Consider the following 57,671-nt stretch of genomic DNA (forward strand, 5'->3'; position numbering starts at 1 on the left):
ATAAATTGTTAAAGAGCAGTGCAACGCGGCTTTCGCTCACCGTTGCGAGGTGGCGTATATTACGCTTTCCTCTTTCAGAGTCAACCCGTTATTTTCACTTTTCTCTGTTGGCGTTCATCTCTGAACCCCGCTAACCCGGCGGCCTGTAAGCCGTTGTTCCGTGTCAGTGGAGGCGCATTATAGGGAGTTCTCAGGCGTTGACAACCCCTCTTTTAAAAAAAACTTTCAACCGTCTCTTTTTTGCTCAAAACCGTGCTATAGCGCCAGTTTTTCGAGCGTTTCAAAGCCATAACGGCGTAAAACGGGTAAAAGTTGCTCAGTCTCTTTCGTGATAGCCATGCAAAATGCGATATTTGCATCGGTAGATTTCGCATCCGGCGCTTCATGCTCCAGCAGCCAGGCCGTACGACGGGCGATCGCCGCACCAGAATCCACCAGCCGCGTCCCCTCCGGAAGCACTTCTAATAGCTCTTCCTGCAAGAGAGGAAAGTGGGTGCAGCCCAGCACAACCGTATCCGGTGGTTCGGGCATCCGCAGCCACGGACGAAGAATACGACGCAGCTCTTCGAGCGATACCGTCTCGCCGTGCAGTTTCGCTTCCGCCATCTCCACCAGCTCTGCGGAGCCAAGCATTGCAATCTGGCATTCGTTAGCAAAACGGTCGATCAGCTCGCGGGTATAAGGACGCTTCACCGTGCCACGCGTGGCCAGCAAGCCCACGATACCGTTCGCCGTCAGGCGCGCGGCAGGCTTTATGGCAGGAACAACGCCCACAACCGGGAACTGGAATTTCTCACGCAGGGCGGGAAGAGAAACGGTGCTCGCCGTATTACAGGCAATGACCGCCAGCGCAAGGGGATAGCGCTTTTGTACCGCGGTGACGATTTCAACCACGCGCTCAACGATAAAGTCCTCACTCTTCTCCCCATAAGGAAAAGCGACGTTATCGAAGGCGTAGATGTAATGGAGATCCGGCAGGAGATGCCGAATCTCATCGTAGACCGAAAGCCCACCGACGCCGGAATCAAACACCAGCACGGTAGGGCGCGGATTAGAAGGTGTAGCTGCCAGACAAGGTGTATTCCCGTCCTGCAGTTTGGTAGCCATAAACTGTCTCGTAATCTTTATCGAACAGGTTGGCTATTTTACCACGAACTGTGAGGTGTGAGGTGACCGGATATGAAACTGCGACATCCCACAGGCTCACACCGCCCATTTTCACTTTTTCTGACGGATAAGAACCAAAATCAGTGTCGTAACGCGTGCCGAGATAGTGATACGTCAGGCTCCAGTCGAAATCATAGATCTGCGTATCGAGCTGATATTTCACCTGCTGCTTAGCACGACGGTCCAGAAGTTCGTTGGTCGCCGCATTGCGGGCATCCACATAGTCGTAGCCAACGGTATGCGTCAACGGACCTGTATCAAACGACGCCGTCGCTTCCACACCCTTAATGCGTGCTTTACCGACGTTGTAATATTCCTGAAGGTTATTATTAAAGTCGATGAGATTATCAACGTCATTACGATAGCCAGACACGCGCCAGCTCACGCCTGCCGTCAGGCCTTCAAACGCCCCTTCCCACTGCTTGCTCTCTTCTGGATCAAGATGGTCATTGCCATAGAAGCCATAGAGTTGACCCAGATTCGGGGCTTTATAGGCCGTACCATAAGAAGCAATGAAGCGGTAACCGTCCACGAACTCCCACGCTGCACTGCTTTGCCAGGTGCCATGGCGACCAAACTGAGAGTTGTCATCGCTGCGAACCGCCCCTTCCAGAGTGAAATCGCCCAGCTGCTGCAGCCCGGTCAGGTAGACGCCGGTGTTACGCAGGTTGTAGCCGTTGGTCACGTAGTTTGTACCCGGCTCGGTGCTCTGCTTCTGCCAGTCAACGCCCGCACCAATGTTCCCGTGCCCCACATCAACGGAGTTGAGCCACTGGACGTTGTACTGTTTGATTTCATCCAGCGTGGCCGTCGAATCGTAACGGCCCAAATTAGGGTCGTAGTTATAGTCTTTGCTGTGGCTATAGCTGGTGAGGAGCTGTGAATGGAAGATGTCCTCGTTGAAGCGTAATCCTGCGTCCCAGGTCTGGCTATAGAGCTGGCGGGTATCGACCAATACGTCAGGGGTAAATGAGCTGTAGTAACCGTCATAGGCCGTACGGTTGCTGTAGCCAAAGCCGCGAACAAATCCGCTCCACTGGTCTGAGAATGCGTGATCCACCGCACCGTAGAGCGTTTTATTCATAAAGCCGTCGCGATCGGTCTGGGCAAGGCCACCATTGTTGCCGTCCGCAACCACATCGAAACCTTTGGTATAGGTGTAATCCCCCGCCAGCGTGACGCGCGTGCTGTGGCCCAGCGTTTGCTGGGTACTGCCGCCATAATTCTGGTAACCGTGCGACCCTACGCCGGCATTCAGCGTCGTACCGTCCTTCGCGCGAGTGGTAATAATGTTGACTACACCGCCAATCGCATCCGAGCCGTATACCGCCGAACGCGGTCCACGCACATATTCGATACGCTGCACCAGGGAGATCGGGAACTGGCTGAGATCGGACGACCCCGTGACGCCCGCCTGGTTAAGGCGGATGCCGTCAACGAGAATCAGGACGTGGCTGGAATTGGTGCCACGGATAAAGAGAGAAGAGAGTTGCCCCATCCCGCCATTTTGCGCCGTGTCCACGCCGGGCAGGCGACGCATAACGTCCAGCACCGAGGTTGACTGCCAGCGGTCAATATCAGCACGCGTAACCACCGACGTTGCTGCCAGAATAGTTTTTTCAGGTTGTTCAAAACGATTTGCCGTCACCACCAACGAGTCAGCGCTATCCTGCGCCCAGCCCGAAAATGCCGTGACGGACAGCGCCGTCAACAGCGATACTTTTTTAATCATTGTTAAAGCATCCACAATATAAGAAGGATGCCGCAGGCCTCATCTATAGCACGCGATGATGAAACCAAATGCGACGTGATCCCGGCAGGTCTTCGGGCTAGGTGGCGTTATACGGATGAAGACTTCCCATTTTCACAGTGTCTACAGCTCTCATCCCGCCAGTCTTTACCGCTGCGCGTCAGCTCCAGATTTTCACTGGATTCCCTTTTCACTCTCAGGAGACCGGAAACAGAATGCTACAATTAGACACGTATAGATGTCCAGACAGCTATTGGCCATTAAATCTGGACATCCCCTGAACAATCCCTACAATCCCCGCGTAATTCTTTATCACTCAGGACGCATCATGACCCCAGAACACCTCCCGACAGAACAGTACGACGCGCAGCTGGCCGAGAAAGTTGTCCGCCTGCAAAGTATGATGACGCCTTTCAACGCGCCCGTTCCCGAGGTGTTCCGCTCCCCTGTCAGCCACTACCGCATGCGCGCCGAGTTCCGCATCTGGCATGACGGCGACGACCTGTACCACATCATTTTCGATCAGCAGACCAAATCACGCATTCGCGTGGACAGCTTCCCGGCAGCGAGCGAGCTTATCAACCAGCTGATGACGCTGATCATTGAAGGCGTGCGCAACAATCCGGTGCTGCGCAACAAGCTGTTCCAGATTGACTATCTGACCACGCAAAGCAATCAGGCGATTGTCTCTCTGCTGTACCACAAAGCGCTGACCGACGAATGGCGCGAGCAGGCCGAAGCCCTGCGCGATGCGCTGCGTGCGCAGAACATCAACGTGCACCTGATTGGCCGCGCGACCAAAACCAAAATCATGCTGGATCAGGATTACGTCGACGAGCGTCTGCCGGTGGCGGGTAAAGAGATGGTTTACCGTCAGGTGGAGAACAGCTTCACCCAGCCGAATGCCGCGATGAACGTGCAGATGCTGGAGTGGGCGCTGAAGGCGACGGAAGGGTCTAAGGGCGATCTGCTTGAGCTGTACTGCGGTAACGGCAACTTCTCGCTGGCGCTGGCGCGTAACTTCGAACGCGTGCTGGCAACGGAAATCGCCAAGCCGTCGGTAGCGGCCGCGCAGTACAACATCGCCGCTAACCATATCGATAACGTGCAGATCATTCGCATGGCGGCAGAAGAGTTCACCAAGGCCATGAACGGTGTACGCCAGTTTAACCGCCTGGAAGGGATCGATTTGAAGAGCTATCAGTGTGAGACGATTTTTGTCGACCCGCCGCGTAGCGGCCTGGACAGCGAAACCGAGAAGATGGTGCAGGCGTACCCGCGTATTTTGTACATCTCCTGTAACCCGGAGACGCTGTGCAAGAATCTGGAAACATTAAGCCAGACGCACAAGGTTGAACGTCTGGCGCTGTTCGATCAGTTCCCGTATACGCACCATATGGAGTGCGGTGTACTGCTCACGGCGAAGTAACTAGCCGGCGTTTTTGGCAGGTGGCGCTTCGCTTACCTGCCCTACTCAGACCTCATTACTCTGGCAGTTGACTCTTGCGGCTACGCATGCGCGAGCCAATCCAGAACACCAGCGCCACGGACAGTACCGCAGGGAAGAAGTTAGAGCCGATATCCGGATACTCCGCGCGCACCACGGTGCTATACAGCAATACGCCCAGAATAAAACAGGCAGCGGCCAGCCCCGGTAACCCAACCGGCATCGTACGGTTCAGGTAACGCTGATGCAGGCAGTAGACCGTCAGCACCAGCGCAATAAGCGGGAAAATCGAAAATGGCACGATGGAGCTAAAAATAGCGGCAAACGTGCCATTAATGGATAAGCCAGCGATCAATGCCAGCAACAGCGTCCCTTTATCCTGACCTGACTGTTTCATTACTCACCTTCACTCTTCGGTTTGATGTGCCAGTTTCTCTTGTTCACGGCGATACCAGTAGTACGCGCCTTTGGAGATCATCCTGAGCTGCAATACCAGTCGCTCTTCAAGCTGCTTGCGTTGTTCAATGCTGACGTCCAGCGCTTCGGCACCCGCGCTGAACACAATCGTCACCATCGCCTCGGCCTGTGCTTCAGTAAAGGCACGCGGCATATGGTTTTCGAGTTCAAGATAGTCGGCAAGTTCCGCGATGAAGTGCTGAATTTCCCGCGCGACGGCGGCACGAAACGCTGCCGATGTGCCCGAACGCTCGCGCAGAAGCAGACGAAACGCGTTGGGGTTATTGCCGATAAATTCCATAAACGTCGACACGGAGGTGCGGATCACGCTGCCCCCTTTTGCGATACGCTGACGCGCCTGGCGCATCAGCTGGCGCAGCATCAAACCGCTCTCGTCGACCATGGTCAGGCCCAGTTCATCCACATCACGGAAGTGACGATAGAAGGACGTTGGCGCAATCCCGGCCTCGCGTGCGACTTCGCGCAGGCTCAAACTGGCAAAACTCCGCTCAGCACTCAGTTGACTGAATGCGGCTTCCACCAGCGAACGCCGGGTTTTCTCTTTTTGTTGTGCTCTTACGCCCATCACGATAGTTGAATCCTTCCAAAGGCCTGATGGCACTATACCAGAGAATAAAATTAATCTGTTTGCTCAGCTTTGTGAATGATTGTTTACGTGCGGTTTGTGCTCCACTGCCGGAAAAAAGCACAACGATAATTGGGTTACCCTGGCAATGATGTTATGATTCTGTTGCTTTTATGTATAAGAACAGGTAAGCCTTGCCATGCCACATTCCTACGATTACGACGCAATAGTTATTGGTTCCGGCCCCGGCGGCGAAGGTGCTGCTATGGGTCTGGTGAAACAGGGAGCCAGAGTAGCGGTCATCGAGCGCTACCATAATGTCGGCGGCGGTTGCACCCACTGGGGCACCATCCCATCGAAAGCCCTCCGCCACGCCGTTAGCCGCATTATCGAATTTAACCAGAACCCTCTTTACAGCGACCACTCCCGACTTCTTCGTTCCTCCTTTGCCGACATCCTGAATCACGCGGATACCGTCATTAACCAGCAGACGCGCATGCGTCAGGGCTTTTATGAGCGTAACCATTGTGAAATCCTGCAGGGCAACGCGCATTTTGTGGATGAACACACCCTGGCACTCGAATGCCACGACGGTTCGATTGAGACGATCACCGCTGAAAAATTTGTGATTGCCTGCGGTTCACGCCCTTACCATCCGGCCGACGTCGACTTCTCACACCCACGCGTCTACGACAGCGACTCCATTCTGAGCCTGCACCATGAACCCCGCCACGTCATTATCTATGGCGCAGGGGTCATCGGCTGCGAATACGCGTCGATCTTCCGCGGAATGGACGTCAAAGTTGACCTGATTAACACCCGCGATCGCCTGCTGGCGTTCCTCGATCAGGAAATGTCAGACTCCCTCTCCTACCACTTCTGGAACAGCGGCGTAGTGATTCGTCACAACGAAGAGTACGAGAAGATCGAAGGCTGCGATGACGGTGTGATCATGCACCTGAAGTCCGGTAAGAAGCTGAAAGCCGACTGCCTGCTGTACGCCAACGGCCGTACCGGCAATACCGATTCACTGCGGCTGGAAAATATCGGGCTTGAAACAGACAGCCGCGGTCAGCTGAAGGTCAACAGCATGTATCAGACCGCGCTGCCGCACGTATACGCGGTGGGCGACGTAATTGGCTACCCGAGCCTGGCCTCCGCCGCTTACGATCAGGGCCGCATTGCCGCTCAGGCGCTGGTGAAAGGCGAAGCGACGGCGCATCTGATCGAAGATATCCCGACGGGGATCTACACCATTCCGGAAATCAGTTCTGTCGGGAAAACCGAGCAGCAGCTGACGTCAATGAAGGTGCCTTACGAGGTAGGTCGCGCGCAGTTTAAACATCTGGCGCGGGCGCAGATCGTGGGGATGAGCGTAGGTACGCTGAAAATTCTGTTCCATCGCGAGACGAAAGAGATCCTCGGGATTCACTGCTTTGGTGAACGCGCGGCGGAAATCATTCATATCGGCCAGGCAATCATGGAGCAGAAAGGCGGTGGTAACACCATTGAGTACTTCGTTAACACCACCTTTAACTACCCGACCATGGCGGAAGCCTATCGGGTAGCCGCGCTGAACGGCTTAAACCGCCTGTTTTAACGCGCTGTCGAAATGGCCATCCATCGCACCGCGGATGGCCTCTGCCAGTTGCTCATAGCGGCTGCGCAGCGGTGACCCTGGGCGATACACCAGGCCGATCGTGCGACGCGGCTCCGGCTTAATGCACGGCAGGTACACCACGCCATCACGCTTACGCTCGCGCGGTACGGCCAGCGCAGGCAGCAACGTAATACCGCTTCCCGCCGCCACCATATTACGCAGCGTTTCCAGACTGGTTGCGCGGAAGTGGGTATCTTCGTCAGCGCCCGCTTCGAAGCAGAAGCCCATCGCCTGATCGCGCAGGCAGTGACCGTCTTCCAGCATCAGCAGCTTTTCACCGGCCAGATCGGCCATCGGCACGCGATCGCGGTTCGCCCACGGGTGATCTTCATAGATCGCCAGCATCATCGGCTCATCGAACAGCGGTACTTCAATAAACGCTTCGCTCTCTTTTACCAGCGCCAGAATGGCGCAGTCGAGCTTGCCGCTGTCCAGCTGCGCCAGCAGCTGATGGGTTTGCGCTTCGTGCAGATACATTTCGAGTTTCGGGAAAGTCTGGTGCAGCATCGGAATGATGTGCGGTAACAGGTACGGGCCAACGGTTGGGATCAGGCCAATATGCAGCGGGCCGGACATGGCCTCTCCCTGCTGGCTTGCCATTTCCTTGAGCACTTTGACCTCGCGCAGCACGGTGCGCGCCTGATCCACCAGCAGAAGACCGGCCTGGGTGAACAGCACCTTACGGCTGGTGCGCTCCAGCAGCATCACGCCCAACTCGTCTTCCAGCTTGCGGATCTGCCCGCTCAGCGTGGGCTGGCTGACGTGGCAGGAATCTGCCGCGCGGCGAAAGTGACGATGCTCGGCTAACGCTACCAGGTATTCAAGATCACGAATATTCATTATTCATCCTCCGTCGCCACGATAGTTCATGGCGATAGATAGCATAGCAATGAACGATTATCCCTATCAAGCATTCTGTTGAATAATACGCCACATAGACGAGGCGGCCGTGTTTGACCCTTGACGTCCCCGCACCGTCAGCGAGTTTCTCTCAAAACTCGAACAACTAAAGCCAACGTGAACTTTTGCGGACCCCGTGGTCCGCTTTTTTTTTGCGTAAAAAAGCCTGGCGCTAAGCCAGGCTCCGTTTTTCTCCCTCTCCCGGTGGGAGAGGGCCGGGGTGAGGGCACCAGCCCGCACGGTTCAAATCAGGCGGTTTTTCGCATCCGCAATTGCCTGCGCCACCTGCTTCGGCGACACGCCGCCTTTCGCCGCACGTTTATCCAGGCAGGACTGCAGCGCCAGAATCGGGTACACATCCTCCCCGATCGCCGCGCTGAACTTTTGCAGGTCGGCAAGCGCCAGATCTTCCAGCGGTTTACCCTGACGAATGGCTTCCACCACCGCTTCGCCCACAATATGGTGCGCTTCACGGAACGGTACGCCCTTCGCGACAAGGTAGTCCGCCAGTTCGGTAGAGTTGGCATAGCCCTGCTGCGCCGCTTCCTGGCAGCGCGGACGTTTCACCTGAATGCCGTCCAGCACCAGCGCGCCCATGTGCAGACAGTCCAGCCAGGTGTCGAGCGCGTCGAACAGCCCTTCCTTGTCTTCCTGCATATCTTTGTTATACGCCAGCGGCAGCCCTTTCAGGGTCATCATCATGCCGGTCAGCGCGCCCTGCACGCGACCGCACTTGCCGCGGATCAGTTCCAGCGCGTCCGGGTTTTTCTTCTGCGGCATCAGCGATGAGCCTGAGGTCACGCGGTCAGACAGCTCAACGAAGCCCGCTTCACCGGAGTTAAAGAAGATCAGGTCTTCGGCAAAGCGCGAAAGATGCACCATCCCGATAGAGGCATTGGAGAGCAGCTCCAGCACGTGGTCACGGTCAGAGACGCTGTCCAGGCTGTTGCGGGTGGCGGAGGCAAAGCCCAGCCATCCTGCCAGCTGCTCGCGGTCGATTTCATACGCCGTACCGGCCAGCGCGCCGCTGCCCAGCGGGCTGACGTCCAGACGCTTCAGGGTATCCTGCAGACGGCTTTCGTCACGCGCCAGCATCTCAACGTAGGCCAGACACCAGTGCGCAAAGGTCACCGGCTGCGCGCGCTGCAGGTGGGTATAACCCGGCATCACCGCGTCCTGATTGTTCTGCGCGGTCTCTACCAGCGCACTTTGAAGCTGACGGTTGGCCGCCAACAGTTCGCCAACGGTCTCTTTACACCACAGCTTCAGGTCGGTGGCGACCTGGTCGTTACGGCTACGGCCGGTGTGCAGCTTTTTACCCAGCTGGCCGACTTTGTCGATCAGCTTGCCTTCCACCCAGCTGTGAATATCTTCGGCATCGCTCTGCAGGATTTGCTGCGGATCCAGACGTACCTCTTCCAGCAGGTTGTTCAGCGCCTCTTCCAGCTGCTGCTGTTCGTCTGCGGTCAGTACGCCAACGGTCACCAGCGCTTTGGACCAGGCCACAGAGCCGACAATATCCTGTTCGGCCAGGCGGTAGTCGAAGCGCAAAGAGTCGTTGAACTGTTTGAACCGCTGATCCGCTGCCTGTGTAAAACGCCCACCCCAAAGTGCCATAACATCGTTCCTTTATTCGTTAGTTCCGCCGGGTGCGCTTCGCTTACCCCGGCCTACGGTCATTCAATAAAAAACTTACGCTAAAATACGCGTGCCAATCGGCGTGCCGTTAAACAGCGCCGGGAGCTGCTCCGCGTGACGCCAGGAGGCGATATCCACCGGGCGGCCCAGCGTGCGCGCTGCATCCAGCGCGGCGTTCACTTTGACGATCATGCCGTCGGTAATAATGCCCTGAGCGATCAGCTGCTCGGCTTTGGCGGCGGTCATTTCCGCTATGCGCTGGCCTTTACCGTCGAGAATGCCGCTCACGTCGGAGAGCAGGATCAGGTCTGCGCCCAGCGTGGCCGCCAGCGCGGTTGCCGCCTGGTCCGCGTTAACGTTCATCAGCTCGCCCTCTTCGGTCACGCCGATAGAGCTCACCACCGGCAGGAAACCGCCTTCCAGCAGGGTGTTAATCAGCTTAGGCGAACCTGGCTGCGCCAGTCCAACATGGCCGAGCTCTTCATCGAGCTGGGTCACTTTTACGCTATCACCGTCGCCCAGGTAGAGGCCAACGGACGCAATATGGTGTTTCTTCGCCCATGCCAGCAGCGTTTTGTTCGCCGTGCCCGCCAGCGCGCCGGTAATGATGTCAATCTGGTCAGCAGGCGTGACGCGCAGGCCATTTTTCTTTTTCACCGGCAGATTCAGCCCTTTCATCAGCTCATCCACCACGCAGCCGCCGCCGTGCACAATCACCAGCGGACGCTGGTGCGATTCGCGATAGTTCACCAGCGCGGTAAACAGGCGCTCCAGCGCTTCTTCGCTGTCCAGCAGTACACCACCGAGTTTGATAATTAATGGGTTCATCATCACACCTTAAATAAGAGCCTGCGTTTCAGGGAAGCCGAAACGAATATTTGCACACTGCATTGCCTGTGCGGCAGCGCCTTTGAGTAAGTTATCTTCTGCGGCGACCACAATCAGATGCTCGCCCTGTACGGCAAAGCCGATATCGCAGAACGGCAGGCCAACCACGTTTTTGAGCGCCGGCACGCCTTTGTCGTACAGACGCACCAGCGGTTTATCCGCATACGCCTGCGTGAAGGCCTCGCTCACCTGCTCTTTCGTCACGCCCGGCTTCAGGCGACAGGTGATGGTTTCGAGGATCCCGCGCGGGAAGCTGCCCAGGTGCGGGGTAAAAATCACCTCCGCGCCCAGATGGGTGGTGATTTCAGGATGATGGCGGTGATTAAACACGCCATACGGCTGAAGGCTCACTTCGCAGAAGCTGTTGGAGATAGCGGCCTTGCGCCCCGCACCGCTCACGCCGCTGGTGGCGTTGATCACCGGCCACTGGCTTAGATCCAGCAGACCGGCGTCGATCAGCGGCTTCAGGGAGAGCTGTGCCGCCGTCGGGTAGCAGCCCGGAACGGCAATCAGGTCCGCTTCTTTCAGTTTATCCGCACTCCACTCCGCCAGGCCGTACACCGCTTTTTCAAGCAGATCCGGATGCTGATGAGTAAAGCCGTAATATTTTTCGTAGAACGCGCCGTCGTTAACGCGGAACGCGCCGGAGAGGTCAAACACCACGCAGCCGGCCGCCAGGAACTGCGGCGCAAGGTCGTGGCTGACCTCGTGCGCGGTGGCTAAAAACACCACGTCGACGCCGTCGGTAAACTCGCTGATGTCAGACATCGGCTGCAGCGGCAGATCGACCATGCCCTTAAGCTGCGGATGCAAATCGGAAATTAACTTTCCTGCATCATTGCTTTGCGCTGACACGGTCAAAGCGGTTATGGTCATATGAGGGTGGCGATTTACGTAGCTTACAAGCTCTGCGCCCGCATAACCGCTAGCGCCTACAATCAGCGTATTCAACATCGGGTTCCTTTATGCTCAACGTTAATGTATTTTTATTCACATTTATTGCATGAATATTGATACTATCACGACCTAAGGTGTGTCAACAATGAAAATGAACTTACCGCCATTTATCGAGATCTACCGCGCCCTGATTGCCACACCGTCCATCAGTGCGACCGAAGAAGCGCTGGATCAGAGCAATGAGTCTTTAATCAATCTGCTGGCGGGTTGGTTTAGCGATCTTGGGTTTAACGTTGAGGTTCAGCCCGTCCCCGGAACACGCCACAAATTTAACCTGCTCGCCAGCACCGGAACCGGCGCGGGCGGCCTGCTGCTGGCCGGCCATACCGACACCGTACCGTTTGACGATGGCCGCTGGACGCGCGATCCGTTCACCCTGACCGAGCATGACAACAAGCTCTACGGTCTGGGCACCGCCGACATGAAAGGCTTCTTCGCCTTTATCCTCGACGCGCTGCGTGACGTGGACGTGACGAAGCTGAAAAAACCGCTCTACATTCTGGCAACCGCCGATGAAGAGACCAGCATGGCGGGCGCACGTTATTTCTCTGAAAACACGTCGATTCGTCCGGACTGCGCGATCATCGGTGAACCGACCTCTCTGCAGCCGATTCGTGCGCACAAAGGCCATATTTCTACCGCGGTGCGCGTGCTGGGCCAGTCCGGTCACTCCAGCGATCCGGCGCGCGGCGTGAACGCCATTGAGCTGATGCACGACGCCATTGGCCGCATTATGACCCTGCGCGACGATCTGAAAGAGCGGTATCACTACGAGGCATTCACCGTGCCGTATCCGACGCTGAACCTCGGTAGCCTGCACGGCGGCGATGCGTCCAACCGCATCTGCGCCTGCTGCGAACTGCATATGGATATCCGTCCGCTGCCGGGCATGACGCTGAGCGATCTGGATGGCCTGCTGAATGAAGCGCTGGCCCCGGTGAGCGAGCGCTGGCCGGGACGCCTGACGGTCTCCGAACTGCATCCGCCAATCCCGGGCTACGAATGCCCGCCAGACCATCAGCTGGTTCAGGTGGTGGAAAAACTGCTCGGCGAGAAAACCGACGTGGTGAACTACTGCACCGAAGCGCCTTTTATTCAAACGCTTTGCCCGACGCTGGTCCTCGGCCCTGGCTCCATTAATCAGGCCCACCAGCCGGATGAATATCTGGAAACCCGCTTCATCAAGCCCACCCGCGAGCTGATTACCCAGGTTGTGCATCACTTCTGCTGGCATTAAAACCGCACCGAAAAGTCCCCTCTCCCACAGGGAGAGGGTTCGGGTGAGGGCAACAAATCGCATGATCACCGTCACATTTCCATAAGCATCTCTTATCTGACGCAATGCGAATTAAATTTCGTAAATTGTCCGCATTTATTCGTTTGCTGAACCGTTTTCGCAGCAATTGACGACGGGGGTTTTACGTGGCTTTATAAAGGGAGATGACAAAATAATGTCCAGAAGATTTTCGCCTGGGCATAAACAAAAATGATGGGGTGACTGGGTTTTTATGAACGAACAATATTCCGCGTTGCGTAGTAATGTCAGCATGCTCGGCAAAGTGCTTGGAGATACCATCAAAGACGCATTAGGGGAGAACATCCTCGACCGCGTTGAAACCATCCGCAAGCTGTCTAAATCTTCCCGTGCCGGTAACGAGGCCAGTCGTCAGGAGCTGCTCACCACCTTGCAGAACCTCTCTAACGATGAGCTGCTGCCCGTTGCCCGCGCCTTCAGCCAGTTCCTGAACCTGGCAAACACCGCTGAGCAATACCACAGCATTTCGCCAAACGGCGAAGCGGCCAGCAACCCGGAAGTCATTGCCCGCACCCTTCGTAAACTGAAAGACCAGCCAGACCTCAACGAAGCCACCATCAAAAAAGCGGTGGAGTCCCTTTCGCTGGAGCTGGTGCTGACCGCACACCCAACCGAAATCACCCGTCGTACGCTGATCCACAAGATGGTGGAAGTAAACAGCTGCCTGAAGCAGCTGGATAACAAAGACATTGCCGACTACGAGCGCAACCAGTTGATGCGCCGTCTGCGCCAGCTGATTGCCCAGTCCTGGCATACCGATGAAATTCGTAAGCATCGCCCAAGCCCGGTCGACGAAGCCAAATGGGGCTTTGCGGTGGTGGAAAACAGTCTGTGGGAAGGGGTACCAAACTACCTGCGCGAGCTGAACGAACAGCTGGAAGAAAACCTCGGCTACCGCCTGCCGGTCGATTTCGTTCCGGTTCGTTTCACCTCCTGGATGGGAGGTGACCGCGACGGCAACCCGAACGTGACCGCGGAAATCACCCGTCACGTTCTGCTGCTGAGCCGCTGGAAAGCGACCGACCTGTTCCTGAAGGATATTCAGGTGCTGATCTCCGAGCTGTCGATGGTTGAAGCGACGCCGGAACTGCGCGCGCTGGCCGGTGAAGAAGGTGCCAGCGAGCCGTACCGCTTCCTGATGAAAAAGCTGCGCGGTCAGCTGATGGCCACCCAGGCGTGGCTGGAAGCGCGCCTTAAAGGCCAGCGCCTGCCGAAGCCGGAAGGTCTGCTGAGCCAGAACGAACAGCTCTGGGAGCCGCTGTACGCCTGCTATAAATCACTCCAGGCCTGTGGCATGGGCATCATTGCCAACGGCGAACTGCTTGATACCCTGCGCCGCGTGAAGTGTTTCGGCGTACCGCTGGTGCGTATCGACGTCCGTCAGGAAAGTACCCGCCATACTGAAGCGCTGGGCGAGCTGACCCGCTATCTCGGCATCGGTGACTATGAAAGCTGGTCAGAAGCCGACAAGCAGGCGTTCCTGATCCGCGAGCTGAACTCCAAGCGCCCTCTGCTGCCGCGCAACTGGGAGCCAAGCAACGACACCCGCGAGGTGCTCAACACCTGTAAAGCGATCGTCGATGCGCCGAAAGGATCGGTGGCCGCCTACGTGATCTCCATGGCGAAAACCCCGTCCGACGTGCTGGGCGTTCATCTTCTGCTGAAAGAAGCGGGCATCGACTACGCCCTGCCAGTCGCCCCGCTGTTTGAGACCCTCGACGACCTGAACAACGCCAACGACGTCATGACCCAGCTGCTTAACATCGACTGGTATCGCGGCTTTATTCAGGGCAAGCAGATGGTGATGATTGGCTATTCCGACTCCGCGAAAGATGCGGGCGTGATGGCGGCGTCCTGGGCGCAGTATCAGGCTCAGGATGCGCTGATCAAAACCTGCGAGAAAGCCGGTATTGAGCTGACCCTGTTCCACGGTCGCGGTGGCTCCATTGGCCGCGGTGGCGCGCCTGCTCACGCGGCGCTGCTCTCTCAACCGCCGGGAAGTCTGAAAGGCGGCCTGCGCGTGACCGAGCAGGGCGAGATGATCCGCTTCAAGTATGGCCTGCCGGAAGTGACCATCAGCAGCCTATCGCTCTATACCAGCGCGATCCTGGAAGCGAACCTGCTGCCACCGCCGGAGCCAAAAGAATCCTGGTGCCGCATCATGGACGAGCTGTCAGATATTTCCTGCGATCTGTACCGCGGCTACGTGCGTGAAAACAAAGACTTCGTGCCTTACTTCCGTTCAGCAACGCCTGAGCAGGAGCTGGGTAAACTGCCGCTGGGCTCGCGTCCTGCAAAGCGTCGCCCGACCGGTGGCGTTGAATCCTTGCGCGCCATTCCATGGATCTTCGCCTGGACGCAGAACCGCCTGATGCTGCCCGCCTGGCTGGGTGCCGGTGCCGCGCTGCAAAAAGTGGTGGAAGACGGCAAACAGAACGAACTGGAAACCATGTGCCGCGACTGGCCCTTCTTCTCTACCCGTCTGGGCATGCTGGAGATGGTCTTCTCGAAGGCCGACCTGTGGCTGGCGGAATACTACGACCAGCGACTGGTGAAACCAGAGCTGTGGGCGTTGGGTAAAGAACTGCGCGAACTGCTGGAAGGCGACATCAAAGTGGTGCTGGACATCGCCAACGACTCGCACCTGATGGCGGACCTGCCGTGGATCGCCGAGTCAATCCAGCTGCGTAACATCTACACCGACCCGCTGAACGTTTTACAGGCTGAACTGCTGCACCGTTCCCGCCTGGCGGAAGAGGAAGGTAAAGAGCCGGATCCTCGCGTTGAACAGGCGCTGATGGTGACGATTGCGGGCGTTGCGGCGGGTATGCGTAACACTGGGTAATGCTTTATGCCGGGCAGGCGTTTTTAGCGCCGCCCGGCACGTTTCGGTAGTCTTCTCATGTATTCCGATATCACCCGAATTTTGGCTGACCTGGTGAACCGTACGTTACCGCTGGGTCAGATTCATTTCTCAGCGCTAGCTGAACAGCATCCCCGAACATCTCCCTGCCTCGTCATTACCCTTGCTACCCCCTGTGAGGCGATATTTTCATCCTTTGGACACATCACGCTTCCAGCGCCTAACGCCCTGAGCATACATTTCGGTAAGCAGCAGCTGACTCTCGATTTACAGCGTGACAACGCGCTTTTGCAGCAGCTGCAGGTTCCCCGGCGTGGCCCGCGAACGGGTGCTTTTCTTCTGCAAGCGCTCACCGAATTACAGATGCAGCCAGACGAGCAAGACACAGCCATGCTGGTGGTATTAAGCTTGCTCAGCCACTGCCGGGATCTGCTTGGCAGTGACATCCACACCGCTAACCGCAGCCGGGCGCTATTCGAAGCCGTTCGTAGCTATATCGAAGAAAATTATGCCTCTTCGTTAACGCGCGAATCCGTGGCACAGGCGTTCTACATCTCGCCGAATTACCTTTCCCATCTCTTTCAGAAGATCGGCCACGTGGGGTTCAACGAGTATCTGACACAAACGCGGCTGGAACATGCACGCCAGCTGCTGAAAGGCTACGATCTCAAAATTAAAGATATTGCCGCACGCTGCGGATTTCCTGACAGCAACTACTTTTGTCGCCTCTTTCGCAAGCACACCGAGCGTTCCCCTTCCGAATATCGTCGCCAGTATCACAGCCAGCTTATCGCCAAAAAATAGCATTGTGATCGCTATCGCACTTCGCTAAGGACATTACATTTGTCCAGTATTTGGCAAAATTGACCTGTATCCGCCGCACTCAGCCGGGCCTTATCCTTTATTCAACCTTTCTGACTTAAGGAAAAATAATGGAACTGTATCTGGATACCGCGAACGTGGCGGAAGTGGAACGCCTTGCACGCATCTTCCCCATCGCGGGCGTCACCACCAACCCAAGCATCATTGCCGCCAGCCGTGAATCCATCTGGGACGTGCTGCCGCGGCTGCAACAAGCCATCGGGCCGGAGGGCACGCTGTTTGCTCAAACCATGAGCCGCGACGCCGAAGGCATGGTGGCGGAGGCCAAACGCCTGAGTAACGCCATCCCGGGTATTGTGGTGAAAATTCCGGTCACCGCGCAGGGGCTTATCGCCATTAAAGGGCTGAAAAGAGAGGGTATTACCACGCTGGGCACCGCCGTTTACAGCGCCGCTCAGGGTTTACTGGCCGCGCTGGCAGGCGCGAAATACGTTGCGCCGTACGTCAACCGCGTCGACGCACAGGGCGGCGACGGTATTGGCATGGTACAGGAGCTGCAGTCCCTGCTTGAACTTCATGCGCCGGAAAGCATGGTGCTGGCTGCCAGCTTTAAAACACCGCGTCAGGCGCTGGACTGCCTGCTGGCCGGATGCGAGGCAATCACGATCCCCTTAGACGTAGCGCAACAAATGCTCGGTACACCAGCGGTAGAGTCGGCCATAGAAAAGTTCGAGCAGGACTGGAAAAACGCGTTTGGTAACCTCAATCTCTAAGGGAGAACTGTTATGGACCGTATCATTCAATCGCCGGGGAAATATATCCAGGGCGCGGATGTGCTGACCCGTCTCGGCGACTATCTGAAACCCCTGGCAAACCGCTGGCTGATCGTCGGCGATAAGTTTGTGCTGGGTTTTGCCGAAGACACCCTGCGCCAGAGTTTTAAAAAAGCCGAACTGCATGCCGAAATCGCGCCGTTTGGCGGCGAATGTTCGCAAAATGAAATCGATCGCCTGAAAAAGTTGGCCGATAGCGCCGACTGCCTGGCAGTACTGGGGATTGGTGGCGGTAAAACGCTTGATACCGCGAAAGCGCTGGCTCACTTTATGGACGTACCGGTCGCCATTGCGCCGACTATCGCTTCCACCGACGCGCCGTGCAGCGCCCTTTCCGTTATTTACACCGACAGCGGCGAGTTCGATCGCTACCTGATGCTGCCGCACAACCCGAACATGGTCATTGTGGATACGAAAGTGGTAGCAGGTGCGCCTGCACGTCTGCTGGCCGCCGGGATTGGCGACGCGCTGGCGACCTGGTTTGAAGCTCGGGCCTGCTCGCGCAGCGGCGCGACCACCATGGCCGGGGGTAAATGCACACAGGCGGCATTAGCGCTCGCCGAGCTGTGCTACAACACGCTGGTTGAAGAGGGTGAAAAAGCGATGCTGGCGGCGGAACAGCATGTGGTAACGCCTGCGCTGGAACGCATTATCGAAGCCCCAACACCTATCTCAGCGGCGTCGGCTTTGAAAGTGGCGGGCTGGCGGCTGCACACGCTATTCATAACGGCATGACGGCGGTGCCTGACGCGCATCACTTCTATCATGGGGAAAAAGTGGCGTTTGGTACGCTGACGCAGCTGGTGCTGGAAAACGCGCCGGTAGAAGAAATTGAGACCGTCGCGGCGCTTTGCCACAGCGTAGGGCTGCCGATCACCCTGGCACAGCTGAACATCAAAGAGGATATTCCGGCCAAAATGCGTCTGATTGCCGAAGCCTCTTGTGCGGAAGGAGAAACGATCCACAACATGCCGGGGGGCGTCACGCCGGATCAGGTGTATGCGGCGCTGCTGGTGGCAGACCAGTATGGACAGCGATTCCTGCAGGAGTGGGAGTAATAAAAAAGCCGGGTGGCGCTGCGCTTACCCGGCCTACATGGCACTTTAATTTGTAGGCCGGGTAAGGCGTAGCCGCCACCCGGCACAATGGCTACTTCACGTCAAACCGATCCAAATCCATCACCTTCGCCCATGCGGCAACGAAGTCACGGACAAACTTCTCGTGTGCGTCGCTGCTGGCATAAACTTCGGCCAGCGCACGCAGGACGGCGTTCGAACCGAAGACCAGGTCGGCGCGGGTCGCGGTGTATTTCACTTCACCGCTGGCGCGATCGCTACCGGCAAACAGTTCGTTTGAATCGTCGGTCGCTTTCCACTGCGTGTTCATGTCCAGCAGATTCACGAAGAAATCATTGCTCAGCACGCCTTCGCGGTTGGTGAACACGCCGTTCTTACTGCCATCAAAGTTCGTGCCCAGTACGCGCAGGCCACCGATCAGCACCGTCAGCTCAGGTGCGGTCAGGGTCAGTTGCTGGGCCTTATCAATCAGCAATGATTCCGTCGTGGACACATCCACCTGCGCACGGTAGTTGCGGAAGCCGTCGGCAATCGGTTCGAGCAGGTTAAACATCTCGATATCCGTCTGATCCTGACGAGCATCCACACGGCCCGGCGTGAACGGCACGTTGACGTAAACGCCCGCGGCTTTCGCCGCCTGCTCAACGCCCACAACGCCCGCCAGCACGATGATATCCGCCAGCGAGGCTTTATTGGTGGTGCGCTGAATAGCTTCCAGAGCCGGTAACGCACGTACCGCCGCGGCATTCACATCCCAGTCGCGCTGAGGCGCCAGCGCCAGACGCGCGCCGTTGGCACCGCCGCGCTTGTCGCCGCCGCGGAAGGTCGATGCAGACGCCCATGCCACGGAAACCAGCTCGCTCACGGAGAGGCCAGAGGCCGCGATTTCCGCTTTCAGGCTTTCAATGTCTTCCTGCGTCGGATGGAACACCGGCTGAGGCAGCGGATCCTGCCAAATCAGATCTTCTTTCGGCACTTCCGGGCCGATGTACCGCGCTTTTGGCCCCATATCACGGTGGGTCAGTTTGAACCACGCGCGCGCGAAGGCTTCGTTAAAGGCCTGCGGATCGTTCAGGAAGCGACGGGAAATTTTCTCGAATTCCGGGTCGAAACGCAGCGTCAGGTCGGTGACCAGCATGGTTGGCTTACGTTTTTTCGACGGGTCAAACGGGTCTGGCATGATTTCCGGCGCATCCACGGCTTCAAACTGAATCGCGCCTGCCGGGCTGCGGGTCTGCACCCATTCGTATTTGAACAGGTTCTCGAAGAAGTAGTTGCTCCACTGGGTCGGAGTTTGCGACCAGATGACCTCCAGCCCGGAGGTGATGGCATCAGCGCCAATACCGGTGCCGTGCGTGCTGGCCCAGCCTAAGCCCTGCGCTTCAATCGGCGAGGCTTCCGGATCGGTACCTACGTGCGTGGCTTCACCCGCGCCGTGGGTTTTACCGAGCGTATGGCCGCCGGCAATCAGCGCGACGGTCTCTTCGTCGTTCATACCCATGTTGCCAAAGGTGGCGCGGATCGCCGCCGCCGCAGACAGCGGTTCACCGCTGGCGTTTGGCCCTTCCGGGTTCACGTAAATCAGCCCCATTTCGGTGGCCGCCAGCGGGCGCTTCGCCAGTGCTTCCGGGTCACGGTGGGTCAGCCAGGCTTTTTCATCACCCCAGTTCACGTCCAGATCCGGTTCCCAGACGTCTTCACGACCGGCGCCAAAACCAAAGGTGCGGAAGCCGGAGTTCTCCAGCGCCACGTTACCCGCGAGGATAAACAGGTCGGCCCAGGAGATTTTTTGTCCGTATTTTTGCTTGATTGGCCACAGCAGGCGGCGCGCTTTATCCAGGCTGACGTTATCAGGCCAGGAGTTCAGCGGCGCAAAGCGCTGTTGGCCGCGTCCGGCACCGCCGCGTCCGTCAACGGAGCGGTAAGTACCGGCACCGTGCCAGGCCATGCGAATAAACAGACCCGCGTAGCTGCCCCAGTCGGCAGGCCACCACGGTTGAGAATCGGTTAACAGAGCTTTGAGATCGCCCTTGAGGGCGGAATAGTCGAGCTTGCTGAATTCTTTGCGGTAGTCGAAGTCTTCACCCAGAGGGTTCGAACGGTTGGAATGTTGGTTGAGAAGATCGATGCGGAGTTGTTTAGGCCACCACTCTTTGCTGCCGGTACCTGCGCCCGCGCTGTGATCGACGCCGCCCTGATGGAACGGACATTTGCCGGCGGATGCCGCGTTATTGGTCTCGTCTGACGTGCTCATCGCTATGCTCCCTTTACAGTTATACCGTTACGATATACACCACTAGCAATAAGATATAGTTGAATTAATCCACAGATTCGATAGTTAATACCTTTTAACTTTTTATATGATTAAAAAGCCCTCACTTTATGAGGGCTTTTTGCTGATTACGCCGGACGAACGCCCAGCGTATGACAAATGGCGTAGCTCATCTCCGCGCGGTTAAGCGTGTAGAAGTGGAAGTCTTTCACCCCTTCGCGGCTTAAGATCTTCACCATGTCCATCGCGATATTGGCCCCCACCAGCTTGCGGGTTTCCGCGTCATCGTCCAGCCCTTCGTACATTTTGGACATCCACAGCGGAATGCGAACGTTGGTCATATCGGCGAATTTCTTCGCCTGTTTGAAGTTAGAGACTGGCAGAATGCCCGGGATAATTTCGACGTCGATACCTGCCGAGACGCAGCGGTCACGGAAGCGCAGATAGCTTTCCACGTCAAAGAAGAACTGGGTGATGGCGCGGTTGGCACCGGCCTCCACCTTACGCTTCAGGTTAAGCAAATCCGCCTGGGCGCTTTTCGCTTCCGGGTGGACTTCAGGGTAGGCGGCCACGGAGATATCAAAATCAGCAACGTTTTTCAGCAGCGCGACCAGATCGGTAGCGTACATGTCCGGCTTGCCGCTTCCCGGCGGCAGATCGCCACGCAGGGCAACGATATGGCGAATCCCGTTGTTCCAGTAGTCCTGGGCAATGGCGCGCAGCTCATCGCGGGTGGCGTCAATACAGGTCAGATGCGGCGCTGCTTCCAGACCGGTACGATCTTTGATGCCTTTAATAATGCTGTGCGTACGGTCGCGCTCGCCGGAGTTAGCGCCGTAGGTCACGGAGACAAACTTCGGCTTAAGGCTGCTCAGGCGATCGATAGAGCTCCACAGGGTTTGCTCCATTTCACTGGTGCGCGGCGGGAAAAATTCAAAAGAGACGTTAATCTGGCCGTTTACTTCGGCCAGGCTCTGATTCAGTGCTTCCCGCTGGTTGGCGTGAAAAAAGCTCATACCTTACCTCTATCTCTCGCGTGTCATTGTCTGTTGTGTTGTGAACTTCTATACGTTTAGACGTCCAGAAGTAAAAATGACGGAAAAGCGGCGTGACGTCAACAGAAATAATCACAATAACGGTGAGGTTTGCTCAGGGAAGATGAAGGGAGTTCATGATGAGGGTGAGCGCGGTCTGATGCCCTCACCCTAACCCTCTCCCACAGGGAGAGGGAAATTCACTTTTTACAGCAGCTTAGCCAGACGGTTAATATCGGACTGGATAGCCCCAGCGGTGACATCGCGCCCCGCGCCCGGGCCGCGGATCACCAGCGGGTTATCGCGGTACCAGCGGCTTTCAATGGCGAAGACGTTATCGCACGGCAGCAGGGCCGCCAGCGGATGGTCAGGACGCACCGCCTCGACACCCACACGCGCCTTACCGTTCGCCTCGAAACGCGCCACGTAGCGCAGCACCAGCCCCATCTCGTTTGCCGCTTCCAGACGCTGCACCATCTGGTCATTCAGCTCGTCGCCGTTTTCGAAGAAGTGGTCAACAGAACCTTCTTCGCAGCCCGCAGGCACCAGCGACTCGACGCGGACGGAATCCGGCTCGATGTCATAACCGGCTTCACGCGCCAGGATCACCAGCTTGCGCATCACGTCTTTACCGGAGAGGTCAACGCGCGGATCGGGCTCGGTTAAGCCCTGCTGCCACGCCTGATCCACCAGGTCGGTGAACGGTACGGTGCCGTCAAACTGCAGGAACAGCCAGGAGAGCGTGCCGGAGAAGATCCCGCTCAGCGCCAGAATGCTGTCGCCGCTTTCAATCAGGTCACGCACGGTATGGTTAACCGGCAGGCCCGCGCCAACGGTGGCATTATAGAGCCAGTGGCGGCCCGTTTTTTCGAACGCGTCATGGATCTGACGGTATTTATCGGTGCTGCTCGCCCCCGCCAGCTTGTTGGCGCTGATGACGTGGAAACCGTGGCTGGCGAAATCCAGATACTGATCGGCAAGCTGTTCGCTGGCGGTGACGTCCAGCACCACCAGATCGTCATACGGGTGCGCGCGCATCCACAGGAACAGCGACTCTTCATCCTGCTCAACCGCTTCATCGTTAAAGAAGGCAAGCGCCCGGCTGGCGTCCAGCCCTTCGTAGTTCAGCAAGCTGCGGCGGCTATCCACCACGCCCGCAAGAATAAATTCAAACCCGGTACGCGCCGAAAGCGTGACCTGTTCGCGGGCGAACAGCTCCAGCCAGCGGGAACCGATGTTACCCTTACCAAACAGCACCAGGCCGATGCGTTTTTCCGCGCGGAACAGCGAGGTGTGCAGACCCTGAATCAGGCTTTCGGTTGGGCCTTTACGCAGCACGGCGACCAGGCTGATGCCCTCTTCCGACTGCCAGGTGAACTCCACCGGCTGGCCCTTCAGCTGCTGCCAGAAGCGGTGGCAGTGCAGCGGGTTACGGGTGACGCCCGCGCCGACCATCGCCACCAGCGCCAGCCCCTGACGCAGGCGAAGCTCGCCCGGCAGGCCCGCTTCGTCGAGAATTTTCAGCGCGCTGTCCGCCACTTCGGCGGTATAGCAGAACTGCAGCAGCTGACGATCATTATGCACGCCAACGGCCAGCGGACGCACCTGGGCGCGCTTCAGGATCGTGTCGATATCTTTATGCGCCAGCCTGAAGTCCTGGCCCGCAGGGACCTGGAACTCGATCAGGCAGATGTCGTCGTGGCTGGTGACAATGCGCGCGCCCGTGCCGGACGCCAGCACGCGCTCAATGCGGGTAGACCCCTGATCCGGCGTATAGCTACAGCGCAGCTGCAGGTCAATATCGCTGCCGGAAACCGGCTGCAGCGTGCGCGCGTGCAGCACCGGGGCCGCCAGACGCGCCAGCTCGCTCGCTTCGTCGAGACGCAGCAGCGGAAGCAGGCAGGCATCTTTCACTTTACGCGGGTCCGCGCTGTAGACACCGGCCACGTCGCTCCAGATGGTGACGCGGGACACGCCCGCCAGGGCACCGATCTGCGTTGCCGAGTAGTCCGAGCCGTTACGGCCCAGCAGCACGGTTTCACCGGCGTTGCTGCGGCTGATAAAGCCGGTGACGACAATACGTTTGCCCGGATGCTGCACCAGCAGCTGTTGCAGCAGCGGATAGGACAACCCTTCGTCCACCTGAGGCTGCGCGGCGCGTTCCGCACGCAGGAAATCACGCGCGTCGAGCCAGGCCGCGTCTACGCCCAGGTGTTGCAGTACGGCGGCCATCAGGCGCGCGGACCACACTTCACCGTGGCCCACCACTTCGGCATACACCGCGTCGGTAATCCCGCTGTCCAGCAGAGCAGCCAGACGCTCAAGGTCATGCGTGAAGGCGCTGATCAGCCCGTCCGCCACGTCCGCAGGCAGCAGGCCGGCAATCAGCTCGCTCTGGTAACGACGTAAGGACTGTTGCACCTGATGCGCAGAAAGGCGATCGGTCTGGCTCAGTTTCAGCCAGCTAATCAACTGGTTGGTGGTGCTGCCCGCCGCCGAGACAACCATCATGTCACCCGGCTGTGAATATTCGGTCATGATCCCTGCGACGCGCAGATAACATTTCACATCAGCAAGACTACTACCACCAAACTTGTGCAGCTGACGACCCTTCGCCCCTGCCTGCGCTATCACACTCATGATTACCCCTTGGCTGCGACCCGGAAGCCATTTTCCAGATCGGCAATTAAATCTTCAGAATCTTCAATACCGGTCGAGATACGCAGCAGCGTCTCGGAAATCCCGGCGGCGGCACGTGCTTCCGGTGCCATACCTGCGTGCGTCATGGTCGCGGCGTGGGAGATCAAGCTTTCAACCCCACCTAAGGATTCCGCCAGCGTAAACAATGACAGCCCGCTCAGGAAGCGACGCAGCGTTTGCTCGTCACCGTCCAGTTCAAAACTTAACATCGCGCCAAATCCCTTCTGCTGGCGCGCGGCAATCTCATGCCCCTGGTTTTCCGGCAGCGACGGGTGATAAAGCTTCTTCACCAGCGGCTGGGTTTTCAGGAAATCGACAATCGCCTGGGCATTACGCTGCGCCACGTCCATGCGCGGCGACAGCGTGCGGATGCCGCGCAACAGCAGGTAGCTGTCGAACGCGCCCGCGGTGACGCCGATGTTATTAGCCCACCATGCCAGTTCCGTGACAACGTCGGGATCTTTTGCAATCACCACGCCCGCCACCACGTCAGAATGGCCGTTCAGATATTTAGTACATGAATGCAATACCAGATCCGCACCCAGTGCTAACGGGTTCTGAAGGGCCGGACTGAGGAAGGTATTATCCACTACACTTATCGCTCCCGCATCCCTTGCGAGCTGACAAATTTTCGCAATGTCGACAACGCGCAACAATGGGTTGCTTGGACTTTCCACCAGAACCAGCTTCGGCTTCTCTGCCAGCGCCTGTTTCAGCGCCTGTTCGTCGTTTTGATCGACAAACAGAACGCGGTAGCAGCCGCGCTTTGCCAGGCTGTCAAACAGACGATAGCTGCCGCCGTAACAGTCGTGCGGCGCAACCAGCAGATCGCCAGGCTTCAGGAACACCGTGGTCACCAGGTGAATGGCAGACATACCGGTATTGGTTAATACCGCACCCGCGCCGCCTTCCAGTTCCGCCAGCGCGCGCTGGGTTACATCACGCGTAGGGTTGCCGCGACGCGAGTAGTCATGCGCGCGCGGTTCATTAAATCCGGTGAAATTGTAGGTGCTGGAAAGATGAATGGGCGGGACAACGCAGCCGTACTGCTCGTCATCATTTAATCCGCTACGCACTGCGATCGTGGCCTGTTTACGCGTCATGGTGAGGGCTTCCTGGCGAATGAGGTGAAAAGTCAGTCACCAGAGTAAACATTGAAAGTATGGACGTCAATACATCTGGACATCTAAACTTCTTTGCGTATAGATTGAGCAATGCGCAAATAGCCGTTAAAATTATATGCTTTAGTGCACGCTGCAGCGGCAATATCCGTGCCACGGTATCGTCTCTACGGTAAACTACGCAAGATTACGGTTCAAAACGGGCAGTGACCGGTTTGCACCTTTAGATTAATGACTGAGAGGATTAAAGGTATCTCATGGCTGAATGGAGCGGCGAATATATCAGCCCATACGCTGAGCACGGTAAGAAGAGTGAGCAAGTAAAGAAAATTACGGTTTCCATTCCTCTGAAGGTGTTGAAGATCCTCACCGATGAACGTACGCGTCGTCAGGTGAACAACCTGCGTCACGCGACCAACAGCGAACTGCTGTGCGAAGCGTTCCTGCATGCGTTTACCGGCCAACCGTTGCCGAACGATGACGATCTGCGCAAAGAGCGTAGCGACGAAATCCCGGAAGAGGCGAAGGTGATCATGCGTGAACTGGGTATTGACCCGGAGACGTGGGAATACTGAGAAGCGGATACAAAAAAGGCACCTTGCGGTGCCTTTTTTTCGGGAAACTTATTTAGCGCCCGGGATGCTGAAACGCTTGTTGAAGCGGTCAACACGGCCACCGGTTGCAACATCACGCTGCTTACCAGTGTAGAACGGGTGGCATTTGCCGCACACGTCCAGGTTCAGATCGTGACCCACGGTAGAGCGGATCTGGATAGAGTTACCGCAAGAGCAGTTTGCAGTAATCATTTCGTATTTCGGGTGAATATCTTTTTTCATGGGAGAACCTCAGTTAAGGCCGCGTCGCTCTTCCAGCCCTAACGCCAGACACCACGCGATGTTGAATGTAAGTTCTTTGGCGTAAAGTACACCAAAGGCGGCGAATCATACAGAATTTAACCAACGTATGCAAACTGATCCGCACGCCGCTTTTACTAATGTGTATACTAACGCGCCACTTTTCAAGTCAGGAAGATTCGATGCCCGTCGCTCACGTTGCCCTGCCCGTTCCGCTTCCCCGCACCTTTGACTACCTGCTGCCCGACAGCATGAGCGCCAAAGCGGGCTGTCGCGTGACCGTGCCGTTTGGCAAACAGCAGCGCGTGGGGATCGTCGTCTCCGTCAGCGATAAAAGCGAATTGCCCCTCAATGAACTGAAATCGGTGGTTGAGGTGCTGGACAGCGAGCCGGTTTACTCCACCAGCACCTGGCGACTGCTGCTGTGGGCGGCAGATTATTATCATCACCCGATTGGCGACGTTCTGTTCCACGCCCTGCCGATCCTGCTGCGCCAGGGCAAAAGCGCCAGCCACGCCCCGATGTGGTACTGGTTTGCCACCGAACAGGGGCAGGCCGTGGACATCAACAGCCTGAAGCGTTCGCAGAAACAGCAGCAGGCGCTGGCGGCGCTGCGTCAGGGAAAAATCTGGCGGCACCAGGTCGACGAGCTTGAGGTCAGCGAAACGGCGCTACAGGCATTAAGAAAGAAAGGGTTGAGCGAGCTGGCCAGCGAAGCGCCCGCCCTTCACGACTGGCGCGACGGCTTCTCCGTCTCGGGCGATCGCCTGCGCCTGAATACCGAGCAGGCTACCGCGGTAGGCGCCATTCATAGTGCCTCGGACCACTTTTCCGCCTGGCTGCTGGCGGGCGTGACGGGCTCCGGCAAGACCGAAGTCTATCTGAGCGTGCTGGAAAACGTGCTCGCGCAGGGCAAACAGGCGCTGGTGATGGTGCCGGAAATCGGCCTGACACCGCAGACCATTGCCCGCTTCCGCGAGCGCTTTAACGCGCCCGTTGAGGTGCTGCACTCCGGGCTGAACGATAGCGAGCGCCTCAGCGCCTGGCTGAAAGCGAAAAACGGCGAAGCGGCGATTGTGATCGGCACCCGCTCGTCGCTGTTTACGCCGTTTAAAAACCTCGGCGTTATCGTGATCGACGAAGAGCACGACAGCTCCTATAAACAGCAGGAAGGCTGGCGCTATCACGCCCGCGATCTGGCGGTCTACCGTGCGCACAGCGAGCAAATCCCTATTATTCTCGGATCCGCCACGCCTGCGCTCGAAACGCTGCACAACGTGCGCCAGCGTAAATACCACATGCTGCGCCTGACGCGCCGCGCGGGGAATGCCCGCCCGGCCATTCAGCACGTACTGGATCTCAAAGGCCAGCAGGTGCAGGCAGGCTTAGCGCCCGCCTTGATTTCCCGCATGCGCCAGCATTTGCAGGCGGGGAACCAGGTCATTCTGTTCCTCAACCGTCGCGGATTTGCCCCCGCCCTGCTGTGCCACGACTGCGGCTGGATTGCCGAGTGCCCGCGCTGCGACCACTACTACACCTTCCATCAGGCCCAGCGACACTTGCGCTGCCACCACTGCGACAGCCAGCGTCCCGTGCCTCGCCAGTGCCCGTCATGTGGTTCCACGCATATCGTGCCGGTGGGGCTGGGAACGGAACAGCTGGAACAGGCGCTTGGCCCTTTCTTCCCGGACGTGCCTATTTCCCGAATCGACCGGGACACCACCAGCCGCAAGGGGGCGCTGGAGCAGCAGCTGGCGGAAGTGCATCGCGGCGGCGCGCGCATCCTGATTGGCACCCAGATGCTGGCCAAAGGGCACCACTTCCCGGACGTGACGCTGGTCGCCCTGCTCGACGTCGACGGCGCGCTGTTCTCGGCAGATTTCCGCTCCGCCGAGCGCTTCGCCCAGCTTTATACTCAGGTGGCAGGGCGTGCCGGTCGCGCGGGTAAACAGGGCGAGGTAATACTGCAAACGCACCACCCTGAGCACCCGCTGCTACAGACTCTGCTGCACAAAGGCTATGACGCCTTTGCCGAGCAGGCGCTGGCCGAACGCCAGACCATGCAGCTGCCGCCGTGGACCAGCCACGTCATCATCCGCGCGGAGGATCATAACAACCAGCAGGCGCCGCTTTTCCTGCAACAGCTGAGGAATCTCCTGCAGGCCAGCCCGCTGGTGGATAACCAGCTGTGGATCCTGGGCCCGGTGCCGGCGCTGGCGCCAAAACGCGGTGGACGTTTCCGCTGGCAAATTTTGCTTCAGCACCCCTCGCGTATTCGCCTGCAGCACATCGTCAGCGGCACGCTGGCGCTCATCAATACCCTGCCGGAAGCGCGTAAAGTGAAGTGGGTACTGGACGTCGATCCCATCGAAGGCTGAAGACGGATCGAAAAATTTAACGCGCCTCACACTTTTTATGAAAATTCTGTAACCGATTCCATTAACTATCTGTAAAAATGGTGATGTCCGCAGTTCGGTGTTCAGGCGAGGAGAAGACGTTGAAGTCCAGGAAAGAGGTTGCCACGGCGACCATGAAAGACGTTGCCGAGAAAGCACAAGTCTCAACGGCAACCGTGTCCCGCGCATTAATGAACCCGGATAAAGTCTCCCAGGCGACCCGTAACAAGGTTGAACAGGCGGCGCTGGAAGTGGGGTATTTCCCGCAGGCGATGGGGCGGAACGTCAAGCGCAATGAATCGCGGACCATCCTGGTAATAGTGCCGGATATCTGCGATCCCTTCTTCAGCGAGATCATTCGCGGTATCGAAGTGACGGCGGCGGAGCAGGGCTATCTGGTGCTGATTGGCGACTGCGCTCACCAGAACCAGCAGGAAAAAACCTTTATCGACCTCATTATCACCAAGCAGATTGACGGCATGCTGCTGCTTGGCTCGCGCCTGCCGTTTGATGCCAGCATCGAAGAGCAGCGCAATTTACCGCCGATGGTAATGGCCAACGAATTTGCGCCTGAGCTTGAGCTGCCGACGGTCCACATTGATAACCTCACCGCCGCGTTCAACGCCGTAAACTATCTCCAGGAGCTGGGGCATAAGCGGATTGGCTGCATTGCCGGGCCGGAAGAGATGCCGCTGTGCCACTACCGCCTGCAGGGCTATGTTCAGGCGCTGCGCCGTACCGGTGCGATTGTCGATCCGCACTATATTGCGCGCGGTGATTTTACCTTTGAAGCGGGCGGACAGGCGCTGGAGAAACTGCTGGCGCTGCCGGAACCGCCAACGGCGGTGTTCTGCCACAGCGACGTGATGGCGCTGGGTGCGCTTTCACACGCCAAGCGCCGTGGCTTACGCGTGCCGAAAGATTTGTCGATTATCGGATTCGATAACATTTCACTTTCAGAGTTTTGCGATCCACCGCTCTCCACCGTTTCACAACCGCGCTATCAGATTGGCCGCGAAGCGATGCTGCTTCTGCTGGATCAGCTGCAGGGTCAAACGGTTAGCAGCGGCTCGCGTTTGCTGGACTGCGAGCTGATTATTCGCGGCTCTACCCAGGCATTGACTTAAAGTAAACGCCTTTCGGACACCCTTATCTGGTCAAAGCCCCGCCGCTTAAGTAACATGGCGGGCTGACGAACGAATAAATACAGCGAAACGATAGTGGCACAACGAGATTATGTACGTCGCGGCCAGCCGGCACCTTCGCGACGCAAAAAGAGCAGTTCAAAAAGCAAGCAGCGTAATCTGCCTGCGGTCTCGCCAGCAATGGTCGCTATTGCTGCGGCCGTGCTGGTGGCCTTTATTGGCGGCCTGTACTTCATCACGCACCATAAAAAAGAAGAGTCCGAGGCCCTTCAGGGCAACAAAGTGGTGGGAAATGGTCTGCCGCCGAAACCTGAAGAGCGCTGGCGCTATATTAAAGAGCTGGAAAGTCGTCAGCCCGGCGTGCGTGCGCCTACTGAGCCCTCAGCCGGTGGCGAAGTGAAGAATGCCGATCAGCTGACGGACGAGCAGCGCCAGCTGCTGGCACAGATGCAGGCCGATATGCGCCAGCAGCCGACGCAGCTGAATGAAGTGCCGTGGAATGAACAAACGCCAGCGCAGCGTCAGCAAACGTTGCAGCTGCAGCGTCAGCGCCAGGCACAAATTCAACAGCAGCAACAGCAGCAACAGCAGCAACAGCAGCAGCAGACGCGTACGGTGCAGTCGCAGCCTGTTCAACAGCCAAAAGCGCAGCCGCCAAAGCAAGCGGCGCAGCCGTATCAGGATCTGCTCCAGACGCCAGCGCATACCACCGCGCAGCAGCCGAAAACGCAGCAGGCCGCGCCGGTAACCAAAGAGACCGAAGCGCCGAAGCAGACGGCAGAGAAAAAAGACGAGCGCCGCTGGATGGTGCAGTGCGGTTCGTTTAAAGGTGCCGAACAGGCGGAAACAGTACGTGCTCAGCTGGCGTTCGAAGGATTTGATTCACGCATTACCACCAATAACGGCTGGAACCGCGTGGTGATCGGCCCGGTTAAAGGCAAAGAAAACGCAGACGGCACCATTTCCCGTTTGAAAGTGGCTGGCCACACAAACTGCATTCGACTCGCCTCCGGGGGTTGAAACCCCCAAAATCCCCCCCATCTATCATTTAATTCAGCCCTGAGCACAGGCTCAGGGCTTCTGTTTCCCGAATCTGTAACCAGGGGGTCTGCTCGTGACAACAATAGTAAGTGTACGCCGTAACGGCCATGTGGTAATCGCCGGTGATGGCCAGGCCACGCTGGGTAATACCGTCATGAAAGGCAACGTGAAGAAAGTCCGTCGTCTCTACAACGACAAAGTGATCGCCGGTTTCGCAGGCGGCACGGCGGATGCCTTCACGCTGTTTGAACTGTTTGAACGCAAGCTGGAAATGCACCAGGGTCATCTGGTGAAAGCTGCCGTTGAGCTGGCAAAGGACTGGCGTACCGACCGTATGCTGCGCAAGCTCGAAGCGCTGCTGGCGGTCGCGGATGAAACCGCTTCGCTTATCATCACCGGTAACGGTGACGTGATTCAGCCGGAAAACGACCTGATTGCCATCGGCTCTGGCGGCCCTTATGCCCAGGCTGCAGCCCGCGCGCTGTTGGAAAATACCGACATGAACGCGCGTGATATCGCGGTGAAGGCGTTGGATATTGCAGGTGATATCTGCATCTATACCAACCACAACCACACCATCGAAGAATTGACCTCCAAAGCGTAAGGATCTCCTATGTCTGAAATGACCCCACGCGAAATTGTCAGCGAACTGAACAAACACATTATCGGCCAGGATAACGCCAAGCGCTCCGTGGCTATCGCGCTGCGTAACCGCTGGCGTCGTATGCAGCTTGACGAAGAGCTGCGTCACGAAGTCACCCCGAAAAACATTCTGATGATCGGCCCGACCGGCGTCGGTAAAACCGAAATCGCCCGTCGTCTGGCGAAGCTGGCGAACGCGCCGTTCATCAAAGTTGAAGCCACCAAGTTCACCGAAGTGGGCTATGTGGGTAAAGAAGTGGACTCTATCATCCGCGACCTGACCGATTCTGCGATTAAGATGGTGCGCGTCCAGGCGATTGAGAAAAACCGCTACCGCGCGGAAGAGATGGCCGAAGAGCGTATTCTCGACGTGCTGATCCCACCGGCGAAAAACAACTGGGGCCAGGCTGAACAGCAGGCTGAGCCTTCAGCCGCGCGTCAGGCGTTCCGCAAAAAACTGCGTGAAGGCCAGTTGGACGACAAAGAGATTGAGATCGACCTCGCGGCCGCGCCGATGGGCGTGGAAATCATGGCGCCTCCGGGCATGGAAGAAATGACCAGCCAGCTGCAGTCCATGTTCCAGAACCTGGGCGGCCAAAAGCAGAAAGCGCGTAAGCTGAAAATCAAAGACGCGATGAAGCTGCTGATTGAAGAAGAAGCGGCGAAGCTGGTGAATCCGGAAGAGCTGAAGCAGGACGCTATCGACGCGGTTGAGCAGCACGGTATCGTGTTTATCGACGAAATCGACAAAATTTGTAAGCGCGGCGGCAACAGCTCCGGTCCGGACGTGTCCCGCGAAGGCGTACAGCGCGACCTGCTGCCGCTGGTTGAAGGCTGCACCGTCTCTACCAAGCACGGCATGGTGAAAACGGACCACATTCTGTTTATCGCTTCCGGTGCATTCCAGGTAGCCAGCCCGTCGGATCTGATCCCCGAACTGCAGGGCCGTCTGCCGATCCGCGTTGAGCTGCAGGCGCTGACCACCGAAGATTTCGAGCGCATCCTGACGGAGCCAAACGCCTCTGCTACCGTGCAGTACAAGGCGCTGATGGCGACCGAAGGCGTGAACCTCGAGTTCACCGAAGACGGTATCAAGCGTATCGCCCAGGCCGCATGGCAGGTCAACGAAACCACCGAGAACATCGGTGCGCGTCGTCTGCACACCGTGCTGGAACGCCTGGTAGAAGACATCTCATATGACGCGAGCGACCTCAACGGTCAAACCATTACCATCGACGCAGACTATGTGAGCAAACATCTGGATGCGTTAGTGGCAGATGAAGATCTGAGCCGTTTTATCCTATAATCGCGGTTACTGCATTCTCATCACTGTTAATGGGGGCTAAGGCCCCCATTTTTATTGGCTAAATTACTATGACTGATATCAGCCGTACTCAGGCGTGGCTCGAAAGTCTGCGCCCTAAAACGCTTCCTCTGGCTTTTGCCGCCATTATTGTTGGCACCGCGCTTGCCTGGTGGCAAGGGCATTTCGATCCGCTGGTGGCAGGTCTGGCGCTCATTACCGCCGGGCTGCTGCAAATCCTCTCTAACCTCGCGAACGATTATGGCGATGCGGTAAAAGGCAGCGACAAGCCTGACCGTATCGGGCCGCTGCGCGGGATGCAAAAAGGGGTGATCACCCAGGCACAGATGAAGCGCGCGCTGATTATCACCGTGGTGCTGATTTGCTTATCTGGCCTGGCGCTGGTGACTGTCGCCTCGAAAACCACCAGCGACTTCATTGGCTTCCTGGTGCTGGGTCTGCTCGCCATCATCGCGGCCATCACCTACACCGTCGGCACGCGCCCTTACGGCTATATTGGCCTTGGGGATATCTCCGTGCTGGTGTTCTTCGGCTGGCTGAGCGTAATGGGGAGCTGGTACTTACAGGCGCATACGGTGATCCCTGCCCTGTTCCTCCCGGCGACCGCCTGCGGCCTGCTGGCGACGGCGGTACTCAATATCAATAATCTGCGCGATATCGACAGCGATCGTGAGAACGGCAAGAACACGCTGGCGGTGCGTCTGGGGCCAGTGAATGCGCGCCGCTATCATGCCTGCCTGCTTATTGGCGCGCTGGTTTGCCTGGCGCTGTTTAACCTGATTTCCCTGCACAGTCTGTGGGGCTGGCTGTTTGTGCTTGCCGCGCCGCTGCTGGTTAAGCAGGCCCGCTTTGTGATGCGTGAACTCAGCCCGGCAGCCATGCCGCCAATGCTGGAGCGAACGGTAAAAGGCGCTCTGCTGACTAACCTGTTGTTCGTCATTGGGATTGTGTTAAGCCAGACGCTCAGTTAGCTGACAAATATCAATTAACAATTGATGATTTTGCCAACAACGCATTTCGCACGATATACTGAACACATTCGCAGCAACTGAGCGTTAAACCTATGAAATACGATACCTCCGAGCTTTGTGACATCTACCAGGAAGATGTCAACGTCGTTGAACCGCTGTTCTCCAACTTTGGTGGGCGGTCATCGTTTGGCGGGCAAATCGTCACGGTGAAATGTTTCGAGGACAACGGGTTGCTGTACGATCTGCTCGAACAGAACGGCCGTGGCCGCGTTCTGGTGGTCGACGGCGGCGGGTCCGTGCGTCGCGCACTGATTGATGCTGAACTGGCCGGCATTGCCGTCCAGAACGAGTGGGAAGGCATCGTGGTGTACGGTTCCGTGCGTCAGGTGGACGATCTCGAAGACCTGGATATCGGGATTCAGGCCATCGCGGCCATACCGGTAGGGGCCGCGGGTGACGGTATCGGCGAAAGCGACGTGCGCGTTAACTTCGGCGGCGTGACCTTCTTCTCCGGGGACCATCTCTACGCCGATAATACCGGCATTATCCTGTCGGAAGACGCGCTGGATATCGAGTAATAAAACCATAAGCGTGAACCATAAAAAAACCGCCAACAGCAATGTGGCGGTTTTTTTTGTCCCTCGGGATTCGCGGTCCGTTGGGAAGTTTTGCAACCTTTAACCAGGATTTTTATCTTACTCTGGTTCAAACCTCAGGTAACCTCATCGACCCTTTATAAGTTCCTAATTATCTATGAAAACCTTAACTACGCTGCTATTGCTCATTATGATGCAGCGTCCCTTTCCGCCATTTCGCACATGGGCATCGGTCCAGGGAAAGGTGTAACCACAACCGTAAAGCAGCCTTTAACCAGGCTTGTGTCCACCGACTTATCACCGGTGGTGAACGGTGGAGCGGTTAGCCGCAGGGACCGCATAATGAAACGCTATTTATGTATCGCGTTCATTGTCGCCAGCGTACTCGTTGTAAAAAGTGATGAACCGATCGGGTTTGTTGCGTTTACCACGACAGCGCAGGACAAGTAGCGTTAAGGCCGCCTTGGGCGGCCTTTTTTATGGTTGGATGTCAGTCAGCGAGAACCATAAAAAAAGCCGGGTGGCGGCGTCGCCTTACCCGGCCTGTTCAGTTCATCCCCAGTGGGAATCAGACTTCTTCCATACGTCCCAGCAGCGCCTGCAGGCGATCCTGCCAGCCGTTCTGCTGTTCGCGCAGTTGGTTGTTTTCGCGCTCCAGTTCTTCGCGGCCGTGCTGAGCGTTCTGAACTTCCTGCGCCAGGCTGTTGTTCTTCTCTTTCAGCTCTTCAATTTCCATCTGCAGCAGCGTGATGGTGTCAATCGCCTGCTGTACTTTCGCTTCCAGTTTCTCAAACACTTCTAAAGACATGATCCTACCTCTCCTGAATTGCAAGGCGACGCTTTAACGTAAACGCGCACAACATATGTTCCGATTGTATGGAGCGCAGTCGCCCCTGTCCAGCGGCATGCCACGCAGATCGCGGTTTGCAACACTTTTCGGCCTCGTCCTGGTGCGTTCGCGGCATATACCTCTAAGTTGTTAACCCATTCGTTAAAAAAATGATTCAGCACACCGTGCGCGACTGATGCAAAAACGCGCTTTATGGCGCGAAAACGCTCATTTTATTGACACAGACCACACATTTTAATTTCGATATTTCTCGTTTTTGCTCGTTAACGATAAATTAACACTATGTCTACAGGGCATCGTGGCTGTCACGGGCGGCCACGCTAACAATAAACATCAATTTTTTCAGGATTCCGATTATGAGTCAGACATCAACCTTAAAAGGCCAGTGCATTGCCGAGTTCCTTGGTACCGGGTTGTTGATATTCTTCGGAGTGGGCTGTGTCGCTGCACTGAAAGTGGCGGGTGCCAGTTTTGGTCAGTGGGAAATCAGTATCATCTGGGGTCTGGGCGTGGCGATGGCCATCTACCTGACTGCAGGGGTCTCTGGCGCACATCTTAACCCGGCGGTGACTATCGCACTGTGGCTGTTCGCGTGCTTCGACGGACGCAAAGTTGTTCCCTTCATTATTTCTCAATTTGCCGGCGCGTTTTGCGCAGCGGCGTTAGTTTACGGGCTTTATTACAATCTTTTCATCGACTTCGAACAGACGCATCATATGGTGCGCGGCAGCGTCGAAAGTCTGGATCTGGCAGGCATCTTCTCAACCTACCCTAACCCGCATATCAATTTTGTGCAGGCGTTCGCAGTTGAAATGGTGATTACCGCTATTCTGATGGGCGTCATTATGGCTTTGGGCGATGATGGTAACGGCATTCCACGTGGCCCGCTGGCGCCATTGCTGATTGGCCTGCTGATCGCCGTCATCGGTGCGTCCATGGGGCCGTTAACAGGGTTTGCGATGAACCCGGCGCGTGACCTGGGTCCAAAAACCTTCGCCTTCTTTGCAGGATGGGGCGACGTGGCTTTCACCGGCGGCAAAGATATTCCTTACTTCCTGGTACCGCTGTTCGGACCAGTCGTAGGGGCGGCACTGGGTGCATTTGGCTATCGCAAATTAATTGGTCGCCACTTACCGTGCGACACCTGTGTGGAAGAGGAGAAGGAAACGACTTCTACCGCACAACAAAAAGCTTCGCTGTAATCTGACTACGGGACACATACCATGACCGAAAAAAAATATATCGTTGCGCTCGACCAGGGCACTACCAGCTCCCGCGCTGTCGTAATGGATCATGACGCGAATATCGTCAGCGTGTCACAGCGCGAATTTGAGCAAATTTATCCTCGTCCAGGCTGGGTAGAACACGACCCGATGGAGATCTGGGCGTCACAAAGCTCCACGCTGGTGGAAGTGCTGGCGAAAGCCGACATCAGTTCCGACGAAATCGCCGCGATTGGTATCACCAACCAGCGTGAAACCACCGTGGTGTGGGAACGCGAAACCGGTAAGCCTATTTACAACGCCATCGTCTGGCAGTGCCGCCGTACGTCAGAGATCTGCGAACAGCTTAAGCGTGACGGGATGGAAGAGTACGTGCGTAGCGCCACCGGCCTGGTGGTTGACCCGTACTTCTCCGGCACCAAAGTGAAGTGGATCCTCGACCACGTGGAAGGTTCACGCGAGCGTGCAAAACGCGGCGAGCTGCTGTTCGGTACCGTCGATACCTGGCTTATCTGGAAGATGACTCAGGGACGTGTCCACGTTACTGACTACACTAACGCCTCGCGCACCATGCTGTTCAACATCAACACCCTGGAGTGGGATGACAAGATGCTGGACGCGCTGGATATTCCGCGCGCGATGCTGCCTGAAGTGCGTAAGTCGTCTGAAGTCTACGGCCAGACCAACATCGGCGGTAAAGGCGGCACCCGTATTCCTATCGCCGGTATCGCCGGTGACCAGCAGGCGGCGCTGTTCGGCCAGCTGTGCGTCAAGGAAGGGATGGCGAAGAACACCTACGGCACCGGCTGCTTTATGCTGATGAACACCGGCGAGAAAGCGGTGAAATCAGAAAACGGCCTGCTGACTACCATCGCCTGCGGCCCGCGCGGCGAGGTGAACTATGCCCTGGAAGGTGCGGTGTTTATGGCGGGCGCATCTATTCAGTGGCTGCGCGACGAGATGAAGCTGATCAGCGATGCGTTTGACTCCGAGTACTTCGCGACCAAAGTGAAAGACACCAACGGCGTGTACGTGGTGCCAGCGTTCACCGGTCTGGGCGCACCGTACTGGGACCCGTATGCCCGCGGCGCAATTTTCGGCCTGACGCGCGGTGTGAACTCAAACCACATCATTCGTGCGACCCTGGAATCCATCGCCTACCAGACGCGTGACGTGCTGGAAGCGATGCAGGCAGACTCCGGCATTCGTCTGCACGCCCTGCGCGTGGACGGCGGCGCGGTGGCCAACAACTTCCTGATGCAGTTCCAGTCCGACATTCTGGGCACCCGCGTTGAGCGCCCTGAAGTACGTGAAGTGACGGCACTGGGCGCGGCGTATCTTGCGGGTCTCGCGGTAGGCTTCTGGCAGAACCTGGACGAGCTGCAGGAGAAAGCGGTCATCGAACGCGAATTCCGCCCTGGCATCGAAACCACCGAGCGCAACTACCGCTACAGCGGCTGGAAGAAAGCGGTGAAACGCGCCCTGGCGTGGGAAGAGCACGACGAGTAAGCCTATATTCCCTCTCCCCTGGGGAGAGGGTTAGGGTGAGGGGCTCCAACCGTACCGGTCCCCTCACCCCTCCCCACTCTGTGATAAACTTCGTGCAATTCCTTTTGATTGTACGAGTCCCTCATGAAACGTGAACTTGCTATCGAGTTTTCCCGCGTCACCGAAGCAGCCGCCCTTGCAGGCTATAAATGGCTGGGTCGTGGCGACAAAAATACCGCAGACGGCGCGGCCGTCCACGCCATGCGCATTGTGCTTAACCAGGTCAACATCGACGGCACTATCGTCATCGGTGAAGGCGAAATCGACGAAGCGCCGATGCTCTACATTGGTGAAAAGGTCGGGACCGGCAAAGGCGATGCGGTGGATATCGCGGTGGACCCGATCGAAGGCACGCGCATGACGGCGATGGGCCAGGCCAACGCCCTGGCGGTGCTGGCCGTGGGCGATAAAGGCTGCTTCCTCAACGCGCCGGACATGTACATGGAAAAGCTGATTGTCGGCCCTGGTGCGAAAGGCGCAATCGATCTCAGCCTGCCGCTGGACGCCAACCTGCGCAATATCGCGGCGGCGCTGGCTAAACCGCTCAACGAACTCACCGTGACCATTCTGGCGAAACCGCGCCACGACGCCACCATCTCTTATCTGCAGGCACTCGGCGTGCGCGTGTTTGCCATTCCGGATGGCGACGTTGCCGCCTCTATTCTGACCTGCATGCCGGACAGCGAAGTCGACGTGCTTTACGGCATCGGCGGCGCGCCGGAAGGCGTGGTCTCTGCGGCGGTGATCCGCGCACTGGACGGCGATATGCAGGCGCGCCTTCTGCCGCGCCATGAGGTGAAAGGCGACAGCGACGAAAACCGTCGTATCGGTGAGGACGAGCTGGCGCGCTGCGCAGCGATGGGCATCGAAGCCAATAAAGTACTGGCGCTGAACGACATGGCGCGCAGCGATAACGTCGTCTTCTCTGCAACCGGCATCACCAAAGGCGATCTGCTGGACGGCATCACCCGCAAGGGCAACATGGCGACCACTGAAACGCTGCTGATCCGCGGTAAATCGCGCACCATCCGACGCATTCAGTCCATTCACTATCTCGACCGTAAAGACCCGGACGTGCAGACGCACATTCTGTAAAACCGTTTGATCGATAGAGCTTTCCGGCCCGAAGGGGCTGGAAATGTTTCCCACAAGTACGGAAGATAGAACAGAGAAACAGCACAGGAGAAGATCATGGCGGACTGGGTAACAGGTAAAGTCACAAAGATAGAATTCTGGACCGATGCGCTATTTAGTCTCACCCTGCATGCTCCCGTTCACCCGTTTAAGGCCGGGCAATTTGCCAAGCTGGGTCTGGATGTCGACGGCGAGCGCGTGCAGCGCGCCTACTCTTACGTTAACGCGCCGGATAACCCGGACCTCGAGTTCTATCTGGTCACCGTTCCTGACGGTAAGCTCAGCCCGCGCCTTGCCGCCCTTCAGCCCGGCGACGATGTGCAGATTGTGAGCGAAGCGGCAGGCTTCTTTGTGCTCGAAGAGATCCCTGACTGTGACACGCTCTGGATGCTGGCAACCGGCACGGCCATCGGTCCGTATCTCTCTATCTTGCAGTACGGTAAGGATCTGGAGCGCTTCAAAAACATCGTGCTGGTGCACGCCGCGCGTTATGCCGCAGATTTAAGCTATCTCCCGCAGATGCAGGCGCTGGAACAGCAGTACGGCGGAAAGTTAAAGATTCAGACGGTAGTCAGCCGCGAAACCGTAGCAGGAGCGCTTACCGGTCGCGTACCGGCGTTAATTGAGAGCGGCGCACTGGAAGACGCGGTGGGTTTACCGATGACGGCCGAAACCAGCCACGTCATGCTGTGCGGTAACCCGCAGATGGTCCGGGACACGCAGCAGCTTCTTAAGGATACCCGGCAGATGACGAAACATCTTCGCCGCCGGCCGGGCCATATGACCGCCGAACACTACTGGTGATCAGCGGTATTTCACCTCGACGGTATCTTTACCGTATTTATTTTCGCTCTGGGTGCCGATAAACGCGCCCAGATCGACAATCATCATCACGAAGATGACCGACGGCAGCAGCCTGCCCACGACCCACGGCAGGATGGAAGGCAGCATCGCCCAGTTCCCTGCCACCAGCATCCACGCCAGTATGATCAAAAATGCCCACGCGCCGGAGCGGCCGCGATCGTGCAGGCGTTTCACCACGACGGCCGCCGTTGGCCATAGCAGGCAGACCAGTGCAAATGCCGCCGTTTGCGTGCTCAGCCAGGCGTTATAAGCAACGAAAAAAAGAAGCAGCATGGCGACGACCCACGTCACCATCCAGACCCAGAAATCACGGCGTCCAATACGCCCTTTGAATGAAAACAGCCACTGCTGTATGGTCATGTAAGGTTCCTTATTATCGTTTAGCCCGCATTTTACCCTGGAGTTGTGACCTTTTGACAAGCCGACCAGATATCGTTTTAATCATGAGCACTTACGGCCAGGTGCAATGTTGATGAAAAATTCGGCACATTCTCTTTTCCTGTGTTTAGCGATGCTCGGCGCGGGTTTTCCGCTGCACGCCACCAACACCGCGGCCCCCACCACTGCGCCGTATTTGCTGGCGGGCGCACCGTCTTTCGATCAGTCCATCAGCCAGTTTCGCGAAGCTTTCAATCAGGCCAACCCAGGGCTGCCGCTGGATGAGTTTCGCGCCATTGATAGCTCGCGCGATACCCCTACACTGACCCGTGCAGCGAGCAAGATTAACGAGAATTTGTATGCTTCCACGGCGCTGGAGCGCGGTACGTTAAAAATCAAAAGCATGCAAATCACCTGGCTGCCGATTCAGGGGCCAGAGCAGAAAGCGGCTAAATCGAAGGCGCTTGATTACATGAGCGCGGTGCTGCAGGCGTTTACGCCTGCGCTGACGAAAAAGCAGAGCCAGCAAAAGCTGCAAAAGCTGCTGGCCGCCGGTAAAAACAAGCGGTACTACGCCACAACCGAAGGCGCGATTCGCTATGTAGTGGCGGATAACGGCGAAAAAGGACTGACCTTCGCCGTTGAACCGATTAAGCTGGCGCTATCTGACACCCTTGGCGGGGCCAATTAATGACAAAAAGCAAAGCCTTTCGAGGGAAAATCTCTATACTGATTCACAGACCATGCTGCCCGACAGGGCGGCCATATTCCTTAATTCGCTTATTTAGCGTGGAGAATTGAAATGCGACATCCTTTAGTGATGGGTAACTGGAAACTGAACGGCAGCCGCCACATGGTAAACGAACTGGTTGCAAACCTGCGTAAAGAGCTGGCTGGCGTGACCGGCTGCGCGGTTGCTATCGCTCCGCCGGATATGTACCTGGATCTGGCTAAACGTGCCGCTGACGGCAGCCACATCGTGCTGGGCGCGCAGAACGTTGACGTTAACCTGTCTGGCGCGTTCACCGGTGAAACTTCCGCTGAAATGCTGAAAGATATCGGCGCAAAATACATCATCATCGGCCACTCCGAGCGTCGCACCTACCACAAAGAATCTGACGAGTTCATCGCGAAGAAATTTGCCGTGCTGAAAGAGCAGGGTCTGATCCCGGTTCTGTGCATCGGTGAAACCGAAGCGGAAAACGAAGCGGGCAAAACCGAAGAAGTGTGTGCACGTCAGATCGACGCAGTGCTGAAAACGCAGGGCGCGGCAGCGTTCGAAGGCGCGGTTATCGCTTACGAGCCAGTCTGGGCGATCGGTACCGGCAAATCTGCTACCCCTGCGCAGGCTCAGGCAGTTCACAAATTCATCCGTGACCACATTGCGAAAGCCGACGCGAAAGTGGCTGAGCAAGTGATCATCCAGTACGGCGGCTCCGTAAACGCCTCCAACGCTGCTGAGCTGTTCACCCAGCCAGATATCGATGGCGCGCTGGTTGGCGGTGCATCCCTGAAAGCGGACGCTTTCGCGGTGATCGTTAAAGCGGCAGAAGCGGCTAAACAGGCGTAATGGCCTTTGTGGCGGGTGGCGCTTGCGCTTACCCGCCGCTACAAACGCCCTAACACGCTAAACCACAGATAATCCAGCGGCAGCAGCACCAGATACGTCGCAATCGCCAGCGCCAGGCAGAGCACCATCCCCGCCCTTGCAGGCACCTTTCCTAGCCCCATCGCCACCACAATCGGCGACGCCTGATACGGCAGCAGCGGCGTGGAATAGCCCAGTACCTGAATCATGATCACCGACAGCAGCGGGAAACCGGTCGCGTCCGAGAAGCTCTGCGCCAGCGTGGTGTACAGCGCCGGAACGCCGTTGGCAGTCATAATGAAGTTGAGTGCCGTAGTAATTCCGGTTAGCGCCAGGAAGCTGGTGAACGGTTTGTCCGCATCCAGCGGCATTATGCGCAGCAGCGCCTCGCCTACGGCCGCTCCGATACCCGTTTGCGTCACGACGATCGCCAGCCCGAGAATACCCGCAACGTAAATGCAGGTGCGCATATTTACCCCCGCCGAGAACTCCTCGCCGGTGATAAAACCAATGCGCGGCAGCATAACGATAATCGAGGCCGCCAGCCCCGTCCACGCAGGCCCCACGCCGTGCCAGCTCTCCGTCACCCACATCATCAGCACCACCAGCAGCAGCCAGGCGAGTCGTTTTTCGTCACGCCCCATCGGTTCAGACAGCGTGAAATCCTTCGCCGGTTTCGGGCTACCGGGGAACAGCCAGCAGATGAGGCCAATCAGAATCAGGCCTTTGAGAATACCGAGCACCGGCGTGTGCAGCAGCAGATACGGGACATAGTTCAGGTGAATGCCGTACGAGCCTTCCGCCGCGCCGCTCATGACCAGGTTAGGCACGTTGGCGGGCAGAATGGTGGCCGAGAGCTGGAAGGTACCGAAGCCGACTGCCAGCGCAAGGCCGAACCAGGCGCGGGAGCCGTCGGCAATACCGGCGCGTTTCGCCATCGCCGCGACAATGGGCATCAGCAGCGCAATACGCCCCATGTTTGACGGCATAACAAACGCCAGCGCGTAGCTGAGCAATACCACGCTCGCCACCATCAGCATCCAGGAGTCAGTGAGCTTTGCCGACAGCGCCCGGGCGGCCCTGTCCGCCAGGCCGGTTTTACGGATCGCCACGCCGAGCACAAAGCCGCTGAAGACCAGCCAGAAAGCCGACGAGGCAAAACCGCCAAAAATCACCTCCGGCGGGGCGATTCTGGCGGTCATCGCCGCCGTGAAAAACAGCAGCGCGGTGATAAATTCCGGCAACAGCGACGTCGCCCACAGCACGATGGTGACGCCGACGATCAGCGAGGGCAGCAGCAGAGGATGCGTTAACCAGAGCGACATACCTGTCTCCTGTAGATTTTTTCAGCAAGTCTACGGTGACAGGCAGCCTGAGTAAACGCGATTTATAGTGGGGTTACTTCAGGATAGCGCATTGATGATCCTGCAATTCCTCTGCCGACGCGCGGTTAAGCGTGAGCAGGTTACGCTCGGTCGCCAGCAAAACAAACGAACCATCCGACTGCTGCGCCATCGCCAGCGCGAAGCGTCCCATATGGTCGCGTGCTTCCGGCAGCTCTTCCGCCAGCATCATAAACGGACTGCGCTGGACCAGTTCATTCTCCGTCACCCGGCGTGCGAGGTACTCATGCCCTTCCAGCCCGCCCGGGAAGGGTAGCCACTGGGTGCTGATGTCTCCCTGCGCCGCGTTGAGCTTCTCACGCACGTCCGGGCGCAGGCAGGAGATATGGATATGGAAATGGTTTTGCGTGCGTCCGGTCGGTGAGTTAATCGTCAGCGAAATAGCGCTGTCCGGCACTTCAGAGCCACGCTTCAGGGTCATAAAGCTGCGCGACTGCCACGCCAGCCAGAAGAAGTTTGGCGTATGAGGCTCGGTCAGGAGCGGGCTTTCGGTGCCGTTGATGCGGTACGTTGGCATCAGCAGATACTGCAGCGGCCCGTTGCGGTCCTTAAATACCACATAGCCCGCATCAGGCTTCACCTGCGCGCAGGGTGCCGGGTTACGGTGCTGCAGCTGATTAGGCAGACACTGGTCGAGGACGATATGGCGCAACGCATTCGGATTACCCGCTTTTATCCAGTACACGCCGCCTGCGGCAAGGGCGATGACAATCAGGATCAATAAGATAATTTTTTTCACAACGCGTTCCCTGTTTTCAATAGAGGCAAAAGAGTAACGCAAAATGATGACCAAATAAAAAACCCGGTGGATTTCTCACACCGGGTCGCCGTGTCGTTTGCTAACCGTTAGCGCTGGCTAATCTGGTCGAAGGTGCCGCCATTAGAGAAGTGCTCTTTCTGCGCTTTCGTCCAGCCGCCGAACACATCATCAATGGTGAAGAGCTTCAGTTTCGGGAATTCGCTGTCGTATTTCTTCGCGACAGCCGCATCGCGTGGACGATAGAAGTTCTTCGCCGCGATTTCCTGGCCTTCAGGCGAGTAGAGATACTTCAGGTAGGCTTCCGCCACCGCTTTGGTGCCTTTCTTATCAACGACCTTATCGACCACGGAAACGGTCGGCTCGGCGAGGATGGATTCGCTCGGAGTCACGATCTCAAACTTGTCTTTACCCAGTTCGTGGGTCGCCAGCAGGGCTTCGTTTTCCCAGGCAATAAGCACGTCGCCAATTCCGCGCTCGACGAAGGTGTTAGTGGCACCGCGCGCGCCGGAGTCCAGCACTTCAACGTTTTTGTACAGGGATTTGACGAACTCCTGTGCTTTAGCCTGGTCACCGTTGTTGTGGTGCAGCGCGTAGCCCCAGGCCGCCAGGTAGTTCCAGCGTGCGCCGCCGGAGCTTTTCGGGTTCGGGGTAATCACAGAAACGCCCGGTTTGATCAGGTCGTTCCAGTCCTTAATCTGTTTCGGGTTGCCTTTACGCACCAGGAAGACGATGGTCGAGGTGTATGGCGCGGAGTTGTCCGGCAGGCGTTTGATCCAGTTTTTGTCGATACGGCCACGCTCGGCGATAGCGTCGACATCATAGGCCAGCGCCAGGGTAACCACGTCGGCTTCAATACCGTTAATCACAGACGTTGCCTGCTTACCGGAGCCACCGTGCGACTGACGAACCACCACGTTATCGCCGGTTTCCTGCTTCCAGTGCGCCGCGAAGGCTTTGTTGTATTGATCGTACAGCTCACGCGTCGGGTCGTACGACACGTTGAGAAGTTGAATGTCCTTTGCCAGCACGCTGGTCGATGCCAGCAATAATGTTAACCCCACGCCCCATTTATTCATCGCCCAGCTCTCTTGTGTAGTGTTTTGATGAATGCAGCGTGCCAGAAAGCGAATCGATGATTAAAGAATAAAAAAAGATTGGCTATAACGTGGAGGAATAAAAGCCCTCTTCAGAAAGAAGAGGGCTCGAAGGATCAGTACAGTTTTTTCGCGCAGTCCAGCCAGTCACCTTTGAACGGACGCTTCATGTTTTCAATCGCGTCGATGATGTCATGGTGCACCAGCTGTTCGTTCTGAATACCGACGCAGCGGCCACCGTGGCCCTGCAGCAGCAGCTCGATCGCGTACGCGCCCATGCGTGACGCCAGAATACGGTCGTACGGGCCAGGGGAACCGCCGCGCTGGATGTGGCCCAGAACGGTCGCGCGGGTTTCGCGTTTGGTTTCGGTTTCGATGTACTTCGCCAGCTCGTCAACGTCACAGATGTGCTCGGTGATAGCCACAATCGCGTGTTTCTTACCTTTCGCGATACCGGCTTTGATTTCAGCAACCAGATCTTCGCGGCTGAATTCCACTTCAGGAACCACCACAAACTCACAACCACCGGCGATAGCCGCTGCCAGGGTCAGGTCACCGCAGTAACGGCCCATCACTTCAACGATAGAGATACGCTGGTGAGAAGAAGAGGTGTCACGCAGGCGGTCAATGGCTTCCACAACGGTGCCCAGCGCGGTGAAGTAACCGATGGTGTAGTCAGTGCCTTTGATGTCGTTGTCGATGGTGCCCGGCAGGCCGATGCACGGGAAGCCCATTTCGGTCAGACGTTTTGCACCCATGTACGAGCCGTCACCGCCGATAACGACCAGCGCGTCCAGACCACGCTTTTTCATGTTCTCGATAGCCACTTCACGGATGTGTTCGTCACGGAATTCCGGGAAGCGCGCAGACCCAAGGAAGGTACCGCCACGGTTGATCATGTCAGACACGCTGTAGCGGTCGAGCTGAACCATACGGTCTTCATACAGACCCAGGTAACCATCATAGATACCAAAAACTTCCAGACCTTCCGTCAGCGCTGCACGGACAACCCCACGAATTGCCGCGTTCATGCCCGGCGCATCACCGCCGCTTGTCAACACACCGATTTTCTTAATCATGACTACCTCTGAACTTAGGAATGCAAAATTGAAATCTGTTGCCGGAAGAAACTTATCGACCAACGAATACTGCAAATAGTATATCAATCCCTTCTGGCTGAATTGATTCAGGTCAGACCAAATGGCGGTAATTTATACACAAAATGCTGGCCTGGCTCACTTTTTTACAACGAATTACGAAAGCCCAACATGTCCGGGTACAACCGAGCAGGGATCCTGGTGAATGATGACGTCTGAACCAGGAAAACGCTGCAAAATCGCCTGCTCGACCTGCTCAGCAATAACGTGAGCCTGTACCAGTGGCAGGTTGTCTTCCATTTCAATATGAATCTGAATAAAGCGGGTCGGCCCTGACTGCCGCGTTCGAAGATCGTGTGCACCGCTGACGCCGGGCCAGGAGGTCACGATAGAAAAAATTTCGTTACGTTCTGAGTCCGGAAGAGCGCGATCGAGCAGTGATTGCACCGCGTCATACCCCATCCGCAGGGCGCTATATAAAATATAGATACCAATCCCTAACGCAAACAACGCATCGGCCCGATGCCAGCCATACCAGGCCAGACCGAGTGCAATAAGAATAGCCCCATTCATCATAACATCAGATTGATAATGAAGCATATCCGCCCGTACGGCCTGACTTTGCGTTTTGCGAACGACCCAGCGCTGGAACGTTACCAGAACAAGTGTGCTTATAAGTGCAATGACCGTGACGACCACGCCGACACCGGGATTGTTCATCGGTGAAGGCGAAACCAGATGCTGAATACCGGTCAAAAACAGGAACAGTGCAGAGCCAGAAATGAACATACTTTGCGCCAGCGCCGCGAGCGACTCCGCCTTGCCGTGCCCAAACGTGTGCTCTTCATCCGCCGGCTGCAGTGAGTAGCGCACCACCAGAAGATTGGTTAGCGAGGCGGCGATATCGACCAGTGAATCCACCAGCGCCGCCAGAATACTGACCGAGCCGGTATACCACCAGGCAAAGATTTTGATCAGCAGCAGGCCAGAGGCCATGACGGTCGCCGCAATGGCAGCCCGGCTTACCAGCCTTCCATAGGATTGATTCATAAACGCTCCTGTCATGTCATGCCGCTAGTATAACGGAAGCATGGGGAGGCAAAGGATGAATAAACGGTTAACAAATCAGAATGCAGGGCAAAAAAAACCCCCACATCATGTGGGGGAAGACAGGGATGGTGTCTATGGCAAGGAAAACAGGGTTTACTGGTTACTACGGGTACTGCTATTGCTACTGAAAAACGTCGCTTCTGAGCTTCGCTGCATCCGTGCAACCTCACGCAGCTGGTCCATACGCTGCTGATGTTTGGCATTCAAAACCGCTTGTTGCTCGGGCGTTAGCAGGTGGAACATCTGGTTGCGGACCTTCGCCATTTCTACCTGGCGGGCAACCTGTTCCTGTGCCATTTTTTCGGCCTGAGCGCGAACAGCGCTTTCGTCAAAATTTTCTGCGGTGACAAGGCGATGCATTGTCTCCATTTCGCTAACATTAACAGGGGGCTGGTCGTGTCGTGCCCTCTGCATCAGATCTCGCATCTGTTGACGCTGATGTTCGGTTAAACTTATGCCGTCAAACATATGGCTTTGGCTGCTGTGCTGCGTTGCGCCCTCTTGCGAGGAACCGTTATCGCCGATGATAGCTACAGCAGCCTGGCTAAACGCACTGAACGCCAGCGTTGAGGCCATGACGGCAGCGGTAACTTTGCGCATCACTTGCTCCCAAAATCTTTCGTGTCGCGATTCAACGAGAGACAGTCTACGATTCAGGCTGCAAACATGCGTCAGGGGGTGTAAAACAACGTAAAGTCATGGATTAGATAGCCTTGATGTCGTAATTTCTGCCTCGGAGGTATTTAAACAATGAATAAAATCCTGTTAGTTGACGATGACCGAGAGCTCACATCCCTTTTAAAGGAGTTGCTCGACATGGAAGGTTTCAACGTCCTGGTTGCCCATGATGGCGAGCAGGCGCTGAGTCTCCTTGACGACAGCATCGATCTACTTTTGCTCGACGTAATGATGCCAAAGAAAAACGGTATTGATACGCTGAAAGAGCTTCGCCAGACACACCAGACCCCCGTTATCATGCTGACCGCCCGCGGCAGCGAGCTTGACCGCGTTCTCGGCCTTGAGCTGGGTGCGGATGACTATTTACCGAAGCCGTTCAACGACCGTGAACTGGTGGCCCGTATTCGCGCGATCCTGCGTCGTTCCCACTGGAGCGAGCAGCAGCAGAATACCGACAACAGCTCGCCAACGCTGGAAGTGGACTCCCTGAGCCTGAACCCGGGCCGTCAGGAAGCAAGCTTCGACGGCCAGACGCTGGAGCTTACTGGCACCGAGTTCACACTGCTGTATCTACTGGCGCAACATCTTGGCCAGGTGGTATCGCGTGAACATTTAAGCCAGGAAGTGCTGGGCAAACGCCTCACGCCGTTTGACCGCGCCATCGACATGCACATCTCTAACCTGCGCCGCAAGCTGCCGGAGCGTAAAGACGGTCACCCATGGTTTAAAACCCTGCGTGGTCGCGGTTATCTGATGGTTTCTGCTTCATGATAGGTAGCTTAACCGCCCGCATCTTCGCCATCTTCTGGCTGACGCTGGCACTGGTTTTAATGCTCGTTTTGATGTTGCCAAAACTCGACTCACGCCAGATGACGGAGCTTCTCGACAGCGAGCAACGTCAGGGCGTGATGATCGAGCAGCACGTGGAAGCGGAGCTGGCAAACGATCCGCCGAACGATTTAATGTGGTGGCGCAGGCTGTTTCGCGCTATCGACAAGTGGGCGCCGCCAGGACAACGTCTTTTGCTGGTTACCAGCGAAGGCCGCGTGATTGGCGCCGATCGCAATGAAATGCAGATCATCCGCAACTTTATTGGCCAGGCGGATAACGCCGATCACCCACAGAAAAAGAAATATGGTCGGGTAGAGATGGTCGGCCCTTTCTCGGTACGGGATGGGGAAGATAACTACCAGCTCTACCTGATTCGCCCTGCGAGCAGTTCCCAGTCCGACTTCATCAACCTGCTGTTTGACCGTCCGCTTCTGCTGCTGATCGTCACGATGCTGGTCAGTTCCCCGCTGCTGTTATGGCTGGCGTGGAGCCTGGCGAAACCGGCGCGTAAGCTGAAAAACGCGGCGGACGAAGTGGCACAAGGCAATCTCAGACAGCATCCGGAGCTGGAATCCGGGCCGCAGGAGTTCCTGGCCGCCGGCACCAGTTTTAACCAGATGGTCAGCGCGCTTGATCGGATGATGACGGCCCAGCAACGCCTGCTGTCGGACATCTCGCACGAACTGCGTACGCCGCTCACGCGCTTACAGCTGGGCACCGCCCTGCTGCGTCGCCGCAGCGGGGAAAGCAAAGAGCTGGAGCGTATTGAAACGGAAGCGCACCGTCTGGACAGCATGATTAACGATCTGCTGGTGATGTCGCGCAACCAGCAGAAAAACGCGCTGGTGAGCGAAACGGTGAAAGCCAATCACCTGTGGCACGAGGTGCTGGACAACGCGGCGTTCGAAGCGGAGCAGATGGGTAAATCGTTCACCGTCAACTTCCCGCCGGGCCCGTGGCCGCTGTACGGTAACCCCAACGCGCTGGAAAGCGCGCTGGAGAATATCGTGCGTAACGCCCTGCGCTACTCGCACACGAAGATTGAAGTGGCGTTTTCGGTGGATAAAGACGGGATCACCGTCATTGTTGATGACGACGGTCCTGGCGTCAGCCCGGAAGATCGCGAGCAGATTTTCCGTCCGTTCTACCGTACCGACGAAGCGCGAGACCGTGAGTCTGGCGGCACGGGGCTGGGGCTGGCGATTGTAGAAACCGCCATGCAGCAGCACCGCGGCTGGGTGAAAGCCGACGACAGCCCGCTGGGCGGGCTGCGGTTAACGCTGTGGCTACCGCTGTATAAGCGTTCGTAACGGTATGTGCCGGGTGGCGGCTTCGCCTTACCCGGCCTACTTTCTACGGAACCTATTTCCCCCACAATCTCCGCGAACTACTCTCGATCTTCCCGCTTATACGCCGCTTTTGCATCGTTCTCGTCCAACTGGTAGACAACCCCGCCGCCGACAGCAGGCGATGATACTGTTCATCGTCAAACGGCATATGCCAGGCAATCGCGCAGGCGTCGTAAACGGACACGTCGCTCAAACGCGACGCGAGCTCAAGCGGGGCATCCGCAGATACTTGTCCTGCAAGCACCACGCGGTACAGCCAGCCGGTTTTACCCGCGTTTTGCAGCTGGGCCGACATAACCTGAATCCCGAAATGGTAGTTGAGCTTGAAGCACGGCGAGCGTGGCTGCGTCACCTGAATCAGAGCATCGCCCCAGCGATAAATATCGCCAATAAAGACGTTCTTTTCCGTCAGCCCTTCCGTTGAGAGATTTTCGCCAAACGCGGGCGCGACGAAGAGGTCCGCCTGCTCAGGAAATTCGGTTTTCCAGTGCTGATAGTGCTCGCGCGGATAGTGGCACAGCGCGCGATCGGGCCCGCCGTGGATTTTCTTTTCGGCCTGCTGGTCGCCCACAAGCCCGAGCTCGGTCAGCGACAGCTCACCGTCAACCTGCACTTTGGCGATGGCGCTCGGGCGGCTGCCGTCGTACTCCCTTACCTTGCCTGTAAACACGTTCACCGGGTAATGCATCGCTGCCTCCATTACGCAGATACAAAAAAAGCGAGTCATCAGACTCGCTTCTCACAGGCGTCAATGCAACCTTATTTTTTAGCGGCGAAACGCGCTGCTGCTTCGTCCCAGTTCACGACATCCCAGAACGCTTTGATGTAGTCAGGGCGACGGTTCTGGAACTTCAGGTAGTAAGCGTGTTCCCACACGTCCAGACCCAGGATTGGGAAACCGGATGCGCCAGAGATCGCTTCACCCATCAGCGGGGAGTCCTGGTTAGCAGTAGAAACCACTGCCAGCTTGTCACCTTTCAGAACCAGCCACGCCCAGCCAGAGCCGAAGCGGGTTGCAGCGGCTTTTTCGAATTCCGCTTTGAAGTTGTCTACGGAACCGAAGTCGCGCTCGATAGCCGCTTTCAGGTCGCCCTGCAGGGTGGTGCCGGTTTTCAGGCCTTTCCAGAACAGGCTGTGGTTAGCGTGACCGCCCGCATTGTTACGCAGTACGGTTTTCTTGTCTGCTGGCAGCTGGTCCAGCTTGGTGATCAGCTCTTCAACAGGCAGATTAGCGAACTCTGGCAGGCTTTCCAGCGCAGCATTCGCGTTGTTCACGTAGGTCTGGTGGTGTTTAGTGTGATGGATTTCCATCGTCTGCTTGTCGAAATGCGGTTCCAGTGCGTCGTAGGCATACGGCAGGGATGGCAGTGTATAACTCATAATCCTCTCCATTATTGTCGGGCGGCACAGCTGTTAATGCCGCGTAAGCAGTTGGTTCATTATAGTTAATTAAATGATATTGAAAATGATTATCAATGCCGTAGTTTTTATAAGGTTATTCGGTTTTTGAGAAATAAAAGAATTGTGAGTCTGCTCACGCGCTTAACGTGCTGATTGCCATTCAAAACAAAAGTGCGGCAACCTTCTGAAGGTTCCTGAACAGCCTAATTTTTACACTCATCAAGTCGGGGGGAAGCCTCCGGCTATAAAAACGATGAGGACGTAAAAATGAATCATGCGATTACGATGGGTATCTTCTGGCATTTAATAGGCGCAGCCAGTGCAGCCTGTTTCTATGCCCCGTTCAAAAAGGTGAAAGGCTGGTCGTGGGAAACCATGTGGTCCGTTGGCGGTACCGTGTCCTGGCTGATTTTGCCGTGGACAATCAGCGCCATGCTGCTGCCCGATTTCTGGGGCTACTTCTCCTCCTTCAACGCCTCCACCCTGCTGCCGGTATTCCTGTTCGGCGCGATGTGGGGCATCGGCAACATCAACTACGGCCTGACCATGCGCTACCTCGGGATGTCGATGGGTATCGGCATCGCGATTGGCATTACGCTGATAGTGGGCACCCTGATGACGCCCATTCTTAACGGCCATTTCGACGTGCTGATCAACACCCAGGGCGGCCGGATGACGCTGCTGGGCGTGCTGGTGGCGGTGATCGGCGTGGGGATCGTCACCCGCGCAGGCCAGCTAAAAGAACGCAAGATGGGCATCAGGGCCGAAGAGTTCAACCTGAAGAAAGGGCTGCTGCTGGCGGTGATGTGCGGGGTCTTCTCGGCGGGCATGTCGTTCGCCATGAACGCCGCCAAACCGATGCACGACGCCGCTGCGGCGCTGGGCGTTGACCCGCTGTATGTTGCCCTGCCAAGCTATGTGGTGATCATGGGCGGCGGCGCGCTGGTAAACCTCGGTTTCTGCTTCATTCGTCTGGCAAAAGTGAAGAACCTGTCGGTAAAAGCCGACTTCTCGCTGGCAAAACCGCTGATCCTTACCAACGTTCTGCTCTCCGCGCTCGGCGGCCTGATGTGGTATCTGCAGTTCTTCTTCTACGCCTGGGGCCACGCCAGCATTCCGCCGCAGTACGACTACATAAGCTGGATGCTGCACATGAGCTTCTACGTGCTGTGCGGCGGTCTGGTTGGGCTGGTGCTGAAGGAGTGGAACAACGCCGGACGTCGTCCGGTTGGCGTACTGAGCCTGGGCTGCGTGGTGATTATCATTGCGGCCAATATCGTCGGCCTCGGCATGGCGAACTGATTACGCTGCTTTTCGACTGCGATGACGCCACTGAACCGGCGTCATCCCCACCTCACGGTTAAACACCACCGAAAAGTAGTTACTGTCCTCAAAGCCGCAGCGCATCGCCACTTCACTGACCATCAGCTCCGTATGCTGTAACAGATACTGGGCGTGGCAGATGCGCAGCTGGCGCAGGTAATGGTTTATCGTCATCCCCGTCTGGGTGCGGAACTGCTGGCGCAGCGCGCGCTCGCTGCACTGCTCCTGCTCGCAGAATTTTTCCAGTACGAAACTCTTGTTCAGACTGCCCGCAAGCCGGGCGATCAGCTTATCCAGCAGCGCTTCCTGCGTGGTGGCGGAGGGATTATCCGTGGCGTAACGATGACGCTTCAGGGTCATCACCAGCTGAGCGAATAGCAGCTCCGACATCTGGTTTGCCACCGGGTCGCTCTTCTGGCTCTCCTGCTCCAGCTGGGAAATCGTCTGTCGAACCTGAGCCATGCCGCTGCTGCTTAAGCGCCAGTGTGGTTCGCCTCCGGCATTCAGAATGCCCGGAATGTTGCTCGCCCAGTCGACATTCAGTTTAAGCCTGTCAGGGCAGTAGATGACGTTCTGCAACACCAGATCGTTAACCGAGGCGTAGGCGTGTTTGTCTTCGGCGCGAATGTAAAACAGATCCCCGCGCGTGATGCGGTAGGGCCGGTCGTTGAGGACGTGAAGGCCGTTGCCGCGCCACACCAGCACCAGCTCGCAGAAGTCATGGGTGTGCTCGGCAAAGACATTTTGCGGGTAACGGTCGGCCACCGCGACGGCCTGACTCGCGGAGGCAAAAAAATCATCTTTGCGAAGAATTAACTGAGCGGCCACACCACAACCTCTACGGCGAATAACCGGGCATTATTAGCTTTTTTGCGGCCTGAAAACGGTGACTGCCCTCGCGTTACTGAAGCAACGCGTCTTTCCCCTGACGAATATCGCGCGGCGACCAGCTAAATTCCCGGCGAAATAGCGTCGAAAAGTGGTTACTGTCGCCGAAACCGCAGCGATAAGCAATTTCCGTAACGCTTTCGTCGGTATGCCGTAAAAGGTGACGCGCTTTGATCAGGCGCAGACGGTTAAGGTAACGCTGCGGCGTGAGCCCGGTATGCTGCTTGAGCTGACGATGCAGCGTGCGCAACGAGAGCGAAAAGTCGTCCGCCAGCGTTTCCCAGCAGACATCTTCAGCGAAATGATCTTCCAGCCAGGCCATAAGCTGGTTCAGCCGTGCGTCATTATTTTCCATCCCTTCCACCAGGCTGCTTCGGCGCAGCAGCACCAGCAGCTGCATAAACAGCAGCTCGCGGGTGGCAATCGCGTGCGTCTCCTGCCCGTCCTCGCTCTGCTCCATCTGGCTCACCAGCTGACGCACCTGCTGTAACGTGGATTGATTCACCCGCCAGTGCGACGGGTAGTGGCCGTCCTTCTCCTGCGGCAATAGCTGATTCAACCCGGAGAGAAACTGGAACGCGTCCGGGGAACGATAGAGCACGTTGGTCAGACACAGGTTGTCGGTATGTTCATACAGGTGTCTGTCGTGGTCGCGCACGAAGCACACCGTACCGCCGCTGATGGTATACGGCTGACCGTTGAATACGTGGATGCCTGTTCCGTGCTCAACAATCACAATCTCATGAAAATCATGATGATGCTCCGGGAACGCAGCCTGAGGAAGCCGTGGCTCAATCGCGACGGGAGAAGCCCCCGAAGGAAAAAAATCGACGCTGTGCAGTACGGTCATAACGGCCCCCACCAATGAGAAAAGTTCTCAAAATAGTAATTAAGGCCCTCCACGCTCACCTTAAATTTTTGACAGTAAACCGCGCAAAAGCTGCCGATTTTTCAAGAAACAGGCGGAAAGATCGGGAAATGCGGTCAGCGTCACACTGCCTGCAAACCCCGCCATTACTGGAAACTGTGAACTCCCTCACGTTCACCTTTGCTTTCTTGCCAGCGCGAGATATGGGCTGTCAGTGGAGAGAAGGTGGCTATTTCTTCCCTTTCTTACACTCATCGCTAATGACTTAAGAAAGGACCCGACCATGACTTTTCGCCATTGTGTGGCTGTCGATTTAGGCGCATCCAGCGGCCGTGTAATGCTCGCCACCTGGGACTGTGACCAGCACACCCTTACGCTTCGCGAAATGCACCGTTTCGCCAATTGTCTGCAAAAACAGGACGGTTTTGTGACCTGGGATATCGATGCGCTGGAGGCGGAGATCCGCACCGGACTTCACAACGTCTGCGAAAACGGTATCCGCATCGACAGTATCGGCATTGATACCTGGGGCGTGGATTACGTGCTGCTGGACAGCCACGGCGAACGCGTCGGCCTGCCTGTTTCCTACCGCGACAGCCGCACCGATGGGCTGATGGCGCACGCCATCGCGCAGCTTGGCAAGGAGAACATCTATGGTCGCAGCGGCATTCAGTTTCTGCCGTTTAACACGCTGTACCAGCTGCGCGCGCTGGTGGAGCAACAGCCAGAGCTGGTTGAAAAGGTGGCGCATGCGCTGCTGATCCCGGACTACTTAAGCTATCGTCTGACCGGCAACATGAACTGGGAATACACCAACGCCACCACCACGCAGCTGGTCAATATCAACACCGATAACTGGGATGAACACCTGCTGGCATGGACGGGCGCCTCGCCGTCCTGGTTCGGCGCGCCAACCCATCCGGGCAATGTGATCGGCCAGTGGATTTGCCCGCAGGGGAATGAAATTCCCGTTGTCGCCGTCGCCAGTCACGACACCGCAAGCGCGGTCATTGCCTCGCCGCTCGCCAGCAAAGACGCGGCCTATCTCTCCTCCGGCACCTGGTCGCTGATGGGTTTTGAGAGCAAAACGCCTTACACCAGCGACGCCGCGCTGGCCGCCAATATCACCAACGAAGGCGGTGCCGAAGGACGCTACCGCGTGCTGAAGAACATCATGGGCCTGTGGCTGCTCCAGCGGGTGCTGAAAGAGCAGAACGTCACCGACCTGTCCGCGCTTATCGCGGAAACCGAAAAGCTGAAGGCCTGCACCTTCCTGATTAACCCGAACGACGACCGCTTTATTAACCCGGTGCACATGAGCGCCGAAATCCAGGCCGCCTGTTTTGACGCGGGGCAGCCGGTACCTTCCCGCCCCGCCGAGCTGGCGCGCTGTATTTTTGACAGCCTCGCCCTGCTCTATGCCGACATCCTGAGCGAGCTGGCGAGCCTTCGCGGTAAACCGTTCAGCCAGCTGCACATCGTGGGCGGCGGCTGCCAGAACCAGCTGCTGAACCAGCTCTGCGCCGATGCCTGCGGCATTACGGTGGTGGCAGGCCCCGTAGAGGCTTCCACGCTCGGCAACATTGGCATTCAGTTGATGACGCTGGACGAACTATCAAACGTCGACGATTTCCGTTCGGTGGTGACGGCGAATAACAGCCTGACCACCTTCACCCCCAATCCCTGCCATGACATTGCCCGCTACCGGGCGCAGTTTCAGCAAAAACGACTGACTAAGGAGCTTTGCGCATGACCACTCAACTTGAACAAGCCTGGGACCTGGCTAAACAGCGTTTCGCCGCCGTCGGCGTGGATGTCGAAGAGGCGCTGCGCCAGCTCGACCGTCTGCCCGTCTCCATGCACTGCTGGCAGGGTGATGACGTTGCCGGCTTCGAGGATCCGGGCGGTTCCCTGACGGGTGGCATTCAGGCAACGGGTAACTACCCGGGCAAAGCGCGCAACGCCACCGAACTGCGTGCGGATCTTGAAATGGCGTTGAGCCTGATCCCAGGGCCAAAACGGCTGAACCTGCACGCGATTTATCTCGAATCCGACGCGCCGGTCGCGCGTAACGAAATCAAACCAGAACACTTTAAGAACTGGGTGGAGTGGGCAAAGGCCAACCGGCTGGGACTGGATTTTAACCCGTCCTGCTTCTCGCACCCGCTGAGCGCGGACGGGTTTACCCTTGCACACGCAAACGACGAAATCCGGCAGTTCTGGATCGACCACGTCAAAGCCAGCCGACGCGTCTCGGCGTATTTCGGCGAGCAGCTCGGCACGCCGTCGGTGATGAATATCTGGATCCCGGACGGCATGAAGGACATCACCGTTGACCGTCTGGCGCCACGCCAGCGCCTGCTGGCCGCTCTGGATGAAGCCATCAGCGAGAAGCTTGATCCGGCGCACCATATCGACGCGGTGGAGAGCAAGCTGTTCGGCATTGGCGCAGAAAGCTACACCGTCGGCTCTAACGAGTTCTACATGGGTTACGCCACCAGCCGCCAGACCGCGCTGTGCCTGGATGCTGGCCACTTCCATCCAACGGAAGTCATCTCCGACAAAATTTCCGCCGCCATGCTCTACGTGCCGCGCCTGCTGCTGCACGTCAGCCGTCCGGTGCGCTGGGACAGCGACCACGTGGTCCTGCTGGACGACGAAACCCAGGCGATTGCCAGCGAAATCATCCGCCACGATCTGTATGACCGCGTGCACATCGGGCTCGACTTCTTTGACGCCTCCATCAACCGCATCGCGGCGTGGGTTATCGGCACCCGCAACATGAAGAAAGCGCTGCTGCGCGCTCTGCTGGAGCCGACTGCTGCGCTGA

Annotated in this window: 50 protein-coding genes, 1 pseudogene and 1 riboswitch (1 of these 52 running past the window's edge); of the genes and pseudogenes, 26 read left to right on the forward strand and 25 right to left on the reverse strand. The window is 57.1% G+C overall.

The genetic code is table 11. The features are described 5' to 3' along the window. Nucleotides 1-255: 255 nt before the first annotated feature. A complete protein-coding gene (murI, locus tag INF77_RS18130) occupies nucleotides 256-1,107 on the reverse strand; it encodes a glutamate racemase (RefSeq protein WP_028014824.1) in 852 nt (283 codons plus the stop codon). After that, the gene (btuB, locus tag INF77_RS18135) at nucleotides 1,052-2,899 is read right to left on the reverse strand and encodes a TonB-dependent vitamin B12 receptor BtuB (RefSeq protein ID WP_193532489.1); all 1,848 of its coding nucleotides are present in this window, start codon (nucleotides 2,897-2,899) and stop codon (nucleotides 1,052-1,054) included. Before btuB ends, murI begins: the two co-directional genes overlap by 56 nt. A gap of 65 nt (nucleotides 2,900-2,964) precedes the next feature. Continuing rightward, nucleotides 2,965-3,141, reverse strand: a riboswitch (cobalamin riboswitch). A 104-nt stretch (nucleotides 3,142-3,245) separates the two neighbouring features. Between btuB and trmA the strand changes: the two genes are divergently transcribed. Next, on the forward strand, nucleotides 3,246-4,346 hold the full coding sequence (trmA, locus tag INF77_RS18140; protein ID WP_193532488.1) for a tRNA (uridine(54)-C5)-methyltransferase TrmA: 1,101 nt from the start codon (nucleotides 3,246-3,248) through the stop codon (nucleotides 4,344-4,346). 55 nt (nucleotides 4,347-4,401) lie between these two features. Here the strand turns inward: trmA and INF77_RS18145 are convergent, their stop codons facing one another. Both INF77_RS18145 and fabR read right to left on the reverse strand, forming a co-directional pair. Then, entirely contained in the window at nucleotides 4,402-4,761 is a 360-nt protein-coding gene (locus INF77_RS18145; RefSeq protein ID WP_008501783.1) for a YijD family membrane protein, read from the reverse strand. A gap of 9 nt (nucleotides 4,762-4,770) precedes the next feature. Further along, on the reverse strand, nucleotides 4,771-5,409 hold the full coding sequence (gene fabR, locus INF77_RS18150; protein ID WP_008501784.1) for an HTH-type transcriptional repressor FabR: 639 nt from the start codon (nucleotides 5,407-5,409) through the stop codon (nucleotides 4,771-4,773). Nucleotides 5,410-5,605: 196 nt separating this feature from the next. On the opposite strand from fabR, the gene sthA reads away from it, so the two are divergent. Beyond that, nucleotides 5,606-7,006 carry a Si-specific NAD(P)(+) transhydrogenase gene (gene sthA / locus INF77_RS18155; protein WP_045260262.1) on the forward strand — a complete coding sequence of 467 codons (1,401 nt, stop codon included), beginning with the start codon at nucleotides 5,606-5,608 and terminating at the stop codon, nucleotides 7,004-7,006. Here sthA and oxyR read toward each other — a convergent pair. The 4 genes from oxyR to argC form a co-directional block, all read right to left on the reverse strand. Next, the gene (oxyR, locus tag INF77_RS18160; protein WP_025758848.1) at nucleotides 6,989-7,906 is read right to left on the reverse strand and encodes a DNA-binding transcriptional regulator OxyR; all 918 of its coding nucleotides are present in this window, start codon (nucleotides 7,904-7,906) and stop codon (nucleotides 6,989-6,991) included. The two genes, sthA and oxyR, sit on opposite strands and share 18 nt — an antisense overlap. A 303-nt stretch (nucleotides 7,907-8,209) precedes the next feature. Beyond that, nucleotides 8,210-9,583 carry an argininosuccinate lyase gene (gene argH / locus INF77_RS18165; protein ID WP_045260261.1) on the reverse strand — a complete coding sequence of 458 codons (1,374 nt, stop codon included), beginning with the start codon at nucleotides 9,581-9,583 and terminating at the stop codon, nucleotides 8,210-8,212. Between the two features lie 75 nt (nucleotides 9,584-9,658). Further along, nucleotides 9,659-10,435 carry an acetylglutamate kinase gene (gene argB, locus INF77_RS18170; protein WP_098946274.1) on the reverse strand — a complete coding sequence of 259 codons (777 nt, stop codon included), beginning with the start codon at nucleotides 10,433-10,435 and terminating at the stop codon, nucleotides 9,659-9,661. A gap of 6 nt (nucleotides 10,436-10,441) precedes the next feature. Then, nucleotides 10,442-11,446, reverse strand: coding sequence for an N-acetyl-gamma-glutamyl-phosphate reductase (gene argC, locus INF77_RS18175; RefSeq protein WP_063437473.1), 1,005 nt, complete (start codon nucleotides 11,444-11,446; stop codon nucleotides 10,442-10,444). An 88-nt stretch (nucleotides 11,447-11,534) separates the two neighbouring features. Here argC and argE point away from each other — a divergent pair, with 88 nt between their 5' ends. From argE to INF77_RS18200, 5 genes and pseudogenes are all read left to right on the forward strand, one after another. After that, the gene (gene argE / locus INF77_RS18180; RefSeq protein ID WP_028014830.1) at nucleotides 11,535-12,686 is read left to right on the forward strand and encodes an acetylornithine deacetylase; all 1,152 of its coding nucleotides are present in this window, start codon (nucleotides 11,535-11,537) and stop codon (nucleotides 12,684-12,686) included. 271 nt (nucleotides 12,687-12,957) lie between these two features. Continuing rightward, entirely contained in the window at nucleotides 12,958-15,609 is a 2,652-nt protein-coding gene (ppc, locus tag INF77_RS18185) for a phosphoenolpyruvate carboxylase (protein WP_041911805.1), read from the forward strand. Between the two features lie 57 nt (nucleotides 15,610-15,666). Further along, nucleotides 15,667-16,431 (forward strand): AraC family transcriptional regulator, encoded by a 765-nt coding sequence (locus INF77_RS18190; protein ID WP_193532487.1) that lies wholly within the window; start codon nucleotides 15,667-15,669, stop codon nucleotides 16,429-16,431. A 128-nt stretch (nucleotides 16,432-16,559) separates the two neighbouring features. Then, nucleotides 16,560-17,222, forward strand: a complete 663-nt coding sequence (fsa, locus tag INF77_RS18195; RefSeq protein ID WP_048959182.1) for a fructose-6-phosphate aldolase — start codon at nucleotides 16,560-16,562, stop codon at nucleotides 17,220-17,222. 12 nt (nucleotides 17,223-17,234) lie between these two features. Further along, a pseudogene (locus tag INF77_RS18200) lies at nucleotides 17,235-18,340 on the forward strand (glycerol dehydrogenase). A 91-nt stretch (nucleotides 18,341-18,431) separates the two neighbouring features. On the opposite strand, the gene katG reads toward INF77_RS18200, so the two are convergent. The 4 genes from katG to metB form a co-directional block, all read right to left on the reverse strand. Continuing rightward, entirely contained in the window at nucleotides 18,432-20,612 is a 2,181-nt protein-coding gene (gene katG / locus INF77_RS18205; protein WP_028014834.1) for a catalase/peroxidase HPI, read from the reverse strand. Between the two features lie 146 nt (nucleotides 20,613-20,758). Next, on the reverse strand, nucleotides 20,759-21,646 hold the full coding sequence (gene metF / locus INF77_RS18210; RefSeq protein ID WP_028014835.1) for a methylenetetrahydrofolate reductase: 888 nt from the start codon (nucleotides 21,644-21,646) through the stop codon (nucleotides 20,759-20,761). A 225-nt stretch (nucleotides 21,647-21,871) separates the two neighbouring features. Continuing rightward, the gene (locus INF77_RS18215) at nucleotides 21,872-24,304 is read right to left on the reverse strand and encodes a bifunctional aspartate kinase/homoserine dehydrogenase II (RefSeq protein ID WP_041911800.1); all 2,433 of its coding nucleotides are present in this window, start codon (nucleotides 24,302-24,304) and stop codon (nucleotides 21,872-21,874) included. Between the two features lie 2 nt (nucleotides 24,305-24,306). After that, nucleotides 24,307-25,467: a cystathionine gamma-synthase gene (gene metB, locus INF77_RS18220; RefSeq protein WP_021242813.1), complete on the reverse strand. Its 1,161-nt coding sequence runs from the start codon at nucleotides 25,465-25,467 to the stop codon at nucleotides 24,307-24,309. A 275-nt stretch (nucleotides 25,468-25,742) separates the two neighbouring features. Here metB and metJ point away from each other — a divergent pair, with 275 nt between their 5' ends. Then, the gene (gene metJ, locus INF77_RS18225) at nucleotides 25,743-26,060 is read left to right on the forward strand and encodes a met regulon transcriptional regulator MetJ (RefSeq protein ID WP_003862042.1); all 318 of its coding nucleotides are present in this window, start codon (nucleotides 25,743-25,745) and stop codon (nucleotides 26,058-26,060) included. 48 nt (nucleotides 26,061-26,108) lie between these two features. On the opposite strand, the gene rpmE is transcribed toward metJ, so the two are convergent. Continuing rightward, on the reverse strand, nucleotides 26,109-26,321 hold the full coding sequence (gene rpmE, locus INF77_RS18230) for a 50S ribosomal protein L31 (protein ID WP_003862040.1): 213 nt from the start codon (nucleotides 26,319-26,321) through the stop codon (nucleotides 26,109-26,111). 200 nt (nucleotides 26,322-26,521) lie between these two features. Here rpmE and priA point away from each other — a divergent pair, with 200 nt between their 5' ends. From priA to rraA, 7 genes are all read left to right on the forward strand, one after another. After that, a complete protein-coding gene (gene priA / locus INF77_RS18235) occupies nucleotides 26,522-28,717 on the forward strand; it encodes a primosomal protein N' (protein WP_045260255.1) in 2,196 nt (731 codons plus the stop codon). A 119-nt stretch (nucleotides 28,718-28,836) separates the two neighbouring features. After that, entirely contained in the window at nucleotides 28,837-29,862 is a 1,026-nt protein-coding gene (cytR, locus tag INF77_RS18240; RefSeq protein WP_041911797.1) for a DNA-binding transcriptional regulator CytR, read from the forward strand. 93 nt (nucleotides 29,863-29,955) lie between these two features. Then, nucleotides 29,956-30,900, forward strand: coding sequence for a cell division protein FtsN (gene ftsN, locus INF77_RS18245; protein ID WP_193532486.1), 945 nt, complete (start codon nucleotides 29,956-29,958; stop codon nucleotides 30,898-30,900). Between the two features lie 94 nt (nucleotides 30,901-30,994). Beyond that, the gene (gene hslV, locus INF77_RS18250; protein WP_008501802.1) at nucleotides 30,995-31,525 is read left to right on the forward strand and encodes an ATP-dependent protease subunit HslV; all 531 of its coding nucleotides are present in this window, start codon (nucleotides 30,995-30,997) and stop codon (nucleotides 31,523-31,525) included. Between the two features lie 9 nt (nucleotides 31,526-31,534). After that, on the forward strand, nucleotides 31,535-32,869 hold the full coding sequence (gene hslU, locus INF77_RS18255) for an HslU--HslV peptidase ATPase subunit (RefSeq protein ID WP_028014840.1): 1,335 nt from the start codon (nucleotides 31,535-31,537) through the stop codon (nucleotides 32,867-32,869). A 62-nt stretch (nucleotides 32,870-32,931) separates the two neighbouring features. Further along, on the forward strand, nucleotides 32,932-33,858 hold the full coding sequence (gene menA, locus INF77_RS18260) for a 1,4-dihydroxy-2-naphthoate polyprenyltransferase (RefSeq protein WP_100171285.1): 927 nt from the start codon (nucleotides 32,932-32,934) through the stop codon (nucleotides 33,856-33,858). Between the two features lie 92 nt (nucleotides 33,859-33,950). Further along, complete coding sequence (gene rraA, locus INF77_RS18265) at nucleotides 33,951-34,436, forward strand: ribonuclease E activity regulator RraA (RefSeq protein ID WP_059355391.1); 486 nt, start codon at nucleotides 33,951-33,953, stop codon at nucleotides 34,434-34,436. Nucleotides 34,437-35,022: 586 nt separating this feature from the next. On the opposite strand, the gene zapB is transcribed toward rraA, so the two are convergent. Beyond that, nucleotides 35,023-35,262, reverse strand: coding sequence for a septal ring assembly protein ZapB (zapB, locus tag INF77_RS18270; protein ID WP_028014842.1), 240 nt, complete (start codon nucleotides 35,260-35,262; stop codon nucleotides 35,023-35,025). Nucleotides 35,263-35,660: 398 nt separating this feature from the next. On the opposite strand from zapB, the gene INF77_RS18275 reads away from it, so the two are divergent. The 4 genes from INF77_RS18275 (at nucleotide 35,661) to fpr (ending at nucleotide 40,013) form a co-directional block, all read left to right on the forward strand. Next, nucleotides 35,661-36,506: an MIP/aquaporin family protein gene (locus INF77_RS18275; RefSeq protein WP_028014843.1), complete on the forward strand. Its 846-nt coding sequence runs from the start codon at nucleotides 35,661-35,663 to the stop codon at nucleotides 36,504-36,506. Between the two features lie 21 nt (nucleotides 36,507-36,527). Beyond that, nucleotides 36,528-38,036, forward strand: a complete 1,509-nt coding sequence (gene glpK, locus INF77_RS18280; RefSeq protein ID WP_061096497.1) for a glycerol kinase GlpK — start codon at nucleotides 36,528-36,530, stop codon at nucleotides 38,034-38,036. Between the two features lie 123 nt (nucleotides 38,037-38,159). Further along, entirely contained in the window at nucleotides 38,160-39,170 is a 1,011-nt protein-coding gene (glpX, locus tag INF77_RS18285; protein WP_028014845.1) for a class II fructose-bisphosphatase, read from the forward strand. Nucleotides 39,171-39,266: 96 nt separating this feature from the next. Further along, nucleotides 39,267-40,013 (forward strand): ferredoxin--NADP(+) reductase, encoded by a 747-nt coding sequence (gene fpr / locus INF77_RS18290; protein ID WP_045260252.1) that lies wholly within the window; start codon nucleotides 39,267-39,269, stop codon nucleotides 40,011-40,013. Here the strand turns inward: fpr and INF77_RS18295 are convergent, their stop codons facing one another. After that, entirely contained in the window at nucleotides 40,014-40,433 is a 420-nt protein-coding gene (locus INF77_RS18295; protein ID WP_028014847.1) for a DUF805 domain-containing protein, read from the reverse strand. A 112-nt stretch (nucleotides 40,434-40,545) separates the two neighbouring features. Here INF77_RS18295 and INF77_RS18300 point away from each other — a divergent pair, with 112 nt between their 5' ends. Both INF77_RS18300 and tpiA read left to right on the forward strand, forming a co-directional pair. After that, on the forward strand, nucleotides 40,546-41,142 hold the full coding sequence (locus INF77_RS18300) for a DUF1454 family protein (RefSeq protein ID WP_193532485.1): 597 nt from the start codon (nucleotides 40,546-40,548) through the stop codon (nucleotides 41,140-41,142). A gap of 111 nt (nucleotides 41,143-41,253) precedes the next feature. Further along, nucleotides 41,254-42,021, forward strand: coding sequence for a triose-phosphate isomerase (tpiA, locus tag INF77_RS18305; protein ID WP_006808674.1), 768 nt, complete (start codon nucleotides 41,254-41,256; stop codon nucleotides 42,019-42,021). A 38-nt stretch (nucleotides 42,022-42,059) separates the two neighbouring features. On the opposite strand, the gene INF77_RS18310 is transcribed toward tpiA, so the two are convergent. The 6 genes from INF77_RS18310 to cpxP all read right to left on the reverse strand — a co-directional run bounded on the left by INF77_RS18310 (nucleotide 42,060) and on the right by cpxP (nucleotide 48,103). Beyond that, a complete protein-coding gene (locus INF77_RS18310; protein WP_193532484.1) occupies nucleotides 42,060-43,364 on the reverse strand; it encodes an SLC13 family permease in 1,305 nt (434 codons plus the stop codon). A gap of 73 nt (nucleotides 43,365-43,437) precedes the next feature. Beyond that, on the reverse strand, nucleotides 43,438-44,181 hold the full coding sequence (locus INF77_RS18315) for a CDP-diacylglycerol diphosphatase (RefSeq protein ID WP_045630631.1): 744 nt from the start codon (nucleotides 44,179-44,181) through the stop codon (nucleotides 43,438-43,440). A 107-nt stretch (nucleotides 44,182-44,288) separates the two neighbouring features. Then, on the reverse strand, nucleotides 44,289-45,278 hold the full coding sequence (locus tag INF77_RS18320; RefSeq protein WP_028014851.1) for a sulfate ABC transporter substrate-binding protein: 990 nt from the start codon (nucleotides 45,276-45,278) through the stop codon (nucleotides 44,289-44,291). A 134-nt stretch (nucleotides 45,279-45,412) separates the two neighbouring features. Next, entirely contained in the window at nucleotides 45,413-46,375 is a 963-nt protein-coding gene (gene pfkA, locus INF77_RS18325; protein WP_028014852.1) for a 6-phosphofructokinase, read from the reverse strand. A gap of 174 nt (nucleotides 46,376-46,549) precedes the next feature. Further along, nucleotides 46,550-47,443, reverse strand: coding sequence for a CDF family cation-efflux transporter FieF (fieF, locus tag INF77_RS18330; protein ID WP_028014853.1), 894 nt, complete (start codon nucleotides 47,441-47,443; stop codon nucleotides 46,550-46,552). Between the two features lie 153 nt (nucleotides 47,444-47,596). Next, nucleotides 47,597-48,103: a cell-envelope stress modulator CpxP gene (gene cpxP, locus INF77_RS18335; protein ID WP_028014854.1), complete on the reverse strand. Its 507-nt coding sequence runs from the start codon at nucleotides 48,101-48,103 to the stop codon at nucleotides 47,597-47,599. Nucleotides 48,104-48,253: 150 nt separating this feature from the next. On the opposite strand from cpxP, the gene cpxR reads away from it, so the two are divergent. Then, complete coding sequence (gene cpxR, locus INF77_RS18340) at nucleotides 48,254-48,952, forward strand: envelope stress response regulator transcription factor CpxR (RefSeq protein WP_006179159.1); 699 nt, start codon at nucleotides 48,254-48,256, stop codon at nucleotides 48,950-48,952. Continuing rightward, nucleotides 48,949-50,322: an envelope stress sensor histidine kinase CpxA gene (gene cpxA, locus INF77_RS18345; protein WP_003862003.1), complete on the forward strand. Its 1,374-nt coding sequence runs from the start codon at nucleotides 48,949-48,951 to the stop codon at nucleotides 50,320-50,322. Before cpxR ends, cpxA begins: the two co-directional genes overlap by 4 nt. A gap of 52 nt (nucleotides 50,323-50,374) precedes the next feature. On the opposite strand, the gene yiiM is transcribed toward cpxA, so the two are convergent. Together yiiM and sodA are read right to left on the reverse strand one after the other, a co-directional pair. Beyond that, a complete protein-coding gene (yiiM, locus tag INF77_RS18350) occupies nucleotides 50,375-51,049 on the reverse strand; it encodes a 6-hydroxyaminopurine reductase (RefSeq protein ID WP_193532490.1) in 675 nt (224 codons plus the stop codon). A 71-nt stretch (nucleotides 51,050-51,120) separates the two neighbouring features. Then, nucleotides 51,121-51,741: a superoxide dismutase [Mn] gene (gene sodA / locus INF77_RS18355; RefSeq protein ID WP_003861999.1), complete on the reverse strand. Its 621-nt coding sequence runs from the start codon at nucleotides 51,739-51,741 to the stop codon at nucleotides 51,121-51,123. A 288-nt stretch (nucleotides 51,742-52,029) separates the two neighbouring features. Between sodA and rhaT the strand changes: the two genes are divergently transcribed. Further along, nucleotides 52,030-53,064: an L-rhamnose/proton symporter RhaT gene (rhaT, locus tag INF77_RS18360; RefSeq protein WP_045630604.1), complete on the forward strand. Its 1,035-nt coding sequence runs from the start codon at nucleotides 52,030-52,032 to the stop codon at nucleotides 53,062-53,064. Here the strand turns inward: rhaT and rhaR are convergent, their stop codons facing one another. Beyond that, nucleotides 53,065-53,913, reverse strand: coding sequence for an HTH-type transcriptional activator RhaR (gene rhaR, locus INF77_RS18365; protein ID WP_193532483.1), 849 nt, complete (start codon nucleotides 53,911-53,913; stop codon nucleotides 53,065-53,067). Nucleotides 53,914-53,986: 73 nt separating this feature from the next. Beyond that, nucleotides 53,987-54,823, reverse strand: coding sequence for an HTH-type transcriptional activator RhaS (gene rhaS, locus INF77_RS18370; RefSeq protein ID WP_041911785.1), 837 nt, complete (start codon nucleotides 54,821-54,823; stop codon nucleotides 53,987-53,989). A 301-nt stretch (nucleotides 54,824-55,124) separates the two neighbouring features. On the opposite strand from rhaS, the gene rhaB reads away from it, so the two are divergent. Together rhaB and rhaA are read left to right on the forward strand one after the other, a co-directional pair. Continuing rightward, the gene (gene rhaB / locus INF77_RS18375; RefSeq protein ID WP_193532482.1) at nucleotides 55,125-56,594 is read left to right on the forward strand and encodes a rhamnulokinase; all 1,470 of its coding nucleotides are present in this window, start codon (nucleotides 55,125-55,127) and stop codon (nucleotides 56,592-56,594) included. Continuing rightward, nucleotides 56,591-57,671, forward strand: the 5' portion of a protein-coding gene (gene rhaA, locus INF77_RS18380; protein ID WP_063437464.1) for an L-rhamnose isomerase. Its footprint extends 179 nt past the window's final position; only the first 1,081 of its 1,260 coding nucleotides appear in the window; its start codon is at nucleotides 56,591-56,593; its stop codon lies off the right edge, out of view. Before rhaB ends, rhaA begins: the two co-directional genes overlap by 4 nt.

Source organism: Enterobacter cloacae complex sp. P1B, from assembly GCF_014982345.1.
GTDB classification, from domain to species: domain Bacteria; phylum Pseudomonadota; class Gammaproteobacteria; order Enterobacterales; family Enterobacteriaceae; genus Enterobacter; species Enterobacter bugandensis.

What these genes read in the sequence shown, in the direction of transcription:
- fieF (WP_028014853.1), bottom strand. Translation starts at nt 47,443, where the DNA reads ATGAATCAATCCTATGGAAGGCTGGTAAGCCGGGCTGCCATTGCGGCG.
- rhaS (WP_041911785.1), bottom strand. Translation starts at nt 54,823, where the DNA reads ATGACCGTACTGCACAGCGTCGATTTTTTTCCTTCGGGGGCTTCTCCC.
- INF77_RS18275 (WP_028014843.1), top strand. Translation starts at nt 35,661, where the DNA reads ATGAGTCAGACATCAACCTTAAAAGGCCAGTGCATTGCCGAGTTCCTT.
- cpxP (WP_028014854.1), bottom strand. Translation starts at nt 48,103, where the DNA reads ATGCGCAAAGTTACCGCTGCCGTCATGGCCTCAACGCTGGCGTTCAGT.
- glpK (WP_061096497.1), top strand. Translation starts at nt 36,528, where the DNA reads ATGACCGAAAAAAAATATATCGTTGCGCTCGACCAGGGCACTACCAGC.
- sthA (WP_045260262.1), top strand. Translation starts at nt 5,606, where the DNA reads ATGCCACATTCCTACGATTACGACGCAATAGTTATTGGTTCCGGCCCC.
- INF77_RS18215 (WP_041911800.1), bottom strand. Translation starts at nt 24,304, where the DNA reads ATGAGTGTGATAGCGCAGGCAGGGGCGAAGGGTCGTCAGCTGCACAAG.
- katG (WP_028014834.1), bottom strand. Translation starts at nt 20,612, where the DNA reads ATGAGCACGTCAGACGAGACCAATAACGCGGCATCCGCCGGCAAATGT.
- INF77_RS18320 (WP_028014851.1), bottom strand. Translation starts at nt 45,278, where the DNA reads ATGAATAAATGGGGCGTGGGGTTAACATTATTGCTGGCATCGACCAGC.
- rhaT (WP_045630604.1), top strand. Translation starts at nt 52,030, where the DNA reads ATGAATCATGCGATTACGATGGGTATCTTCTGGCATTTAATAGGCGCA.
- btuB (WP_193532489.1), bottom strand. Translation starts at nt 2,899, where the DNA reads ATGATTAAAAAAGTATCGCTGTTGACGGCGCTGTCCGTCACGGCATTT.
- fsa (WP_048959182.1), top strand. Translation starts at nt 16,560, where the DNA reads ATGGAACTGTATCTGGATACCGCGAACGTGGCGGAAGTGGAACGCCTT.
- argB (WP_098946274.1), bottom strand. Translation starts at nt 10,435, where the DNA reads ATGATGAACCCATTAATTATCAAACTCGGTGGTGTACTGCTGGACAGC.
- trmA (WP_193532488.1), top strand. Translation starts at nt 3,246, where the DNA reads ATGACCCCAGAACACCTCCCGACAGAACAGTACGACGCGCAGCTGGCC.
- glpX (WP_028014845.1), top strand. Translation starts at nt 38,160, where the DNA reads ATGAAACGTGAACTTGCTATCGAGTTTTCCCGCGTCACCGAAGCAGCC.
- fpr (WP_045260252.1), top strand. Translation starts at nt 39,267, where the DNA reads ATGGCGGACTGGGTAACAGGTAAAGTCACAAAGATAGAATTCTGGACC.
- rpmE (WP_003862040.1), bottom strand. Translation starts at nt 26,321, where the DNA reads ATGAAAAAAGATATTCACCCGAAATACGAAATGATTACTGCAAACTGC.
- INF77_RS18145 (WP_008501783.1), bottom strand. Translation starts at nt 4,761, where the DNA reads ATGAAACAGTCAGGTCAGGATAAAGGGACGCTGTTGCTGGCATTGATC.
- rraA (WP_059355391.1), top strand. Translation starts at nt 33,951, where the DNA reads ATGAAATACGATACCTCCGAGCTTTGTGACATCTACCAGGAAGATGTC.
- yiiM (WP_193532490.1), bottom strand. Translation starts at nt 51,049, where the DNA reads ATGCATTACCCGGTGAACGTGTTTACAGGCAAGGTAAGGGAGTACGAC.
- hslU (WP_028014840.1), top strand. Translation starts at nt 31,535, where the DNA reads ATGTCTGAAATGACCCCACGCGAAATTGTCAGCGAACTGAACAAACAC.
- tpiA (WP_006808674.1), top strand. Translation starts at nt 41,254, where the DNA reads ATGCGACATCCTTTAGTGATGGGTAACTGGAAACTGAACGGCAGCCGC.
- metF (WP_028014835.1), bottom strand. Translation starts at nt 21,646, where the DNA reads ATGAGCTTTTTTCACGCCAACCAGCGGGAAGCACTGAATCAGAGCCTG.
- pfkA (WP_028014852.1), bottom strand. Translation starts at nt 46,375, where the DNA reads ATGATTAAGAAAATCGGTGTGTTGACAAGCGGCGGTGATGCGCCGGGC.
- INF77_RS18310 (WP_193532484.1), bottom strand. Translation starts at nt 43,364, where the DNA reads ATGTCGCTCTGGTTAACGCATCCTCTGCTGCTGCCCTCGCTGATCGTC.
- metJ (WP_003862042.1), top strand. Translation starts at nt 25,743, where the DNA reads ATGGCTGAATGGAGCGGCGAATATATCAGCCCATACGCTGAGCACGGT.
- priA (WP_045260255.1), top strand. Translation starts at nt 26,522, where the DNA reads ATGCCCGTCGCTCACGTTGCCCTGCCCGTTCCGCTTCCCCGCACCTTT.
- zapB (WP_028014842.1), bottom strand. Translation starts at nt 35,262, where the DNA reads ATGTCTTTAGAAGTGTTTGAGAAACTGGAAGCGAAAGTACAGCAGGCG.
- ppc (WP_041911805.1), top strand. Translation starts at nt 12,958, where the DNA reads ATGAACGAACAATATTCCGCGTTGCGTAGTAATGTCAGCATGCTCGGC.
- rhaB (WP_193532482.1), top strand. Translation starts at nt 55,125, where the DNA reads ATGACTTTTCGCCATTGTGTGGCTGTCGATTTAGGCGCATCCAGCGGC.
- cpxR (WP_006179159.1), top strand. Translation starts at nt 48,254, where the DNA reads ATGAATAAAATCCTGTTAGTTGACGATGACCGAGAGCTCACATCCCTT.
- oxyR (WP_025758848.1), bottom strand. Translation starts at nt 7,906, where the DNA reads ATGAATATTCGTGATCTTGAATACCTGGTAGCGTTAGCCGAGCATCGT.
- argH (WP_045260261.1), bottom strand. Translation starts at nt 9,583, where the DNA reads ATGGCACTTTGGGGTGGGCGTTTTACACAGGCAGCGGATCAGCGGTTC.
- cpxA (WP_003862003.1), top strand. Translation starts at nt 48,949, where the DNA reads ATGATAGGTAGCTTAACCGCCCGCATCTTCGCCATCTTCTGGCTGACG.
- murI (WP_028014824.1), bottom strand. Translation starts at nt 1,107, where the DNA reads ATGGCTACCAAACTGCAGGACGGGAATACACCTTGTCTGGCAGCTACA.
- INF77_RS18300 (WP_193532485.1), top strand. Translation starts at nt 40,546, where the DNA reads ATGAAAAATTCGGCACATTCTCTTTTCCTGTGTTTAGCGATGCTCGGC.
- sodA (WP_003861999.1), bottom strand. Translation starts at nt 51,741, where the DNA reads ATGAGTTATACACTGCCATCCCTGCCGTATGCCTACGACGCACTGGAA.
- argE (WP_028014830.1), top strand. Translation starts at nt 11,535, where the DNA reads ATGAAAATGAACTTACCGCCATTTATCGAGATCTACCGCGCCCTGATT.
- metB (WP_021242813.1), bottom strand. Translation starts at nt 25,467, where the DNA reads ATGACGCGTAAACAGGCCACGATCGCAGTGCGTAGCGGATTAAATGAT.
- argC (WP_063437473.1), bottom strand. Translation starts at nt 11,446, where the DNA reads ATGTTGAATACGCTGATTGTAGGCGCTAGCGGTTATGCGGGCGCAGAG.
- INF77_RS18295 (WP_028014847.1), bottom strand. Translation starts at nt 40,433, where the DNA reads ATGACCATACAGCAGTGGCTGTTTTCATTCAAAGGGCGTATTGGACGC.
- INF77_RS18190 (WP_193532487.1), top strand. Translation starts at nt 15,667, where the DNA reads ATGTATTCCGATATCACCCGAATTTTGGCTGACCTGGTGAACCGTACG.